This window comes from Pseudomonas sp. B34(2017) (assembly GCF_002112915.1).
GTDB lineage: Bacteria > Pseudomonadota > Gammaproteobacteria > Pseudomonadales > Pseudomonadaceae > Aquipseudomonas > Aquipseudomonas pharyngis.
Map to the genome: position 1 here is coordinate 227,626 of NZ_NEJA01000004.1, position 56,830 is coordinate 284,455.

Annotated in this window: 53 protein-coding genes and 1 pseudogene (2 of these 54 running past the window's edge); 35 read left to right on the top strand and 19 right to left on the bottom strand. The window is 61.1% G+C overall.

Going from position 1 to position 56,830, the window contains the following annotated elements:
- The 4 genes in view from CAF80_RS14385 to CAF80_RS14400 are tightly spaced (at most 46 nt apart) and all read right to left on the bottom strand, a layout consistent with a single transcriptional unit that may run on beyond the window.
- Positions 1-159 carry the 5' end (the start) of a type VI secretion protein IcmF/TssM N-terminal domain-containing protein gene (locus CAF80_RS14385; protein WP_085667571.1) on the bottom strand. Its footprint begins 3,663 nt before the window's first position, so the window shows 159 of its 3,822 coding nt (coding positions 1-159); its start codon is at positions 157-159; its stop codon lies off the left edge, out of view.
- Positions 156-920, bottom strand: coding sequence for a DotU/TssL family secretion system protein (locus CAF80_RS14390; protein WP_074688779.1), 765 nt, complete (start codon positions 918-920; stop codon positions 156-158). The genes CAF80_RS14385 and CAF80_RS14390 overlap by 4 nt, the downstream gene beginning before the upstream one ends.
- 18 nt (positions 921-938) lie before the next feature.
- The gene (tssK, locus tag CAF80_RS14395; protein ID WP_039767161.1) at positions 939-2,270 is read right to left on the bottom strand and encodes a type VI secretion system baseplate subunit TssK; all 1,332 of its coding nucleotides are present in this window, start codon (positions 2,268-2,270) and stop codon (positions 939-941) included.
- A 46-nt stretch (positions 2,271-2,316) separates the two neighbouring features.
- On the bottom strand, positions 2,317-2,763 hold the full coding sequence (locus tag CAF80_RS14400; protein WP_039767163.1) for a hypothetical protein: 447 nt from the start codon (positions 2,761-2,763) through the stop codon (positions 2,317-2,319).
- A 228-nt stretch (positions 2,764-2,991) separates the two neighbouring features.
- Between CAF80_RS14400 and tssB the strand changes: the two genes are divergently transcribed.
- The 12 genes from tssB (at position 2,992) to CAF80_RS14460 (ending at position 16,637) form a co-directional block, all read left to right on the top strand.
- Positions 2,992-3,534 (top strand): type VI secretion system contractile sheath small subunit, encoded by a 543-nt coding sequence (gene tssB / locus CAF80_RS14405; protein ID WP_007958861.1) that lies wholly within the window; start codon positions 2,992-2,994, stop codon positions 3,532-3,534.
- A 29-nt stretch (positions 3,535-3,563) separates the two neighbouring features.
- A complete protein-coding gene (gene tssC, locus CAF80_RS14410) occupies positions 3,564-5,048 on the top strand; it encodes a type VI secretion system contractile sheath large subunit (protein WP_039767165.1) in 1,485 nt (494 codons plus the stop codon).
- Positions 5,049-5,125: 77 nt separating this feature from the next.
- The gene (locus CAF80_RS14415) at positions 5,126-5,623 is read left to right on the top strand and encodes an Hcp family type VI secretion system effector (RefSeq protein ID WP_025111453.1); all 498 of its coding nucleotides are present in this window, start codon (positions 5,126-5,128) and stop codon (positions 5,621-5,623) included.
- A 15-nt stretch (positions 5,624-5,638) separates the two neighbouring features.
- Positions 5,639-6,082: a type VI secretion system baseplate subunit TssE gene (gene tssE / locus CAF80_RS14420; RefSeq protein ID WP_074688781.1), complete on the top strand. Its 444-nt coding sequence runs from the start codon at positions 5,639-5,641 to the stop codon at positions 6,080-6,082.
- Entirely contained in the window at positions 6,066-7,859 is a 1,794-nt protein-coding gene (tssF, locus tag CAF80_RS14425; RefSeq protein WP_074688783.1) for a type VI secretion system baseplate subunit TssF, read from the top strand. The genes tssE and tssF overlap by 17 nt, the downstream gene beginning before the upstream one ends.
- Positions 7,823-8,848: a type VI secretion system baseplate subunit TssG gene (tssG, locus tag CAF80_RS14430; protein WP_074688785.1), complete on the top strand. Its 1,026-nt coding sequence runs from the start codon at positions 7,823-7,825 to the stop codon at positions 8,846-8,848. The genes tssF and tssG overlap by 37 nt, the downstream gene beginning before the upstream one ends.
- Before the next feature lies 1 nt (position 8,849).
- Positions 8,850-11,390 (top strand): type VI secretion system ATPase TssH, encoded by a 2,541-nt coding sequence (gene tssH / locus CAF80_RS14435; RefSeq protein WP_074688787.1) that lies wholly within the window; start codon positions 8,850-8,852, stop codon positions 11,388-11,390.
- A 73-nt stretch (positions 11,391-11,463) separates the two neighbouring features.
- On the top strand, positions 11,464-12,435 hold the full coding sequence (locus tag CAF80_RS14440; RefSeq protein WP_074688789.1) for a hypothetical protein: 972 nt from the start codon (positions 11,464-11,466) through the stop codon (positions 12,433-12,435).
- 83 nt (positions 12,436-12,518) lie between these two features.
- A complete protein-coding gene (locus CAF80_RS14445) occupies positions 12,519-13,109 on the top strand; it encodes a hypothetical protein (RefSeq protein WP_074688791.1) in 591 nt (196 codons plus the stop codon).
- A gap of 29 nt (positions 13,110-13,138) precedes the next feature.
- Positions 13,139-14,053 carry an endonuclease/exonuclease/phosphatase family protein gene (locus tag CAF80_RS14450; RefSeq protein WP_074688793.1) on the top strand — a complete coding sequence of 305 codons (915 nt, stop codon included), beginning with the start codon at positions 13,139-13,141 and terminating at the stop codon, positions 14,051-14,053.
- A 19-nt stretch (positions 14,054-14,072) separates the two neighbouring features.
- Positions 14,073-16,082, top strand: a complete 2,010-nt coding sequence (gene tssI, locus CAF80_RS14455; RefSeq protein ID WP_074688795.1) for a type VI secretion system tip protein VgrG — start codon at positions 14,073-14,075, stop codon at positions 16,080-16,082.
- 12 nt (positions 16,083-16,094) lie between these two features.
- Entirely contained in the window at positions 16,095-16,637 is a 543-nt protein-coding gene (locus tag CAF80_RS14460) for a toxin-antitoxin system YwqK family antitoxin (RefSeq protein ID WP_074688797.1), read from the top strand.
- 1 nt (position 16,638) lies between these two features.
- Here the strand turns inward: CAF80_RS14460 and CAF80_RS14465 are convergent, their stop codons facing one another.
- Positions 16,639-17,034 (bottom strand): DUF4280 domain-containing protein, encoded by a 396-nt coding sequence (locus tag CAF80_RS14465; protein WP_039767186.1) that lies wholly within the window; start codon positions 17,032-17,034, stop codon positions 16,639-16,641.
- Positions 17,035-17,224: 190 nt separating this feature from the next.
- Here CAF80_RS14465 and CAF80_RS14470 point away from each other — a divergent pair, with 190 nt between their 5' ends.
- Positions 17,225-18,292, top strand: a complete 1,068-nt coding sequence (locus tag CAF80_RS14470) for a phosphotransferase family protein (RefSeq protein ID WP_074688799.1) — start codon at positions 17,225-17,227, stop codon at positions 18,290-18,292.
- A 38-nt stretch (positions 18,293-18,330) separates the two neighbouring features.
- Positions 18,331-19,098, top strand: a complete 768-nt coding sequence (locus CAF80_RS14475) for an SDR family oxidoreductase (RefSeq protein ID WP_039767192.1) — start codon at positions 18,331-18,333, stop codon at positions 19,096-19,098.
- Between the two features lie 45 nt (positions 19,099-19,143).
- Here the strand turns inward: CAF80_RS14475 and CAF80_RS14480 are convergent, their stop codons facing one another.
- The 3 genes from CAF80_RS14480 to CAF80_RS14490 all read right to left on the bottom strand — a co-directional run bounded on the left by CAF80_RS14480 (position 19,144) and on the right by CAF80_RS14490 (position 22,574).
- Positions 19,144-19,740: a trimeric intracellular cation channel family protein gene (locus CAF80_RS14480; RefSeq protein ID WP_254778409.1), complete on the bottom strand. Its 597-nt coding sequence runs from the start codon at positions 19,738-19,740 to the stop codon at positions 19,144-19,146.
- A gap of 910 nt (positions 19,741-20,650) precedes the next feature.
- Positions 20,651-20,893: a DUF1652 domain-containing protein gene (locus CAF80_RS14485; RefSeq protein ID WP_085667570.1), complete on the bottom strand. Its 243-nt coding sequence runs from the start codon at positions 20,891-20,893 to the stop codon at positions 20,651-20,653.
- Between the two features lie 190 nt (positions 20,894-21,083).
- The gene (locus CAF80_RS14490) at positions 21,084-22,574 is read right to left on the bottom strand and encodes a helix-turn-helix transcriptional regulator (protein WP_074688802.1); all 1,491 of its coding nucleotides are present in this window, start codon (positions 22,572-22,574) and stop codon (positions 21,084-21,086) included.
- Between the two features lie 172 nt (positions 22,575-22,746).
- Between CAF80_RS14490 and CAF80_RS14495 the strand changes: the two genes are divergently transcribed.
- Entirely contained in the window at positions 22,747-22,953 is a 207-nt protein-coding gene (locus tag CAF80_RS14495; RefSeq protein WP_039767201.1) for a hypothetical protein, read from the top strand.
- 60 nt (positions 22,954-23,013) lie between these two features.
- Here the strand turns inward: CAF80_RS14495 and CAF80_RS14500 are convergent, their stop codons facing one another.
- Both CAF80_RS14500 and CAF80_RS14505 read right to left on the bottom strand, forming a co-directional pair.
- Positions 23,014-24,297 (bottom strand): Zn-dependent hydrolase, encoded by a 1,284-nt coding sequence (locus CAF80_RS14500; protein ID WP_039767204.1) that lies wholly within the window; start codon positions 24,295-24,297, stop codon positions 23,014-23,016.
- Between the two features lie 129 nt (positions 24,298-24,426).
- Positions 24,427-25,911, bottom strand: a complete 1,485-nt coding sequence (locus tag CAF80_RS14505) for an NCS1 family nucleobase:cation symporter-1 (RefSeq protein WP_074688805.1) — start codon at positions 25,909-25,911, stop codon at positions 24,427-24,429.
- A gap of 621 nt (positions 25,912-26,532) precedes the next feature.
- On the opposite strand from CAF80_RS14505, the gene hydA reads away from it, so the two are divergent.
- The 3 genes from hydA (at position 26,533) to preA (ending at position 30,801) form a co-directional block, all read left to right on the top strand.
- Complete coding sequence (gene hydA / locus CAF80_RS14510) at positions 26,533-27,972, top strand: dihydropyrimidinase (RefSeq protein ID WP_085667569.1); 1,440 nt, start codon at positions 26,533-26,535, stop codon at positions 27,970-27,972.
- Positions 27,973-28,158: 186 nt separating this feature from the next.
- A complete protein-coding gene (locus CAF80_RS14515) occupies positions 28,159-29,526 on the top strand; it encodes an NAD(P)-dependent oxidoreductase (RefSeq protein ID WP_085667568.1) in 1,368 nt (455 codons plus the stop codon).
- The gene (gene preA, locus CAF80_RS14520) at positions 29,527-30,801 is read left to right on the top strand and encodes an NAD-dependent dihydropyrimidine dehydrogenase subunit PreA (RefSeq protein WP_074688810.1); all 1,275 of its coding nucleotides are present in this window, start codon (positions 29,527-29,529) and stop codon (positions 30,799-30,801) included.
- A 128-nt stretch (positions 30,802-30,929) separates the two neighbouring features.
- On the opposite strand, the gene CAF80_RS14525 is transcribed toward preA, so the two are convergent.
- Positions 30,930-31,550, bottom strand: coding sequence for a TetR/AcrR family transcriptional regulator (locus tag CAF80_RS14525; protein WP_007952885.1), 621 nt, complete (start codon positions 31,548-31,550; stop codon positions 30,930-30,932).
- A gap of 146 nt (positions 31,551-31,696) precedes the next feature.
- On the opposite strand from CAF80_RS14525, the gene CAF80_RS14530 reads away from it, so the two are divergent.
- From CAF80_RS14530 to copD, 3 genes and pseudogenes are all read left to right on the top strand, one after another.
- Entirely contained in the window at positions 31,697-32,131 is a 435-nt protein-coding gene (locus tag CAF80_RS14530; RefSeq protein ID WP_085648338.1) for a GNAT family N-acetyltransferase, read from the top strand.
- Positions 32,132-32,178: 47 nt separating this feature from the next.
- A pseudogene (copC, locus tag CAF80_RS14535) lies at positions 32,179-32,540 on the top strand (copper homeostasis periplasmic binding protein CopC).
- Positions 32,541-32,543: 3 nt separating this feature from the next.
- Entirely contained in the window at positions 32,544-33,401 is an 858-nt protein-coding gene (copD, locus tag CAF80_RS14540; protein ID WP_085667567.1) for a copper homeostasis membrane protein CopD, read from the top strand.
- 2 nt (positions 33,402-33,403) lie between these two features.
- Here copD and CAF80_RS14545 read toward each other — a convergent pair whose 3' ends face one another.
- The gene (locus CAF80_RS14545; RefSeq protein WP_039767224.1) at positions 33,404-34,546 is read right to left on the bottom strand and encodes an HlyD family secretion protein; all 1,143 of its coding nucleotides are present in this window, start codon (positions 34,544-34,546) and stop codon (positions 33,404-33,406) included.
- A complete protein-coding gene (locus CAF80_RS14550) occupies positions 34,543-36,198 on the bottom strand; it encodes an MFS transporter (protein WP_074688813.1) in 1,656 nt (551 codons plus the stop codon). Before CAF80_RS14550 ends, CAF80_RS14545 begins: the two co-directional genes overlap by 4 nt.
- Before the next feature lie 203 nt (positions 36,199-36,401).
- Between CAF80_RS14550 and CAF80_RS14555 the strand changes: the two genes are divergently transcribed.
- The 7 genes from CAF80_RS14555 to CAF80_RS14585 all read left to right on the top strand — a co-directional run bounded on the left by CAF80_RS14555 (position 36,402) and on the right by CAF80_RS14585 (position 43,646).
- Entirely contained in the window at positions 36,402-37,352 is a 951-nt protein-coding gene (locus CAF80_RS14555) for a polysaccharide deacetylase family protein (RefSeq protein WP_074688815.1), read from the top strand.
- Positions 37,353-37,523: 171 nt separating this feature from the next.
- Positions 37,524-38,819: an OprD family porin gene (locus CAF80_RS14560; RefSeq protein WP_064597539.1), complete on the top strand. Its 1,296-nt coding sequence runs from the start codon at positions 37,524-37,526 to the stop codon at positions 38,817-38,819.
- 149 nt (positions 38,820-38,968) lie between these two features.
- On the top strand, positions 38,969-39,793 hold the full coding sequence (locus CAF80_RS14565) for an NAD(P)-dependent oxidoreductase (protein WP_085667566.1): 825 nt from the start codon (positions 38,969-38,971) through the stop codon (positions 39,791-39,793).
- Between the two features lie 41 nt (positions 39,794-39,834).
- Positions 39,835-40,728: an SMP-30/gluconolactonase/LRE family protein gene (locus tag CAF80_RS14570; protein WP_085667565.1), complete on the top strand. Its 894-nt coding sequence runs from the start codon at positions 39,835-39,837 to the stop codon at positions 40,726-40,728.
- Between the two features lie 60 nt (positions 40,729-40,788).
- Positions 40,789-41,760 carry a TRAP transporter substrate-binding protein gene (locus tag CAF80_RS14575; protein WP_074688819.1) on the top strand — a complete coding sequence of 324 codons (972 nt, stop codon included), beginning with the start codon at positions 40,789-40,791 and terminating at the stop codon, positions 41,758-41,760.
- A gap of 78 nt (positions 41,761-41,838) precedes the next feature.
- Positions 41,839-42,366: a TRAP transporter small permease gene (locus tag CAF80_RS14580; protein ID WP_039767235.1), complete on the top strand. Its 528-nt coding sequence runs from the start codon at positions 41,839-41,841 to the stop codon at positions 42,364-42,366.
- Complete coding sequence (locus CAF80_RS14585) at positions 42,366-43,646, top strand: TRAP transporter large permease (RefSeq protein WP_039767236.1); 1,281 nt, start codon at positions 42,366-42,368, stop codon at positions 43,644-43,646. Before CAF80_RS14580 ends, CAF80_RS14585 begins: the two co-directional genes overlap by 1 nt.
- Before the next feature lie 48 nt (positions 43,647-43,694).
- Here CAF80_RS14585 and CAF80_RS14590 read toward each other — a convergent pair whose 3' ends face one another.
- The 3 genes from CAF80_RS14590 to CAF80_RS14600 are packed head-to-tail and all read right to left on the bottom strand — an operon-like array spanning position 43,695 to position 46,126.
- Complete coding sequence (locus CAF80_RS14590; protein WP_039767237.1) at positions 43,695-44,495, bottom strand: sulfite exporter TauE/SafE family protein; 801 nt, start codon at positions 44,493-44,495, stop codon at positions 43,695-43,697.
- A gap of 9 nt (positions 44,496-44,504) precedes the next feature.
- On the bottom strand, positions 44,505-45,749 hold the full coding sequence (locus tag CAF80_RS14595) for an FAD/NAD(P)-binding oxidoreductase (RefSeq protein ID WP_085667564.1): 1,245 nt from the start codon (positions 45,747-45,749) through the stop codon (positions 44,505-44,507).
- A 38-nt stretch (positions 45,750-45,787) separates the two neighbouring features.
- Positions 45,788-46,126, bottom strand: a complete 339-nt coding sequence (locus CAF80_RS14600) for a helix-turn-helix transcriptional regulator (RefSeq protein WP_007952897.1) — start codon at positions 46,124-46,126, stop codon at positions 45,788-45,790.
- 104 nt (positions 46,127-46,230) lie between these two features.
- Here CAF80_RS14600 and CAF80_RS14605 point away from each other — a divergent pair, with 104 nt between their 5' ends.
- Entirely contained in the window at positions 46,231-47,094 is an 864-nt protein-coding gene (locus tag CAF80_RS14605; protein ID WP_085667563.1) for an MBL fold metallo-hydrolase, read from the top strand.
- Positions 47,095-47,165: 71 nt separating this feature from the next.
- On the opposite strand, the gene bkdR is transcribed toward CAF80_RS14605, so the two are convergent.
- A complete protein-coding gene (gene bkdR / locus CAF80_RS14610; RefSeq protein WP_025111414.1) occupies positions 47,166-47,654 on the bottom strand; it encodes a Bkd operon transcriptional regulator BkdR in 489 nt (162 codons plus the stop codon).
- Between the two features lie 185 nt (positions 47,655-47,839).
- Between bkdR and CAF80_RS14615 the strand changes: the two genes are divergently transcribed.
- The 5 genes from CAF80_RS14615 (at position 47,840) to CAF80_RS14635 (ending at position 54,041) form a co-directional block, all read left to right on the top strand.
- On the top strand, positions 47,840-49,075 hold the full coding sequence (locus CAF80_RS14615) for a 3-methyl-2-oxobutanoate dehydrogenase (2-methylpropanoyl-transferring) subunit alpha (RefSeq protein WP_007965287.1): 1,236 nt from the start codon (positions 47,840-47,842) through the stop codon (positions 49,073-49,075).
- A gap of 1 nt (position 49,076) precedes the next feature.
- Positions 49,077-50,135: an alpha-ketoacid dehydrogenase subunit beta gene (locus CAF80_RS14620; RefSeq protein ID WP_003224000.1), complete on the top strand. Its 1,059-nt coding sequence runs from the start codon at positions 49,077-49,079 to the stop codon at positions 50,133-50,135.
- Positions 50,136-51,407, top strand: coding sequence for a dihydrolipoamide acetyltransferase family protein (locus CAF80_RS14625; protein ID WP_085667562.1), 1,272 nt, complete (start codon positions 50,136-50,138; stop codon positions 51,405-51,407).
- Positions 51,408-51,411: 4 nt separating this feature from the next.
- Entirely contained in the window at positions 51,412-52,785 is a 1,374-nt protein-coding gene (gene lpdA, locus CAF80_RS14630) for a dihydrolipoyl dehydrogenase (protein WP_085667561.1), read from the top strand.
- Between the two features lie 236 nt (positions 52,786-53,021).
- Positions 53,022-54,041 carry a branched-chain amino acid aminotransferase gene (locus CAF80_RS14635; RefSeq protein WP_085667560.1) on the top strand — a complete coding sequence of 340 codons (1,020 nt, stop codon included), beginning with the start codon at positions 53,022-53,024 and terminating at the stop codon, positions 54,039-54,041.
- A gap of 52 nt (positions 54,042-54,093) precedes the next feature.
- Here the strand turns inward: CAF80_RS14635 and CAF80_RS14640 are convergent, their stop codons facing one another.
- Together CAF80_RS14640 and CAF80_RS14645 are read right to left on the bottom strand one after the other, a co-directional pair.
- A complete protein-coding gene (locus tag CAF80_RS14640) occupies positions 54,094-54,933 on the bottom strand; it encodes a TIGR03915 family putative DNA repair protein (protein ID WP_064380563.1) in 840 nt (279 codons plus the stop codon).
- The gene (locus CAF80_RS14645) at positions 54,930-56,150 is read right to left on the bottom strand and encodes a putative DNA modification/repair radical SAM protein (protein ID WP_085667559.1); all 1,221 of its coding nucleotides are present in this window, start codon (positions 56,148-56,150) and stop codon (positions 54,930-54,932) included. The genes CAF80_RS14640 and CAF80_RS14645 overlap by 4 nt, the downstream gene beginning before the upstream one ends.
- 261 nt (positions 56,151-56,411) lie before the next feature.
- On the opposite strand from CAF80_RS14645, the gene CAF80_RS14650 reads away from it, so the two are divergent.
- Positions 56,412-56,830: the 5' portion of an SDR family NAD(P)-dependent oxidoreductase gene (locus CAF80_RS14650; RefSeq protein ID WP_085667558.1), read on the top strand. The gene runs 325 nt beyond the window's last position; 419 of the gene's 744 nt are visible here — the first part of the coding sequence; it begins with the start codon at positions 56,412-56,414; the stop codon falls past the right edge of the window.

The following is a 56,830-nucleotide window of genomic DNA, read 5'->3' on the forward strand; positions in this document are numbered from 1 at the left end:
GTCGTGGGCGCCCTGCTCCTGTTCCATGTGCCGCACCGCAGCGTAGAAACTGCGGATCGCCGCGCCGCTCTGGGTACGCAACCACCACACCGCCACCGCGATGATCACCAGCAGCAGAAGGATGACGACCACCCAGGCCACGATCGTCAGGCTACTCATGAGTCTTGCTCCGGCGCCGCCAGCGTGTCGGGCGCCTGCAACACCGGCTCCAGTTCCTGACGGATGTCACGCCACAGAAACTGCCCGAGCCCGGTCAGCAGCAGAATCATCGCCAGAATGCCCAGCGCCAGACGAAAGCCATCGGGCAACGCCGTGCGCACCGGCAACTGCAAGGGTGTCGCCAGCGAAGGCTGTACCAGACGCTGGCTGACACCCGCGTAATCGGCCTCGTCCTGCCAGGCAAACGTGAACAGCGCCCGCCGCCATTTCTCTCGCTGCACCTGGCCCTGCTCACCGCGCAGGCGTCCGTGAAAACCGAGGATCAGACACTGCAAATACACGTTGGCCAGATCGCGGGTGGTGGGCTGCTGTTCATCGAGCAGGGTCTGGATCGCCGCCGGCACTTGCTCGCCGGCCTGACGGCTGGAATACAGTCGCGACTCCAGGGGCTTTTCCTGCCAGGCACTCTGGCCCGGCCACGGGCTGAACAGCAGGGTTTCATCGACCAGCGCGACAAACGCGTACACCAACGCCTTGACCTGCTCGGTCGCCGAATCGCCGACCCGGGCAAACGCGGTGCGCCACAACCGTTGCGAAGCCTGGGTCGAGAGTTCGACCACGGTTTCGACCAGCGCCGCTTCGTCCTCGCTGTCCTTGGGCAACTGGCTCCAGTCATGCGACCACTGCTGCCAGGTGTGGCGGAACGCACTGCTCAGCGGAGCGTCCTGCAACCCGAGGCTTGCGGCACTTCCTTGCGACATACGACGTTCCTTGTGTGATCAGGCACGTTCACTGTTCTGGGCGACAAACAACACTACTTGCCACGGACTGCTGGTCAGCCGGGTGGCCGGCGCGGCGATCATCAGCGGCAGTTGCGCATCGAACCAGCTACCTTCGGCGGTCACCACGAACAACCGGGTGTCGTCGCCGACGCTGTAGGCCACCTGCTCGCTGCGGCTCATGGCCTGATGCGTCAGACCGCTCATGCGTTGACGGCTGAGTAAGGTAATGTGCGGAGCCGAGGCGATGATCGCGCCGCGCAGCCATTCGTCGGCCGCCTGCTCGCTGGCGCCGTTGGGCATGCGCAGGCCGATGACCAGACGCTGGCTCGGTTGCTCGTCCGGCAACTGAATGGAAAAACTCTGCTCGCCGCGCTCGAATGCGATGCTGCGGTAACCGGCGCGGATCAGCTCCAGGGTGTTTTCCAGCCAGTCGAGCAGCGGTTCGTAACCGCGCTGCAATTCGAGAAAATCCAGTGGAGCAAAAGCCGGCACGCCCGCCAGCGGGTCCAGCGCCGACCACGCACCGGCGAGTCCCAGCAGTTGCACATAAATGCTTTGCGGATGAGCGACACGGCTGATCAGCGCCCCTTCCACTTCCGGCAACCGCGCCCACAACGCCGTCATCTGCCGACGGATTTCCAGCGCGTCATCCTGATTGCCGGCCTGTTGCGCCTGGCGCAATCGCCCGCCGAGAAACAGGCACTTCTCCCGCGCCCGCGCGCAGAGCCCGGCCACCCGCCGACCCAATGGGGATTCCGGCAACAGGACCGGTGTCGGCGGCGTATACGGCAATGGCAGGAAACCGCCGCCCTCCTTGCGGATTTTCAGCAGCGGCAGGCAGATCGAATCGGCCTTGTTCAGTTGCGTGCACAGCCGTGGATTGGGGCGCCACACCGTGATCGATTCAGGAAATTCACCGCTGGTGAGATCCGGCAATGCCTCGCCGACCACCGATTGCAAACGTCCCTTGAGCGGCAACAACTGACCGGCGCGCCACAGCGGACTGATCGCCAGATAAACCGTCACCGTCGCATCCTCCGTGGCGTCGATCGCGGCAGCGACGTCCAGCTCCAGCGTCGGGTCGACGCCGACTTGCAGATTGACCGGCAGACCGTCCGGCATCGTCCCCTGTAACGACAGCACCCGCACCACCCCGGCGCTCATCGCCGACGGGTCGAACTCCATGTGGCTGACGCCGAAGAACCACGGATTGCACGACTGAGCCAGATGCGCTCCAAGGGCCTCGGCCCGCAGGCCCTGTAACTGAAAATGCTGGGGCAGCAATTGCATGCCTTCATGCCAGCAGACCGCGTCAGGTAGCAGACTCATACGACTCCCTTCGACTGCACCGCGAACCGGCGGCGGACGGTGTGTTTCAGTTTTCCTTGCTGACCAGGCTCATCTCGCGACTGTCGAACTTGAGCCATGCGTCGCTCTGATCGTCCAGCCGCAGGCGGTGCGCTCCGGGAGTGTTATAGCTGGCGAAGACCAAAAGTCCAGCCGCCCGCTTGCCCCCCAAAGGGAACGGCTGGCGGTCGATGAATTGCCCCGGCACCAGCTCCAGTCCCCACACGCTCATCAGCTGACGATAGTCGCGCTGGTACTGCTCGCGCTCGGCAAACCACTGGCGGGCACTGATGCCCGACAATTGCTTGAGCAGATCCGGATCGTTGACCGCGATGAAATCCACGGCGATCGGGGTGTCGTCATTGGCCTTGGGGGCGACGTCGAGGGTCAGGCTGTCGAGATCGACTTTCGGCCCGAAAAACGAACAACCGGCGAGCAGCGCAAACCCGATTGTTAGAAAAAGTCGTGCAGACAAAATGAATTTTCCTTTTCGCCAGTCAGTCCAAAAAAGTTTTTCGCTTGCATTTTTATAGACCTGTTCTAGCGTCTTGGGTAGTTCGGTTCCTACAGCCGAATGAGGAAGGTTTGTCAAAGGAACGACAGGTCATCTGCCACCCTTTCTAACCTGTGGTCCAGCAAGGGAAAGCGATGAACGGGCCTCCCCGATGCATTGCGCCCGCTCATCGCATCGGAGTCCGCCGACATGGCAGAAAGTACCCAGCACAAGCTCGACCGGGTTCGCCCGCCCCGCGTGCAAATCACCTATGACGTCGAAATCGGTAATGCCATCGAGAAAAAGGAATTGCCGCTGGTGGTCGGCATCCTGGCCGACCTCTCGGGCAAGCCGCTCGAACCCTTGGCGAAACTGACCGAACGCCGTTTCACCGAAATCGACCGCGACAACTTCAACGACGTCCTCGCCTCCATCGCCCCCCGCGCCACGCTGCAAGTCAACAACACCCTCAGCGGCGACGACAGCAAGCTCAATATCGAACTCAACTTCAAGCACATCGACGACTTCGACCCGGTCAAGGTGGTGGAGCAAGTCACGCCGCTGCGGCGCCTGTTCGAAGCCCGCCAGCGCTTGCGCGATCTACTGACCAAACTCGACGGCAATGACGATCTGGACAAGCTGCTGCGCGACGTCATCGCCAACACCGAAGGCTTGCAGGAAATCAAGTCGGCCCGCCCGGACACCGCTGTCCCGGCCGCTGATGCCGAAGCTCCGGCCGAACCGCAAGCCTGATCGTCCACCTGACCGAGGAAGAATTCGCCATGCCCGCCGCCGCCCAGAATCAAGCCAGCGAAAATGCTGCTGCCGAGACTTTATCCCTGCTCGACCGAATCATCGCCGAGGGCCGCATGGCCCATGACGACAGTCAGCAGGATTACGCCCGCGACATGCTCGCGGAATTCGCCACCCAGGTACTCGACGAAGGCATGGCCATCGACAAGGACACCGTGGCGATGATCAACGACCGCATCAGCCAGATCGACGAGCTGATCAGCGCCCAGCTCAACGAAGTGCTGCACCACCCGGACCTGCAAAAGCTCGAAGCGTCCTGGCGTGGCCTGCACATGCTGGTGCAGAACACCGAAACCAGCACCCGGCTGAAACTGCGCCTGCTCAACGTGACCCAGAAAGAGCTGCAGAACGACCTGGAAAAAGCCGTCGAGTTCGACCAGAGCGCGCTGTTCAAAAAGATCTATGAAGAGGAGTACGGCACCTTCGGTGGCCACCCGTTCAGTCTGCTGGTGGGTGACTACACCTTCGGCCGTCACCCGCAGGACATCGGCCTGCTGGAGAAACTGTCGAACGTCGCCGCCGCTGCCCACGCGCCGTTCATTGCCGCCGCCAGCCCGCGCCTGTTCGACATGAACAGCTTCACCGAACTGGCCGTTCCGCGTGACCTGTCGAAAGTGTTCGAGAGCCAGGAGCTGATCAAGTGGCGCTCGTTCCGCGAAAGCGAAGACTCACGCTACGTCTCTCTCGTGCTGCCACACTTCCTGCTGCGCCTGCCTTACGGCCCGGACACCTCGCCGGTGGAAGGCATCAACTACGTCGAAGACACCAACGGCACCGACCACAGCAAATACCTGTGGGGCAACGCCGCATGGGCGCTGTCGCAACGCATCACCGAGGCCTTTGCCAAATACGGCTGGTGCGCGGCGATCCGTGGCGCTGAAGGTGGTGGCGCAGTCGAAGGCCTGCCGGCGCATACCTTCCGCACCAGCTCCGGTGATCTGTCGCTCAAATGCCCGACCGAAGTGGCGATCACCGACCGCCGCGAGAAGGAACTCAACGACCTCGGTTTCATCGCTCTGTGCCACAAGAAGAACAGCGACATCGCGGTATTTTTCGGCGGCCAGACCACCAACAAATCCAAGGTCTACAACACCAACGAGGCCAACGCCAACGCACGGATCTCGGCGATGTTGCCATACGTGCTCGCGGCATCGCGTTTCGCCCACTACCTGAAGGTGATCATGCGCGACAAGGTCGGCAGTTTCATGACCCGCGACAACGTCCAGACCTATCTCAACAACTGGATCGCCGACTACGTACTGATCAACGACAACGCACCGCAAGAGATCAAGGCGCAATACCCGTTGCGTGAAGCGCGGGTGGACGTCACCGAAGTCGCCGGCAAGCCCGGTGCCTATCGCGCAACGGTGTTCCTGCGGCCGCACTTTCAGCTTGAAGAGCTGACCGCATCGATCCGTCTGGTCGCGACCCTGCCGCCTCCGGTAGCAGCCTGACCTGTCTGCGCCCGCAGGATTTTCCTGCGGGCGCTCCCCCGTTTGCCTGGCACGACACCTTTCAGGAGTTTCAAGCGATGGATGCAATCATTCTCGACCTCGGCGGCGACATCAAAGGCGACAGCCTGCTCGAGGGCTACAAGGACAAGATCGAAGTCATGTCCTACAGCCACAACGTGGCGATGCAGGTGACCAACGACGTCAGCAACTCGGAGCGTACCTCCGGCCGGCCGCACATCGGTGAATTTACCCTGACCAAATTCATTGACAGTTCGACCCCCTCGCTCAACGAGTATTGCTGCGCCGGCAAGCCGATCCCGGAAGCCAAGATCACCATCGGTCGCAACGCCGCCGAAGGCAGCGGGCAGATCATGCCGTTCATCATCTACACCTTGACCAACGTGGTGATCTCAAACGTCAGCGTCAGTGGCGGCACCGGTGGCAAACCGGTGGAGACGCTTTCCCTGAACTTCACCAAAATCAAATGGGAACTCACCGCGCAAAAGGACGACGGCACCAAGGAAGGCACCGCCGGCACGGTCTGGGACCTGGCGGCGAACAAGGCCAGCAAGTAACCGGACGCAACGGCCATGGCAGGCACGGGCATTCTCCCGCCGCTGTTCGAACGCATCGCGTCCAGCGAGACGGACGTCGTGCAGGTGTTCGATCGCCAGGACCTGCTCGATTCGGTGCACACCGAACTGGCGCGCCTGTTCAACACTCGCCGTGGCCCGCGCACCCTGACCTCCCCGCCCAGCGTCATCGATTACGGCATCGCCGACTGGAGCGCCCTGCAACAACAGCGCAGCGATGACCGTCGTCGGCTGGCGCGGGACATTCGCGAAGCCGTCACCCATTTCGAACCGCGTCTGCTGCTCGGCGAGGTTCAGGTCAATCCCCTGCCCGAGCATCCGCAGCGCCTGAGCATTCGCCTGCTCGGCGAGTTGCGCAGCGGCTCGCAGCACTGGCCGGTGGCCTTTGTCATCGAGCCCGGCAATGAAGGGCTGGAGGTGCGCCATGAGCGACTCGATTGACCCGCAACTACTTGACTACTACCAGCGCGAACTGACCTGGCTGCGACACGCCGGCGGACAGTTTGCCGAGCGTTATCCGAAAGTCGCGCGACGTCTGGAATTGTCTCCCGGCGAATGCCCGGACCCGCATGTCGAACGATTGCTGGAAGGTTTCGCCCTGCTCGCCGCACGTCTGCAACGGCGGCTGGATGACGACTACGCCGAGTTCAGCGACGCATTGCTCGAACAGCTTTATCCCTTGGCCATGCGCCCGCTGCCGTCCTGCGCCATCGTCCAGTTCGAGCCGGATCCGAGCAAGGGCAACCTCGACGGCGGCTATCCCCTGCCCCGGGACACGCCGCTGTTCGTCACCACCAGCAAGGGCGAAAGCATTCACTTTCGCACCAGCGCCGCTGTGCGGTTGTGGCCGGTCGAAATCAGCGAAGCCTTGTTGCTCGGCAGCGATGAAGCGCAGGCGCTGACTGGCGTTGCGCAGTCCCGCTCGGCGCTGCGCCTGAGCCTGCGTTGTCTCGGCGACAGCCAGTGGTCGGAGCTTGGCATCGACCACTTGCGCATTCACCTGGCCGCGTCACCGGTGGTCAACGCCAGCCTTTATGACTTGCTCGGCGCCCACGCGGTGCAAGTGTTGGCCGGCTTGCCCGGGAGCACTCCTGCCAGCGTGAAAGGCCTGCCGAAGATCGTCGGTTTCGCCGACGACGAGGTGCTGCTGCCGGACGAAGACGGCGTGCATCCAGGTATGCGCCTGCTGGCCGAGTACTTCGCGTTCCCGGACAAATTCCACTTCTTTGATCTGCCACTGTCCGGCGTGTCGAGTGACAGCCAGACGCTGTATCTCTACATCGTTTTTGATCGGGCCCCGGCCGGCCGCTTGCACTTGCAGGCCAGCGATATCGCGCTGGGTTGCGCACCGGTGATCAACCTGTTTCCGCGCACTTCGGAGCCGCTGCGCCCGGACGGCACCCGCAGCGAATACCGACTGATCGCCGACAGCCACCGGGAAAACAGCGTCGAAATCCACAGCATTCGTAGCATCCGCGCCAGTTCCGCCAGCGGTGTGCAACGCCTGCCGGCGTACTACGGCAGCCAGCACAGCAGCGGTGACCGGCAACGTTACTGGCATGCGCGACGGGTCAACGGACAGACGCCGAACCGGCTCGGCAGCGATCTTCTGGTCAGCATCGTCGACACCCGTTTCGAACCGCAGACCGACCTGCCCGATTACAGCCTGACCGCCGAATTGCTGTGCACCAACCGGCATCTGGCCCAGAGCCTGCCCGCCGGTACGCCGCTGGGTTTCGAACGGCCGGGCCCGGTGGCGTGGGCACGTCTGCGCAATCCGCCGAGTCCGCAAAGTCTGCCGCGGCTGGACGGTGATTCGCGCTGGCGGCTGGTGTCGCAACTGACCCTCAATCATCTGTCGCTGGTCGAAGGGCCGCAGGCGCTGGATGCGCTGAAGGAAATCCTGACCCTGCACAACCTGCGCGATGAGGCCAGCGCCCTGCGCCAGATTGAAGGTCTGCTGAGCCTCGGTTGTGAACGAGTGATCGGACATGTCGGCGCCGATGCCTGGCGCGGCTGGCGCAACGGGCTTGAAGTGCAATTGCAGCTTGATCCACAGCATTTCGTCGGCAGCAGCGCGGTGTTGTTCTCGGCGGTGCTCGCGCAGTTCTTTTCGGTGTACGCAACGGCCAATCGCTTTGTGCGCACGGTGCTCATGCAGGCAGACAAGGAGGTCAAGACATGGCAACCCCAAGCCGGCATGCCCCTGTCGCTCTGACCCTGAGCCAGCGCCTGCGCCGTGATCCGCAGGCGTTCGAATGGTTGCAGGCGTTGCTGTTGCTGGAGCGCGAACAACCCCAGGCCGACTCCCTTGGTACGGGTACATCGCCACAGGCCGAAGCGCTGAAATTGCGCGGGCCGCTGACGCCGTTGTTCGCCGCCAGCCAGATCGAAAGCCTGGAGGAAAACCCCGGTGAACCGCTGACCCTGAACTCGCCGATGTTCGGCCTCGGCGGCCCCGACGGCCCGCTGCCTTACGCCTATCAGGAATGGCTGCAACAACGGGCACGAGCCAAGGATCATGCGCCCGCCGAGTTCCTCGACCTGTTCCAGCATCGGTTGCTGAGTCTGCTGTACAAGGTGATGCGCAAACACCGGATCGCCCTCGGTTTCACCACGCCCGGCGCTTCGCCGGTGCAGGCGCAACTGCGGGCGCTGACCGGGTTATTGCCCAAATCCCTGCAAGAGCGCCAGGCGATTCCCGACTGCGCCGTTCTGGCATGCACCGCGTTGTACGCCGATGGCCGCCGGTCATTGGCGGGGTTCGCGGCGATTGTCCGTGAGCAGTTTACCGTGGCGGTGGAACTGAGCGCTTATGAAGGGGCGTGGCGTGAGATTCCACGCGCCAGCCGCAGCGTCATGAAGGCCGGCGGACGCAATCTGCAACTCGGCCGCAGCGCTGTCGCCGGTACTCGGGTCTGGGATGAACATGCCGGAGTTCGTTTGACGCTGGGGCCGTTGTCTTCAGCGCAGGCTGCGCGATTCTTGCCGGATGGTGAAGCGCATCCGGCGCTGGCCAGCCTCGCTGCGCTCTATTTCGGCCCGGATCTGGACGTGAAACTGGTGCTGCTGGTGCGCGGTGCGGGGCCACTGCAACTCGGCCGACAAACCCCGGCCCTGTTGAGCTGGAACGGTGGCCTGCAACGTCAGACCAGCCTGGCCGTGCAACGGATCGAAACCCGCCTGCGTCAGCTGGAGATCACCTGAAATGGAACTGGCCAGCCTGATCGGACGCCTCAACCCGGACAACCGCCGCGCCCTCGAACGTGCCGCGCAACGGTGCTTGCAGCGCGGGCATCACTTTGTCGAGATCGAGCATCTGTTGCTGGAGTTGCTGGATATCGAGGGCGGCGATTTTGCGTTTCTGCTGCCGCGTTTTGGCTTGGAACGGGATGCGCTGACGGCGGAAATCAACAAGGCGCTGGACTTGTTCAAGGCTGGCAGCACCCGCACACCAGCGCTGTCTTCGCACACCCTGGGATTGCTGGAAGACGCCGTGGTACAGGCCAGTGTGTTGGGGATCGACAGCATTCGTTCCGGGCTGCTTTTATTGGCGTTGATCGACCGTGACGAGCGCCGCAGCTTGCTGCTCAACAGCGCGTCGTCATTGCTGCGAATTCCGAAAGAAGCCCTGCGCGCGAATCTGCTGGAGTGGACAGAAAACTCCCGCGAGCACGTTGGCCCGCGCACTTCATCTTCGGGGAGTTCAACGCCACGGCAAGACTCGGTGCTCGATCAATACACCCAGGACTTGACTGCCGACGCCCATGCCGGGCGCATCGACCCGATCGTCGGTCGCGATGGTGAAATTCGCCAGTGCATCGACATTCTGCTGAGGCGCCGGCAGAACAACCCGATTCTGGTCGGGGCACCGGGCGTAGGCAAAACCGCCGTGGTCGAAGGTCTGGCGCTGCGCATCGCCGCCGGGGATGTGCCACCGTCGTTGCAGGACGTCAGTTTGCGGGTGCTCGATCTCGGTCTGTTGCAGGCAGGTGCCGGGGTCAAAGGCGAATTCGAACAGCGGCTCAAAGGTGTGATCGACGCGGTTCGCAGCGCCGACAAGCCGATCATCCTGTTCATCGACGAGGCCCACACGTTGATCGGCGCTGGCGGTGCCGAAGGCGGCAGCGATGCGGCCAACTTGCTCAAACCCGCGCTGGCCCGAGGTGAGTTGCGAACGCTGGCCGCCACGACCTGGATGGAATACAAAAAATATTTCGAGAAAGACCCGGCCCTCGCCCGCCGTTTTCAACTGGTGCAGGTGGAAGAACCGGACGAAATCACCGCCGTGGAAATGCTCCGTGGCGTCGCCGCCAAACTCGAACAGCACCACGGCGTGCAAGTGCTGGATGCGGCAATCCACGAAGCGGTGAAACTCTCCCATCGCTACATCTCCGGTCGCCAGTTGCCCGACAAGGCCATCAGCGTCCTCGATACCGCGTGCGCCCGGGTCGCCCTCGGCCAGCACGACGTGCCGCCACCGCTGGAGAGCCTGCGCCATCGTCAGCAAAGCCTCAAAGAAGAAGTCGAACGTCTGCGCCGGGAACAGGCCACGGGGCTCGATCACCGCGAGCGCATTACCCTGCTGGAAAGTGAATCGAAGACCAACGTCCAGGCCATCCGCGAACTGGAAACCCGTTGGGGCGAAGAGCGTGTCGCCGTGCGTGAACTGCTCGACACTCGCCGCGAGTTGCTGGCATTGAGCGAAAGCGCCGACAGCGACAAGCCCGACGAAGCCATCGACAGTCGCATCGACCACCTTGCCGCCGAACTGCTGCGCCTGGAAGCCGGACTCGATGCGATCCGTCAGGACGATCCGCTGGTGCCCGAGCAGGTCGACGGCAAAACCGTCGCCGCCGTGATCGCCGGCTGGACCGGCATCCCCGTCGGCAAAATGCTCGCCGACGAAGCCCATGCCGTGCGCACTCTCGGCACACGCATGGGCCAGCGAGTGATGGGCCAAAGCACTGCGCTCAATACCATCGCCCAACGATTGCAGGCCTATCGTGCGGGGCTCACCGATCCGCAGAAACCGGTCGGTGTGTTCCTGCTGGTCGGCCCCACGGGCGTTGGCAAAACCGAAACCGCGTATGCGCTGGCCGACGCGTTGTATGGCGGCGAACGCAATCTGATCAGCATCAACCTTTCCGAGTATCAGGAAGCCCACACCGTCAGCCAGCTCAAGGGCGCCCCGCCCGGTTACGTTGGTTATGGAAGTGGCGGCGTGCTCACCGAAGCCGTGCGGCGCAAGCCGTATTCGGTGGTGTTGCTGGATGAAATCGAGAAGGCGCACCCGGATGTGCTGGAAGCGTTTTACAACGTGTTCGACAAGGGCTTGATGGAAGACGGGACCGGGTTGGTGGTCGACTTCAAGAACACCGTGATGCTCGCCACCAGCAATGTCGGCGCTGAGTTATTGCTCGATACACCGACTGCACAACTCGGCTCGGAAGCGTTCAACGAAGCACTGCACAAAGTCCTCCTGCAAGCCTTCCGCCCGGCGTTTCTGGCGCGCATGACGGTGGTCGCGTATCGACCACTGGATGAGCAGACGCTGGAAGGGATTGTGCTGGCGAAGCTGGAAAAACTGCGGGGCCGTTACAAGGCGGCTACCGGCAAGCAGTTCGAGTTTGATTCGGGAATCGTCAAAGCCGTGCTCGCCAAATGCAGCGCGGCAGGCGCGCGGGATGTCGAGAATGTGTTGATGACGCAGGTGACAGGGAAATTGGCGGAGTGGGTGTTGGAGTAGGGAAACGCTATTAGCCAGTCACAGCATTGCAGGCACAGGTTTTTACTGATGTCAGAGAGAAGGCGACACGCGCATGGAGCTTAGCAACCAATACGATCTGGCCAAGATTTCAATCATTCTGGGCTCGCTCGCCAGCGGGCAAAACTGGGTCACCCATGCTTATGAGCAATCCAGGGCTTTTGATATCCAGGAAGTGCAGTGCGCGTTCTTTCAGGGTGAGGAGCGTCTTTTTATTGCAGCAAACCCACGTGAGCACACGGGTGTCCTCAATATGCTCAATCGTTGCGGCGTCACCAATCTCAGCAGCCTGATGCAACTCTTGTATAAAGCGCACAAGATTTTCAGTGCACCGAGTGTGACCTTGCACTCGCTGGGTATGGCGTACTTTTACTCGGCCCAGGATCGAGACGGCTACAGTGCCGTCCACGCCGTCAATGCATCATTCAACCCCGCCCCCCTGACCGCAGAACAAACGACCAAGATCAAAAAAATTGTCGATATTGAAACAAAGCTGCCAAAAGACATCGAGGCTCCGCATGCCTGGCTGTATAAAAAACTGGCGGGCAAAAGCATTGATCCCAAGAAACTGAACACCACCACCGGCAGCCTTCACCTTGTGACTTCGTTAGCCAGCATCGGTACACAAACCGTCAACGTGATCGAAAACAATGAAGAGAACGTTCACGCTGAATTGGCGCTGCTCAAGTTTTTTACGAAGGGCATGGTCGAGGGTCATTTTTCAAAGAGCAAAATCTTCCTCGGTGGCAAAAAAGCCGCCTGTGAGAATTGCCAGAAATGGATTGATAACTACAAGAGGATTCTCGTGAACGGCGCCTCACTTCATACCCCGGAAGATGCCCGTCCATCGACTACCGCGACCGACTCCACCTGCCCTTCAGAGTTCATACCAGCCCTCGTGGCGCCTGGACTGTGCAAAGTCGACACCGCTAATCCTCGTTTCAATCTGCTGTTTAGCGGCAACAGAGTGGATGCAGTCACCTGGCCGGCGCCCGTTGTCACCGTGCCCGTGGCCGTCGAGGTGTAACGGTCGACGGGAAATTAACGGTTTTTCCCCTCCAGCAGTGCAGTGACTGCTATCTCATGTTCAACGAGTGCGAAGGAGTGCGTATGTACCGGACTGTTCTATATCGAGGCACCACTGAACTATGGGAGCAGGCTGTTATTGAAGCCAGCCTGCCGCCGATCAATGCCCCGATTGCCGTAGGCAGCTATCTGCAGAAGGTAAAGATCATCAAACCCAACCTGGAAAACGAAATACGCACCCGGATCGCGCAAAAACCTTGTTCTACATTGCGCAGCGGCAAGGAAATCATCCTCGGAAATGTTCCTGTCCCGTTAAATCAATTGAACGCCCAGCAGATCAATCAAGAGATTGTTGCTCGGGTGGGTGTGGAAACGGCTTTCGGTACGCCCAATTACTACAGTCATTTTGTGCCGTGCGGGACTTACTCCGGTATTTCCGAGAATTTCGGTCACGGTGGTTACTACCGGTTCGAGATTCAGGGAAAGATTTACGGCCCCACCCTGCAAGACATCGAAGAATACGTCGCCGAACGCCATACGCTGCCTTCCTATGTCATCCCGTTGTTTCGGGGCGGCAGTAACGAAGTGCTTGCCTATACCGGAAGCCTGATTACTTCGGTGGTTTTGATGCGCGGCAGCGATGTGTATCGAACGGTTCTGAACTCACTCGATTAGTCGTAAAGAGCTTGCAGAAGGAGCGTTGCATGTACTCGATCATGATCTGGAATACGCAGCACTTCGATAATCAGCGGGCCAAGCTTTCCAGCGCGTATTCGGATAAAAAGCAGTTTCTGGACTATTTCATTCAGCAAAAGAAGCCAGACATTATTGCTCTGTTTGAAGTGGGCAAAACCGGATCGATCAATGAAAGTCTGGTCAGCGACTTGATGGGCAGCTACACCCTCGCCTCAGTGCTCGCGCAGGAAGGAGGCAAGAAGAAACACACCACTCTCGGTTCCATGGTGCTGATTCGCGATGCCATCGCCAAAGAGTTCGACGATGTCACCGAGCGTTACATTCTGTCGGACACCGAGCAACGCGCACCGCTGATCATTCGTCACAAAGCTTCAAGTTATGGTTTTGCGTTCTATCACGCCAACGCGTCCTACATGGCACCCGGCAACATTCTCGACACCATCGGTTTCATCGAAAGCAACGCCGATAACCTGGGTATCAAACAGTTGCTGTTTTTTGGCGGCGATCTGAACGTGAATGCCGTCGAAGGGCCCGAGACAATGCTCGGCATGAGCAGATTGCTGCCCAAAGGTGCCGGCTATACCCATTTGAGCGTACGTAATGTCACCTTGCAGCGGGCGACCAACGAACTGCGCCTGCGCCAGGAATTCGGGCAGGACATGCACCATACGCCGCATTCCTATCTCGACCACTACATGAACATGGAAGCCATCGAGCGTTGCGAAATACTGCCCATCCTGCTGATGCTCGACTACGCCTATGTTCATGCCCCACACGCTTGGGAGGCAAGCTGCGACGGTAGCGTTCAAATCGAAAGCGACATGGATGGAAACACCGTCAGCATCGCGCCGCGCTGCCTGGGCCAGGCCATTCGCAGCGACCATTTCCCGGTGCTGTTCACGCTCAAGGCTACACTCGAATAACTCTCGTAAAGGTCGTTCAATGCCCCGTTCCACCGACAGCAACACTACGCTCTCCCTCACCGCCACCTCGCTGTCGGCGCTTTACCCTGATTCGCTGTCCGGCGACGAAACGCTGAACGTTCTGGGCTCGCAAACCCTCAACGGCCTCAACGACGGCACCACTCTCACCCTGACCACCGCCATCGCCACCCACGTCACCACCACCCTGCAAAACGACGCCCAGCTCCGTCCCTTCGACGCTTTGGTCGCCGAGATCCGCCAGCTCCCCGCCGACGCGACCGCCGAGCGCTATCAGCTGGTGCTAAGGCCATGGCTTTGGTGGCTGACCCTGGCCAGCAACAACCGCGTATTCCAGAACCTCGCCACTTCAGACATCGTCACGACGATTTTCAAGGCCCACGGCTTTACCGACTTCAAGCTGTCGCTGACCGGCAGCTACACCCCACGCGAATACTGCGTGCAGTACGGCGAGACCGATTTCGCCTTCGTCTCGCGGCTGCTGGAGGAGGAAGGCATCTTCTGGTTTTTCACCCACGACGAGGGTAAGCACACGCTGGTGCTGGGTGATAGCAACGATGCATTCGTGCAGATCCCCAACGGCCCGAAGGTCAAGTATCTGGGTCAACAAATGGGTGAGCGTGAGTTGCACGGCATCCGCTCAGGCCAGGTGTGTCTGCAAGCGGTGGCCGGCGTGTACAAGGCAACGGATTACGAATTCACCACGCCGACCACTTCGCTATACGGGCAGGCCGAAGCCGTGGCCGGGCCGCGTTCGATTTATGAACATCCCGGCGGTTACAACGCCAAGGCTCGGGGCGATGCGTTGACCAAGCAGCGGGTCGACGGTTTGCGCAGTGAAGAGAAACGCTTCGTCGGCGAGAGCGATTGTCGCTGGCTGATTCCGGGTCACTGGTTCACCCTCGACGGCCACGAAGATGCGACCCTGAACATCGATTGGGTCGTCACTCGGGTGACCCACGACGCCAGCCACGAAAGCTATCGCAATCGCTTCGAAGCGATCCCCAAGGCCACGCCATTTCGTCCGCAACGCCTCACACCAAAACCGCGCATGCATCCACAAACCGCCGTCGTGGTCGGCAAGTCCGGCGAAGAAATCTGGACCGACGAATACGGTCGGATCAAGTTGCAGTTCCCCTGGGATCGCGACGGCAAGAACGATGAAACCAGTTCCTGCTGGGTGCGCGTGGTGCTGCCCTGGAGCGGCAAGGGTTTCGGCATGCAGTTTGTGCCGCGCATCGGTCAGGAAGTCATCGTGACCTTCATCGACGGCGACCCGGACCGGCCGCTGGTCACCGGTTGCGTGTACAACGGCGACAACGCCCTGCCCTATGCCTTGCCGGCGAACCAGACCCAGTCGGGGATCAAGACTCAATCGTCCAAGGGCGGTGGCGGGTTCAACGAGCTGCGTTTCGAGGACAAGAAAGACGCCGAAGAAGTGTTCCTGCAAGCGCAGAAAGATCTGAAGATCAACGTGCTCAACGACACCACCGCCACCGTCGGCCATGACGAAACCCTCACGGTACAGAACGCCCGCACCCGCACGGTCAAGGACGGCGATGAAACCGTGACGCTGGAGAAAGGCAAACGCAGCGTGACCATCCAGACCGGCAGCGACAGCCTCGATGTTAAGGACAGCCGCACCGTGAAGGTCGGCGCCGACCAGAACCACAGTACCGGCGGCAACTACACCGACAAGGTCACCGGCGATTACAGTCTGACGGTGGATGGCAACCTGACGATCAAGGTCAGCGGCACCCTCACCCTGCAAAGTGGCGGCAGCTTCACGATCAAGAGCGGCGCGGATCTGGCGACTTCGGCCAGCACCTCGATCACCCAGAAGGCCGGCACCGCCATGACCAATCAGGCCGGTACCTCGCTGGACAACAAGGCCGGGACGACGCTGACCAACGACGCCGGTATCAGCCTGACCAACAAGGGCGCGGCTTCACAGACCGTGGACGGCGGCGGCATGCTGACCATCAAGGGCGGACTGGTACAGGTCAACTGACAAGGAGAAGCCATGGCAATCACACTGCTGGACCTGCAGCAGGACGACAAACACCTCAAGGGGCGTCTGCAGGACGGCCAGCTCGACGGCCCGTTGAATATCAAGGATGACGGTCGCCCGCAGGCAGATCTGAATTACAGCCAGGGCGAATTGCAGGGTACGTCCCTGCTCTATCACCCCAACGGCAAGGTCTCGGCGCAGATGCCGTTCGTGCGCGACAAGCTGCAAGGCATCGCCAGTTTCTACGCACCCGAGGGCTGGTTGCAGCGCAAGGCCACCTACCGCCGCGGGCTGTTGCATGGCGAGGCGTTCAACTACTTTCCCGACGGAAAAGTAGCGGAGGCCGAGTTCTATCGCGATGGCGTGCGTGAGGGGCGCTATCAACGGTTTCATCCCAATGGCAAACCGGCGGTGGATGCGCGCTATCTGAATGGACAGTTGATGGAACCGGAACAAGGATTTGCCGAGGACGGGCGGCCGCTGGATGCCGATGGCAAGCCGATTTCCCGGATGCGCTGGTGGTTGCGCAAGTGGACGGATCCACAGCAAGCCTGAATCAGGGAATCAACATCTGCATCTGCCCCGGCATCACGATCTTGATCACCCCCGCCCAGTTGCATATCAATGTGCTGTTGGCATCGATCGCCGGCATCCCGCCCAGCAGCAACGTCGGAGGGCCGCCGGGAATCCACGGCGTGGCGGTAGCGGGAATGCATGGCATCGGCGTCAACACGCCCAATGCCGCAGCCGTGGCAGCGGCGACCATCGGGTTGGCCATGCTCATGCACATGCCGAAGGTGGTGACGTTGACCAGCGGAATATGATCCATGATGTTCGCCGCCGGCATCCCGCCGGTCAGCGTGCGGTTGACCGGCAGCACGTTGAGCACCGCCGGTGCGGCGCCGAAACTGCATTGCAGGGTGGCGCTGGCACAGACTTGCGGGCAGCCCATTTCAAAGCTCCTTTGTGAACAAGGCATCTGCGCTAAACCTTAGTCGCCAGCGGCCTGCCGCGCACATTCCCAAAGGTGATTATCGTCCAACACGCTAACCTATAAGACCGAACCGCGCTTGTGACCGCCCGAGCGCGCCATTAGATTAGCCAATGATGTCTGGCCTCCAAAATAAGCAGAAGGGATAAGCATGGCGCTTACTGACCAGTCCACCCGTATCCGCTCTGGCGAAGAACTCGATGCCAGCCTGATCGATCCGTACCTCAAGGCGCATATTCCGGGCCTGACCGGCACACCGCAGATCAGCCAGTTTCCCGGCGGCGCGTCGAACCTGACCTACCTGCTGGAATACCCGGACCAGGAATTCGTCCTGCGCCGTCCGCCGTTCGGCCACAAGGCCAAGTCCGCCCACGACATGGGCCGCGAATTCCGCATCCTCAACCAGTTGCGCGACGGTTTCCCGTATTGCCCGAAAGCCTACGTGCACTGCACCGACGATTCGGTGATCGGCGCCGAGTTCTATGTGATGGAACGGGTCAAGGGGATCATTCTGCGCTCGGACCTGCCGCCGGAGCTGGGGCTGGATTCGGCGAAAACCGAAGCCCTGTGCAAGAGCTTCATCGACCGTTTCGTCGAGCTGCACCGGGTCGATTACAACGCCTGCGGCCTCGGCGATCTGGGCAAACCGGAAGGCTACGTCGCCCGCCAGATCAAAGGCTGGAGCGAGCGTTACGAAAAAGCCCTGACCCCGGACGCACCGCACTGGGAACAGGTCAAAGCCTGGCTCAACGACAAGATGCCGACCGATCACCCGACCTCCAGCATCGTCCACAACGACTACCGCTTCGACAACGTCATCCTCGACCCGAGCAACCCGATGCAGATCATCGGCGTGCTCGACTGGGAACTGACTACCCTTGGCGATCCATTGATGGATCTGGGCAACACCCTCGCCTACTGGATCCAGGCGGACGACCCGGCGCCGGTACAACTGATGCGCCGCCAGCCAAGCCACGCCCCGGGCATGCTGACGCGCCGCGAATTCGTCGATTACTACGCCGAACGCTCGGGCATCCAGATCGACAATTTCGACTTCTACTACACCTACGGCCTGTTCCGCCTGGCCGGCATCGTGCAGCAGATCTACTACCGCTTCTTCCATGGCCAGACCCAGGACAAACGCTTCGCGCAGTTCATTCACATGAACAAACTGCTGGAGCAGATGAGCCTGCAGGTCATTGCCAAATCCAGCCTCTGATGACGGCGTTATAACAAGGCTTACTACAAGGGAATCCCATGTCCAAGACTCAGTTGTTCGACCTCGACGGCAAGATCGCTTTCGTCTCCGGCGCCAGCCGTGGCATCGGTGAAGCCATCGCCAAACTGCTGGCCCAGCAAGGCGCACATGTGATCGTTTCGAGCCGCAAACTCGAAGGCTGCCAGCACGTGGCCGACGCCATCATCGCCGCCGGCGGCAAGGCCACAGCAATCGCCTGCCACATCGGCGAAATGGAGCAGATCAGCCAGGTCTTCGCCGGAATCAAGGAACAGTTCGGCCGGCTGGACATCCTGGTCAACAACGCCGCGACCAACCCGCAGTTCTGCAACGTGCTGGACACCGACCTTGGCGCCTTCCAGAAAACTGTCGACGTGAACATCCGCGGCTACTTCTTCATGTCGGTGGAAGCCGGCAAGCTGATGCGCGAAAACGGCGGCGGCAGCATCATCAACGTGGCCTCGATCAACGGCATTTCGCCGGGGATCTTCCAAGGAATCTATTCGGTGACCAAGGCCGCCGTGATCAACATGACCAAAGTCTTCGCCAAGGAATGCGCGCAGTTCGGCATCCGCTGCAACGCCCTGCTGCCGGGCCTGACCGACACCAAATTCGCCTCGGCCCTGGTGAAAAACGACGCGATCCTGAAACAGGCCCTGACGCAGATCCCACTCAAGCGCGTAGCCGACCCAAGCGAAATGGCCGGCGCCGTGCTGTACCTGGCGAGCGATGCGTCGAGCTACACCACCGGCGTGGCGCTGAACGTGGACGGCGGCTTCCTGTCCTGATCCGCCTCTGACGCAAAAGAAAAGGCAGCCCAGGGGCTGCCTTTTTCATGCCTCCAGAACCTTCGGCAACTGCCAGCCAAAATGCACCGACAACAACCGCAACAACAGACACGCCGCCCCCGCCAGCAACGCGGCCGCCACCGGCGGCACGCCCAGCCTGCGCCCGACAATCAACACCGCCGCGCCGACAAACGCCGAACTGGCATACAAATCCGCCTGCAACACCACCGGCACCCGCGCCAGCACAATGTCACGCAGCACCCCGCCACCGACCCCGGTAATCGTGCCCATCAACATGGCCACAAACGGCGAGATCCCGAAATTCAACGCCTTCTGCGCCCCGGCCACGGCAAACAGCGCCAATCCCGCCGCATCCAGCACGATCAGCGTCGAACCGGACCAGCCCAGCACCCGCTCATGAAAAACAAACGCCACCCCGCCCATGGCAAATGCGAGCGCCGGATAGCGCCAGTCCGCCACAGCCTTGGGCGGCGTGGCACCGATCAACAGATCACGCGTCACCCCGCCACCGAGCGCGACAATGAACGCAATCACCATCACCCCAAGCAGATCTAGCTGACTGCGCATCGCCGCAATCGCGCCTTCCACGGCGAAGACTGCGGTGCCAACCAGATCGGCCACCAGCACAATCCACTCGACCCGCGCCTTTAACGGCGCCCGGCTTATTGAGTGACGCAACGGGTCTTGGTGATGTGTCGAGTCACTTGCCCGTCGGCATAGGCATCACCGGCGACCTCGGTATTTTCCATGACCTGACAAGTGCGCTCAGGTGGCGGGGGCGGCGCTGCCGGCGGAGGGGGTGGAGGACTGGCACAACCACTGAGCAGCACCAGACCGAAAGCCGACAACAACGAAGCACACACGCGTTTCCCAGGATTGTTCATAGGATGACCCGCGATGAATGGAAGAAAACTCCCGTCGCCGAGCAGGACAACGCCCGGCTATGGAAACCGAACCACTCATTCCTTATAGACCAGTGGGGGGTGAGTGCCAGTTAAATGGCTCGAACTGGCAGGATTTGCTGTCGATTTTCGGAATGAGTCGACTGATCCATCGCCACCGCCGACAAGCCATCACTCACAGGTGAAAGTCGGATTGGGACGCAGAGCGTCCCGGGCTGCATTCCCACGCGGAGCGTGGGAACGATCAAACAAGTCGGCTTAGCGCTCTTCACCACTCACCACGATGAGCGTTAGCTCGAGTACCGCTTTTGATCGCAGGGCCCGTCGGCAGGCTGAGTGGAGGGATTGATCCGGGGGTGGGAGCGCAGCGACCGTGCGGCGCAGCCGCATGCATCGAGAGGAGGTGCAGCGAAGCAAACCGTAGGCGATGCCCCCGGATCAATCCCGGAGCGAAGGAACCCCGAGCCTCAGCGAGGGGCCGTACGTCAGGGCAGAGACCTTTTGGTTACTTTTGGGGCGTTTGCCAAAAGTGACCCGCCGTAAGGGCGGAACCCCAAGAAGCCGTTACCGCAGCAACGGATATACACCCAAACCGAACAAGAACCTGGTCGGCCCAAAGGCCGCCAAGTTTAACTGGGCGAACGCAAAGAATTACTCTCAAGCTCATACCGCAACTCATCAACCAAAGCATCCACCGCCTCCGAAGTACGCAAGGCATCCAGACTCAACCCACTAATCACCAGATCAACCTGCCCTGAAGCCGGGTGATACAGCTTCACCGTAAGCGAATGATCCCCATCCACCACACACTCACAAGCCAACGGCGAAAAACTACGCTCAAGTTGCGCCCGCAACTGCGTCAGATAAATCATTGCGCCAGCTCCGAAAATCGACGCAACACGCCAGGTTCAATGACAAACAATACATTCATGGTCTGATCCAATAACAACGACGGAAGGGACACGATCACGAACGAAACCCGCATCGCACCCCACCAGCCTAAGAACAGCCTGCCTTGTCAGACACCCGAATTTGCACCCCATGAACTAGTGCATTTGCACCTTACCGCTGCCCCCGGCTGCTCCCCGAGAACAACCCCCGTTCGCGGGCCCAGACAATCGCCTCGCTGCGGCTGTGCACATCCAGCTTGGAATAAACCGTCGCCACATGATTGCGCACTGTATTCGGCGCCAGTTTCAACCGTGCAGCAATTTCCTTGTCCGCCAGTCCCTCGCAGATCAGCCCCAGAACATCGCGCTCGCGGGCGGTGAGATCGGTGAACGAAACGCTGGGCAACTGCGGCGAGTTGATCTTCTTCACATTGGCCAGCTTTTCGATCAGCGTGCGGCTGAACCACGACGCATCCTTCATCACCTCTTCAATCGCTGCCACCAGTTCAAGCTCAGTGTGCTTGCGCTCGGTGATGTCCATCAGCACCAGCAGATAGCACACCGTGTCCTGGATGTTGACGGTGTCAGCGGACACCGCGCACTCCAGCACTTCGGCGTTTTTCTTGCGGATTCGCATATCGGCGCGATCGACCCGGCCGGTCTTCTCCAGCGCCGCCAGCAACCGGGCGCGCTCAGCCTGTTCATCGATGAAGTCCAGTTGCGCGACGGTCTTGCCGAGCACGTCGTCGCTGTCGTAAGCCAAGGTATCGAGGAAGGCCTGGTTGACATCGATCAGCCGCTGCTCGTCGGCACTGCAAATCAGGATCGGCACCGGCGTCAGGCGAAAGGCCTTGGCGAACCGCTCCTCACTCTGGCGCAGGGCGACCTCGGCCTTGTGCCGTGGCTCCATGTCGACGAACGAAAACAGCATGCAGTCTTCGTCGTTGAGCACCAACGGCTGGCCGGCGACGATAACCTGTTTGCTGCCACCGTCCGGCAGACGCAGTTCGGCCTGCATCTGCGGAATGGTCGCGACATCACGCAGGCGCTGGATCGCCAGGTCCTTGCGCTCGGCCCGTTCTAGAATATCCAGCTCATAGGTCGAGGCGCCGATCACCTGATCGCGGGCGTAGCCGGTCATTTCCAGAAACCCCGGATTGACCTTGATGTAACGCAGGTCGCTGAGGCGGCAGATCACCGCCGGCGCCGGGTTGGCATTGAAGGTTTTTTCGAAGCGTTGCTCGGCGTTGGCCCAATCGGTGACGTCGCTCATGATCAGCACCAGCGACTCGACCTCGCCATCGCGATCGGTCAGCACCATGCTGCGCACACTGTGCACCCAGGTGCGTTCCTCGTCACTGCACGGGGAGACTTCGACCAGCACGTCGCTGAAGGTTTCGCCGGCGGCCACACGGCAGATCGGGTACTGCTCCGGTGCCAGCGCGTGGTTGTTGCGATACCGCAGATTGAAGCGCTCGGCATATTCCCCGGCGTTGTTGCCCAGCTCGCCGATGCGGCTGACGCCATGCATCGTCAGCGCCGCTTCGTTGGCCCAGAGAATCGTCTGGTCGATCTCCAACAGAATCACCCCGTCAGACAGCCCGGCAATGATTTGTTGCAACTGACGGCGATTGGTTTCGGTGGTCAGGACGTCCCGGCTCATTGATTCTCCACAAGTTCGCGCATGTGAAATTTACGACCGCGGACGGTTGTGATCGTGCCAACCACGATTGAGCGTTGACTATTCGCGCCTCGCGGCTTTCTCGTCTAACGTTAGTACCTCGACGGATTGTGCCCGCGCCTGCGGCCGGGCATCTGATCAAGGAGAGACAAAAATGACGAGCGACCGTATTACCGAACGGACCTATCGCACGTGGTCCACACCCATTCTGTTGGAGCTGAAAAAGCGCGAACACCAGATGGACCCGGCAGAGCGGCAGGCACTGGAAAACGTGATGATCGAAAGAAGGCTGTTGAACATCGGCAGCCCGGATGGCAAGGAACGGCGCAAGGCAGAGCTGAGCCACAAAAGAACAACTTGAGCCGGGTGTCTGTGGCGATCTGCCAGATCGCCACAGTCTCTTGACTACCCAACCCTGGCTTTACGCCGCGCGTTGCTTGCCCGCCACCGCCGCCGAAGCCGCCAGCATCGCCCGCAGCAACACCGCACACCCGGCCGCCAGATCATCCGGCGCGGCGTTTTCGATTTCGTTGTGGCTGATGCCGCCTTCGCACGGTACGAAGATCATCCCGGCCGGGCCCAGTTCAGCGAGGAAAATCGCGTCGTGGCCGGCGCCGCTGACAATGTCCATGTGCGACAGGCCCAGACCTTTGGCGGCGCCGCGCACGGCTTCGACGCAGCCTTTTTCGAAGTACAGCGGCGGGAAGTCGGCGGTCGGGGTCAGTTCATAGGTCAGGCCGTGTTCTTCGCAGGTCGCTTCGATGACTTGCTTGACCTCGGCGATCATCGAGTCGAGGCGTGCCGGTTCCAGATGCCGGAAGTCGAGGGTCATGCGTACTTCGCCGGGGATGACGTTGCGCGAGCCGGGATAGGCTTGCAGGCAACCGACGGTCCCGCACGCGTGGGGTTGGTGGCCGAGGGCAGCGCGATTGACCGCGCCGACGATCACCGAGGCGCCAACCAGTGCATCCTTGCGCAGGTGCATCGGGGTCGGGCCGGCGTGGGCTTCGACGCCGCGCAGTTTCAGGTCGAACCACTTCTGCCCCAGTGCGCCGAGTACTACGCCGATGGTTTTCTGTTCGTCCTCCAGGATCGGGCCTTGCTCGATATGTGCTTCGAAATAGGCGCCGACCTTATGCCCGCTGACCTTGCGCGTCCCGGCGTAGCCGATGGCGTTCAGTGCTTCGCCGACCGTGACGCCGTCGGCATCGACCTTGGCCAGGGTTTCTTCGAGGGTGAATTTTTCCGCAAACACGCCGGAGCCCATCATGCACGGGGCGAAGCGCGAGCCTTCTTCGTTCGTCCAGACCACCACTTCCAGCGGTGCCTCGGTTTCCACGCCGAGGTCGTTGAGGGTGCGCAGAACCTCGACCCCGGCGAGCACACCGAAGCAACCATCGAACTTGCCGCCGGTGGGCTGGGTGTCGATGTGGCTGCCGGTCATCACCGGTGGCAGGTTCGGGTTACGCCCGGGGCGACGGGCGAAGATGTTGCCGACTTCATCGACCGTGACGTTGCAACCGGCGTCCTTGCACCACTGCACGAACAGGTCGCGGGCCTGGCGGTCGAGGTCGGTCAGGGCCAGGCGACAGACCCCGCCTTTGACCGTGGCGCCGAGCTTGGCCAGTTCCATGAGCGACGCCCACAAGCGGTCGCGGTTGATGTGCTGATGGGTCGATTGCAGAACGTCTACGGCTGCGTTCATGGGGATCTCCTCAGGCAGTTGGTTCCCACGCTCTGCGTGGGAATTCATCCATGGACGCTCTGCGTCCGCTGTGGGGACGCGGAGCGTCCCGGGCTGCATTCCCACGCGGAACGTGGGAACGATCATCTGCTACACCGGTGATTTCACTACCGAAGGCGTCGCACGCATCGCGCACAACCCGTAATAGATCAACCCACCCAGCGCCGAGCCGGTGAACCAGCCGTAGCTGTAGAACCAGCTGAATGCGCTGCTGCCCAGCGACAGCAGGGTCAGCACCACCGGCACGCCGAAGGCGATGAACCCGGCCCAGTTCCACGCCGGGTACACGTCGTCGCGGTACAGACCGGCCAGGTCCAGTTGCTGTTTCTTGATCAGGAAATAGTCCACCACCATGATCCCGGCAATTGGCCCGAGCAGGCTGGAATAGCCCAGCAGCCAGTTCGAATACACGGTTTCCAGGCTGACATCGGAGACGATCAGCCCAAGCTTCTTCAGCAGTTCATGACCCATCAGCGCCAGCCCGACGAACCCCGTGAGAATCACCGCTTTGGTGCGGTTGATCACCTTGGGCGCGATGTTCTGGAAGTCGTTGGTTGGCGAGACGATGTTGGCGGCGGTGTTGGTCGACAGCGTCGCGATGATGATCAGCGCCATGGCCACCGCGACCCACACCGGGCTCTGGATATGGCCGATCAGCGTCACCGGATCGGAGACGCTGACGCCCACCAGTTTCACCGAAGCGGCGGTCATCACCACGCCCAGCGCGGCGAACAGGAACATGGTCAGCGGCAGGCCGAAAATCTGCCCGAGGATCTGATCCTTCTGGCTGCGGGCATAACGGCTGAAGTCAGGAATGTTCAGCGACAACGTGGCCCAGAAACCGACCATCGCCGTCAGCCCGGCGGCGAAGTAGCTGACCACGCTCGCGCCTTCGGGACGCTTCGGCGGGATCGCCAGCAATTCAGTCATCGACACATTGGGCATGGCCCACACCAGCAACCCGATGCCGACCGCCACCAGCAGCGGCGCCGACAGGGTTTCCAGCCATTTGATCGACTCGGCGCCGCGGATCACCACCCACAGGTTGAGCGCCCAGAAGACCATGAAACCGATCACCTCCCCCGTCCCGCCGAGGGATTTCCAGCCGTCGAACACCGACCCGAGAAACAGGTGAATCGCCAGCCCGCCGAACATGGTCTGAATGCCGAACCAGCCGCACGCCACCAGCGCCCGGATCAGGCACGGCACGTTGGAGCCGAGAATCCCGAACGACGATCGCAGCAGCACCGGAAACGGAATCCCGTACTTGGTGCCGGGAAACGCATTGAGCGTGAGGGGAATCAGGACGATGACGTTGGCAAACAGAATCGCCAGCAAGGCTTCGCCGACGGTGAGGCCGAAATACGCGGTGAGCACACCACCGAGGGTGTAGGTCGGCACGCAGATCGACATGCCGACCCACAGCGCAGTGATGTGCCATTTGTTCCAGGTTCGTTCGCGCACCTTGGTCGGTGCCATGTCGTGGTTGTAACGGGGACTGTCGAGGACGTCGCTGCCGGCTTCGAGTTCGAACAAGCCGTCGCGCTCGGTCACTTGCGATCTGTTCTGTTGCATGGCCGCTCCACTGTTCTTCTGATTATTTTTTTGCTCATCAGGCGGCTGCACACGCAGGTGCGAGCCGGACGATGGCCGGAGGAACTGACAACTTTCATGCACCGGCCATGGTGTCAGCGGCGGCATCAATAAACGTGCCGGGGGAACCGCTTGGCGCTGGGGCCGTGCTTCGATCTTTTTGTAACTGACTGATGTTTATCAGTTTTAATTATTCACCTTGTGAGGCCGCGAAAACTTGACTGAACACTCAGGCTAAATGCCAGGCAAGTTGTCCGAACTGTCAGGACTCAATCTGGTGCACTGCATTATTTTTCTTTAGAACGCATCACCCGCAGCTCAACTTCAAGCGGCTGATTTCACATAGGAAATCTTGCTCATATTTCCAACCTGTCAAGTGCGTCAAAATGGTGAAGTGCCTCACCATTTTGGTGATTTTGTATTTTTATCGTTATTTATCAACAAGTTAAAACAGTCATAAGCTTATAAAAAATAATCTTGATCAATTGCAGAACTGCGACTAGCGTCTATTCCTGACAGCGCTGACAAGATTACGCATCTGGCGCCGCAAACAATAAAACACTAGAGCCGGCACAAGTCGGTCATGCCTGCGAGGAACTCGGAATGTCTCTGTTGATCCGTGGCGCCACCGTTGTTACCCATGATGAAAGTTACCGCGCCGATGTCTATTGCGCCGACGGCGTGATCAAAGCCATTGGTGAAAACCTGGATGTTCCCGCCGGCGCCGAAGTGCTCGACGGCAGCGGTCAATACCTGATGCCCGGCGGCATCGATCCGCACACCCACATGCAACTCCCGTTCATGGGCACCGTGGCCAGCGAAGACTTCTACAGCGGCACCGCCGCTGGCCTGGCCGGCGGCACCACCTCGATCATCGATTTCGTGATTCCCAATCCGCAGCAGTCGCTGCTCGAAGCGTTTCATCAGTGGCGCGGCTGGGCGGAAAAGTCCGCGTCCGACTACGGCTTCCACGTCGCGATCACCTGGTGGAGCGAGCAGGTTCGCGAGGAAATGGCCGAGCTGGTCAGCCATCACGGGATCAACAGCTTCAAGCATTTCATGGCCTACAAGAACGCGATCATGGCCGCCGATGACACGCTGGTGGCGAGCTTCGAGCGCTGCCTGGAACTCGGCGCGGTGCCGACCGTGCACGCGGAAAACGGCGAGCTGGTCTATCACCTGCAACGCAAGTTGATGGCCCAGGGCATCACCGGGCCGGAAGCGCATCCGCTGTCGCGGCCGTCGCAGGTTGAAGGTGAAGCCGCGAGCCGGGCGATCCGCATCGCTGAAACCATCGGCACGCCGCTGTACCTGGTGCATGTTTCGACCAAAGAGGCTCTCGACGAAATCACCTATGCCCGCACCAAGGGCCAACCGGTTTACGGCGAAGTGCTGGCCGGGCATCTGCTGCTGGACGACAGTGTCTACCAGCACCCGGACTGGCAGACCGCCGCCGGTTACGTGATGAGCCCGCCGTTCCGTCCGCGCGGGCATCAGGACGCGCTTTGGCATGGCTTGCAGAGCGGCAATCTGCACACCACCGCCACCGACCATTGCTGCTTCTGCGCCGAGCAGAAAGCCGCCGGCCGCGACGATTTCAGCAAGATCCCCAACGGCACCGCCGGCATCGAAGACCGCATGGCGGTGTTGTGGGATGAAGGGGTGAACTCGGGGCGGTTGTCGATGCAGGACTTCGTCGCCCTCACCTCCACCAACACCGCGAAAATCTTCAATCTCTATCCGCGCAAGGGCGCGATCCGCGTCGGCGCCGATGCCGACCTGGTGCTGTGGGATCCGCAAGGCACCCGCACCATCTCCGCCAAGACCCACCATCAGCAGGTGGATTTCAACATCTTCGAAGGCAAGACCGTGACCGGCGTGCCGAGCCATACCGTCAGCCAGGGCCGGGTGGTCTGGGCCGACGGCGACCTGCGCGCCGAGCGTGGGGCGGGCCGGTATATCGAACGGCCGGCGTATCCAGCGGTGTTTGATTTGCTGAGCAAGCGGGCGGAGTTGCATCGCCCGGTTGCCGTGAAACGCTGATCCCTGGATTACCGATGATCGTTCCCACGCTCTGCGTGGGAATGCCTCAAGGGACGCTCTGCGTCCAGTGACGCGGAGCGTCACGGGCTGCATTCCCACGCGGAGCGTGGGAACGATCAAACACAACACAAAAAACCACTGCCCGACAGAGGCAGAAAACCTCAATTAACCGTGAGGCAAAAAACCGTGATCGAGACCCTGAACCATCTCCCGCACCCGCAAGAAAATGCGGCCGCCCTCGCCGGCCATTTCACTGATCTGGCGCCGCCGCTCAACGACCGTCAGGCGCATCTGGAAGCCTCGCGCTGCCTGTATTGCTACGACGCGCCGTGCGTGAACGCGTGCCCGAGCGAGATCGACATTCCGTCGTTCATCCGCAATATCCATCAGGACAACGTGCCCGGCGCGGCGCAGAAAATCCTCTCGGCGAACATCCTTGGCGGCAGTTGCGCCCGGGTCTGTCCGACCGAGATCCTCTGCCAGCAAGCCTGCGTGCGCAACAACGCCCACGAATGCGCGCCGGTGCTGATCGGCCTGCTGCAACGTTACGCCGTGGACAACGCGCATTTCACCGAGCACCCGTTCCAGCGCGCCGCCGCTACCGGCAAACGCATCGCAGTGGTCGGGGCTGGTCCGGCGGGTTTGTCCTGTGCCCATCGCAGCGCCATGCACGGTCACGACGTGGTGATTTTCGAAGCGCGGGAGAAGGCTGGCGGGCTCAACGAATACGGGATCGCCAAATACAAACTGGTCGACGACTACGCGCAGAAGGAGCTGAATTTCCTCCTGCAGATCGGCGGCATCGAAATCCGCCACGGACAGAAACTCGGCGACAACCTGACCTTGAGCGAACTGCATCAACAGTTCGACGCGGTGTTCCTCGGCCTCGGCCTGAACGCCAGCAAGCAACTCGGCCTGGCCCACGAAGACGCCCCTGGGCTGCTCGCCGCCACCGACTACATCCGCGAACTGCGCCAGGCCGACGACCTGTCGCAACTGCCGCTGGCCGAGCGCTGCATCGTCCTCGGCGCCGGCAATACCGCCATCGACATGGCCGTGCAAATGGCCCGCCTCGGCGCCCGCGACGTCAATCTGGTCTATCGCCGTGGCGCGGCGGACATGGGCGCCACCGGCCACGAGCAGGACATCGCCAAGGCCAATCAGGTGCGGCTGCTGACCTGGGCGCAACCGGATGAGGTGCTGCTCGATGCCCACGGCAAGGTGCGTGGCATGCGCTTCGCCCGCACCCATCTGGTGGACGGTCGCCTGCAAACCACTGGCGAAACGTTCGAGTTGGCCGCCGATGCGATCTTCAAAGCCATCGGTCAGGCCTTCGACGGCAGCGCCCTTGCCGACCCGCTGGCCCGCGAACTCAAACGTCAGGGCGAACGCATCCAGGTCGATGAAAACCTGCGCACCAGCATCCCCGGCGTCTATGCCGGCGGCGACTGCACCAGCCTCGATCAGGACCTGACCGTGCAAGCGGTGCAACACGGCAAACGCGCCGCCGAGGCGATCAACGCTCAACTGATGCTCAACGTGGAGGCTGCGTAAATGGCCGATCTCTCGATTGTCTTCGCCGGTATCAAAGCCCCCAATCCGTTCTGGCTGGCCTCCGCGCCGCCGACCGACAAGGCCTACAACGTGGTCCGCGCCTTCGAAGCCGGCTGGGGTGGCGTAGTCTGGAAAACCCTGGGTGAAGACCCGGCGGCGGTCAACGTGTCGTCGCGTTATTCGGCGCATTACGGCGCCAACCGCGAAGTGCTGGGCATCAACAACATCGAACTGATCACCGACCGCTCGCTGGAAATCAACCTGCGGGAAATCACTCAGGTGAAAAAGGATTGGCCGGACCGCGCGCTGATCGTTTCGCTGATGGTGCCGTGCGTCGAAGAGTCGTGGAAACACATCCTGCCGCTGGTGGAGGCCACCGGCGCTGACGGCATCGAGCTGAACTTCGGCTGCCCCCACGGCATGCCGGAACGCGGGATGGGCGCGGCGGTCGGTCAGGTGCCGGAGTACGTCGAGCAGGTGACGCGCTGGTGCAAGACCTATTGCTCGCTGCCAGTGATCGTCAAACTGACGCCGAACATCACCGACATCCGCGTCGCCGCCCGCGCTGCACACCGTGGCGGCGCCGATGCGGTGTCGCTGATCAACACCATCAACTCGATCACCAGCGTCGACCTCGAACACATGGTCGCCCTGCCCACCGTCGGCAGCAAAAGCACCCACGGCGGTTATTGCGGCTCGGCAGTGAAGCCCATCGCGCTGAACATGGTCGCGGAAATCGCCCGCGATCCGCAGACCCAGGGCCTGCCGATCTGCGGCATCGGCGGCATCGGCAGTTGGCGTGACGCGGCGGAGTTCATCGCACTCGGGAGCGGCGCGGTGCAGGTGTGCACGGCGGCGATGCTGCATGGTTTCCGGATTGTCGATGAAATGAAGGATGGTTTGTCGCGGTGGATGGACAGTCAGGGTTACGCCAGCATCGCGGAGTTTTCCGGGCGCGCGGTGGGTAACACCACGGACTGGAAGTACCTGGACATCAACTATCAGGTGATCGCGAAGATCGACCAGGAGGCATGCATCGGTTGCGGGCGTTGTCACATTGCCTGCGAGGACACCTCACACCAGGCGATCAGCAGCCTGAAACAGGCCGATGGCACGCATCAATATGAAGTGATCGATGACGAGTGTGTGGGGTGCAATCTGTGTCAGATCACCTGTCCGGTGGCGGATTGCATCGAGATGGTGCCGATGGAGACAGGGAAGCCGTTTCTGGACTGGAATCATGATCCGAGGAATCCGTATCACGTCAGTGCCTGAATGATCGTTCCCACGCTGAAAGATCGTTCCCACGCTCCGCGTGGGAATGCAGCCCGGGACGCTCTGCGTCCCACTGGAACGCGGAGCGTCCCTTGAGGCAATCCCACGCAGAGCGTGGGAACGATCAGTTACGGCTCCAAGCCTATCCCCCGCAAAATCACGCTAGTCACCGTCTGCACCGCCCGCTCGAACTGCATGTCCGACAGCGGCTGGTGCTCATTCAGAATATTCACCTGATGATCGAAGTCCGCATAGTGCTGCGTCGAGGCCCAGATCATGTACAGCAGACTCGACGGCTCCACCGGCAGAATCCGCTTGTCCTCGACCCACTGGCGGATCTTCGCCTCCTTCATCTTCGCCCAGTCATACAGGCTCACATCCAGCGCCTCGCCGAGGGTCGGCGCGCCGTGGATGATTTCGTTGGCCCAGACTTTCGAGCCATAGGGCCGGCTGCGCGAGTGGTTCATCTTGGCGCGGATATAGCTGCTGAGCACCACGCGCGGATCGTCGAACATCTCGAAGCACAGTGCGTCCTGCTTCCACACTTCCAGCAGGTCGAACAGCACCGCGCTGTACAGCTCGCTCTTGGTCGAAAAGTAGTAATGCAGGTTGGATCGCGGCAATTGCACTTCAGCAGCGATGTCGGCCATGGCGGTGCCGCCGAAACCTTTTTCGGCGAAGACTTTCTCCGCCGCCAGCAGGATCTTGTCGACGTTGGTGCGGCGGATTTCGATCTTGTGATTGCCCATGAGGGCTCCCTGAAGACAACGTTGTTGAAGACTAGCATCCGCTCTGGGCAAGGGGCGACAGCCGAGAACGATTCTTCACACACTTGGACTTTTTTCTGGTTTAGGATCGCCCTCCTTCTCCCCGTCAGACACTGAAGGACTCGTCCATGACCATTCGAAAGCGCATCGCTGCGGATGATCCGCAGCTCGCCGCACTGTGGGAGCGCTCGGTCCGCGCCACCCACGATTTCCTCCCGGAAGACGATATCCATCGGCTGTTCCCGCTGGTGCGTGACACCTACCTGCCCGCGCTGGATGTGCAGGTTTTCGAGAACCCCGACCACTCCCCGGCAGGCTTTATCGCCACCGACGATGACACCGTGCAGATGCTGTTCATCGACCCGGCCCAGCGTGGCCAGGGCATCGGCCGACGCTTGCTCGACCACGTCCGCCGCCCGCTGCTGAAGGTCGACGTCAACGAACAGAACCCGCAGGCCCACGGCTTCTACCGTCACTACGGATTCGAAGACATCGGCCGCTCGGCACTCGACGGCGAAGGCCGGCCCTTTCCGGTCATTCACATGCGCCTGAAAGCCCTGTGATCCACGTTCTATACTCAGCCCGCCATTTCACTGAAAGGAATCTTTCCATGTCGATGAAAAAACTGTTCACCGCTGGCGCGCTGCTGGCTTCGCTGATCGTCACTTCCCAGGCCTTTGCCCACGCCCATCTGAAAAGTCAGATTCCGGCCGCCGACAGCACCGTCGCGGCACCGGCGGATCTGCGCCTGATGTTTTCCGAAGGCGTCGAAGCCAGCTTCACCAAAGTCACCGTGACCCACGATGGCAAGCCGGTGGCGGTCAAACCCTGACCACCGAAGGCGACAAGAAAACCCTGATCGTCACCCCCGAAGCACCGCTGACCGCTGGGGAATACAAAATCGAATGGCATGCGGTGTCGGTCGATACGCACAAAAGCGAAGGCGCCTATCAGTTCAAGGTTGGCCAGTAATTCATGAGTGAAGCGCTGGTGCTGTGCCGGTTCCTGCATTTCATCGTGGTGTTGATGCTGTTCGGGGCCTGGCTGTTCCGGCCGCTGCTGCTCAAGGGTGAAGCGCCGCTTCTGGATCGGCAGCTGGCGCGACTGACTCGCTGGCTGGCGGCGATTGCCCTGATCAGCGGCGTCATCTGGGCGTTGTTGATTACCGCAAGCATGGCCGGTTCGGCGGCTGCCGCGTTTGATCCGGCCACCGTCGAGCTGGTTCTCGGTCATACGTTTTTCGGTCAGGTCTGGCGCTGGCATCTGCTGATCAATGCCCTGTTGCTGGCGCTGTTGTTTACGCCGTGGCGTTCGAACCAGCCATTGCGGCTGGGTCTGAGTGCGGTGCTGCTGATGACGCTGGCACCAGTCGGACACGGGGCGATGCTCGATGGCTTCAGCGGGCAGATACTGATCCTCAATCAGGTCATTCACCTGACTTGCGTCGGCGCCTGGCTCGGCGGGCTGCTGATGCTGGTGATGATCCTGCGCCAACCTGACAAAGACATGCGCGAAGTCTTGCAGCGTTTCAGCGGGCTCGGTTACGCACTGGTCGCCGGCCTGCTGATCACCGGGCTGATCAATGTGCGCGTGCTCACCGGCCAATGGTGGCCGACACCGCTGTTCTCGGGCTTCGCCCTGATCCTGTTGATCAAGGCGCTGCTGGTGTTTGGCATGCTCGCCCTGGCGCTGTTCAATCGCCTGCGGATCAACGATTGCGAACAACGGCTCGACACCCTCAAGCGCAGCGTCATGCTCGAATGGCTGCTGGGGATCGGCGCCGTGGCGGCGGTTTCCGTGCTTGGCACCCTGCCGCCGATGATCGCTGCCTGAGGTCAGTGTTTCTGGGTATCGCCCGCCGCCGTATCAATGCTGACCACCACCGACATCCCCGGCCGCAAACGCTCGCTCTCCTGCTGATCCGGATCGATGGTGATGCGCACCGGCACCCGCTGGGCGATTTTCACGAAGTTGCCGGTGGCGTTGTCGGCCTGCAACAACGCGAATTCGGAACCGGTGCCCGGCGAGATGTGCTGCACGTGGCCGGTGAACTTGCGGTGGTTCAAGGCATCGACGGTGAAGCTCGCCGGCTGCCCAACGCGTACATTGTCCATCTGGGTTTCCTTGAGGTTGGCGATCACCCATTTCTGGTTCGGCACCAGCGCCATCAACTGCGCCCCGGAGTTGACGTAGGCGCCGAGACGCACGCCGATCTGCCCGAGCTGACCGTCGCGCGGGGCGATGATCCGGGTGTTGGACAAGTCGATCCGCGCCAGCTGTACCGCTGCCTCGGCGCTGGCCACCGCCGCTTCCAGCGAACCGCGATTGACGATCACCGTTTGCAGATCCTGCCGGGCGATTTCCAGATTGGCCTTGGCCTGCGCCACCGCCGCAATGCTTTGCGCGTTGGCGGCCAGCGCCACGTCCATCTCACGTTTGGACACTGAACCGTCATTGACCAGCGCCTTATTGCGACGCAAGTCGGCCTCGCTTTTGCGCAACTGCGCCTCGCTGTCGGCCACCACCGCCTGCCGCAACTTGATAGTGGCTTCGGCGCTGTTGCGCTGCTGCACCACGTTGGCCAGCGAGGCCTTCTGCACCGCCAGTTGTGCCAGCGACTGGTCGAGACGTTGCTGATAGATGCGGTCATCGAGACGCACCAGCAAGTCGCCCTCCTTCACAAACTGGAAATCCTGCACCGGCACTTCAAACACATAGCCACTGAGCTGCGGGCCGATGATCGTTACCTGCCCGCGCACCAAGGCGTTTTCGGTGGTCTCAACTGCGCTGCTGAACGGCGGCAGTTGCCAGGCGTAAAGCACGATCAATACGCCGACGATGGCAATCGCGGCAAACCCCAGCGACGAGATGATCCGCACCCGCAACGAGCGCGGCTCGGTGTTCGGTGATGACGGCGGCGCCACACCTTCAGGGGTGGCGGCGATGGCATTGGTGGTCGTAGTGGTCGGTTCGGTCATGAAGAAGTGGCACCGCTTGAAGGTACGGAAGGTGTCGGGGTTACGGCTTTGGTGGTACTGATCAGCCACAGCGCACGGATGGAAATCCAGATCATGGTCAGGATCGCGATGACCGCAATCAGCATGAACACATCGTTATAGGCCAGTACGTTGGCTTCGCGCGTGGCAGCGTTGGCCAGGCTGCGAATGCCCTGCAGATTGCGCAGACTCGGGTCGACAATCACGGAGCCGACCGCCGATCCGCCGCTCTGCACCCGGGCGGCTACACGCGGATCGGACAGCACCAGTTGCTCGACGATGTGGCTGGAATGAAATTTCTCGCGCACGATCTGGAAAGTCCCCAGCAACGCCGCGCCGATCAGGCCGCCGAGGTTGTTGCAGATCCCGAACAACACAGAAAAACTCACGAGGTTGCGCGGGTTGGTCAGCACGTTGCGCGTGCCCAGCACCATGGTCGGGCCGAGGAAGAACGTACTGCCGAACGCCAGCAGGAACTGGCTGAAATACAGGTTGCCGGGGCGGGTCAGGTTGTTCGATGAGCTGTCCATGATCGAGCCGGTGGCCATCAACGCCAGCGAAACGATCAGCGGCATCAGCAGGTGTTTCGGGTCGATGGTCAGCGCACTGGTCAGCAGCCCGGCGACGCTGCCGATCAGCATCACCACGTACAAGCTATGAAGCTGCTGGCTGCTCATGTTCAGGTTTTGCATGAAGCCCACGGCGCCGGTGGATTGCTCCGAGGTCACCATGCGAATCAGGATCACCGCCAGCGCCAGACGGATCATCACCCCGCTACCGAGCCAGCGGGTCATCAGCATCGGGTTGCTGCGGTTATGTTCGATGGCCAGCCCCGCGAGAATCAGCGCAATCGACGCGGCCAGGGCGATGCCGATCCAGTCTGCTTCCAGCCACCAGTCGATCCGGCCCAGGGACAACACGGCGCAAAGCAAGGCCACGCCACTGGCAAGGATCGCAAAGGTGAGGAAATCGAGGGGTTCGAAGGTCTTGAACCGGTCACCCGGCGGCAGTTTGAGCATCAAGACGCAGCCTAACGACAGCAACGCCATGCCCAATTCGAACAGGTACAGGCCGCGCCATTCGGCGATCTGCAACAGGTCTTCGGAAAACAGTCGCGCCAGTGGCAAGGCCAGCTGTGAGGTGCCGAGGCCCAGCACCAGCGCCTTCATCCGCCATTTGGCCGGGAACGCCTGCACCATGTAATACAAGCCCAGCGAACTGAGCGCCGCGCCGACCATGCCGTGGGCCGCCCGCACCGCGACTGCTGAATTCAAGTCATTGACGAACAGATGGCCGAAGGTCACCAGCGCATACAGCACCAGAAACACCTCGGTGAACGCCCGCAGCCCGAACTGCTGGCGAAACTTCACCAGCAGCAGGTTCATCGACACGTTGGTCATCACGTACGCCGCCGGCAGCCAGGCCATTTCCGCAGTCGTCGCCCCGAGCGCACCTTGCAGATAAGGCAGGTTGGCGACCACCAGCGCATTACCCAGCCCACCGGTCACCGCCACCAGCAAGCCCACCAGCGCATAAGCCAGGCGCTTGGGGTTGGAGTGCAGCGGCGTCGAGGGAGAACCGGGCAGACTGGGCTTCTCGTGCGGCTGCCAGTTGCGCGGGGCGTATTGATCCATTGAAAGGCCTTGTCTTGTAGTCGCTTAAGTGTGCCGCAAATCCTGGCCAAACACCTATCCAGTGTGGGAGCGAGCCTGCTCCCACAAGGGATTTTGGGTGGATTCGTAAATTTTGTTTAAAGGTCATCTCGCCCGCAGCGGATTTTTCCCAAGCGTAGCGGATGCCAACCTTGCCGCACTTCTCAACCTGCAAGGTGCCCGATATGACCACTCCCCGCAGGCAACGCTCCCCGCGTCTGCTGAAAAACCTGCTGGCCGCCACGCTGTTGCTGCCAGCCCTCGCTTTTGCCCAGGAACGCCCGTGGCCGGACGGCTCGCAATTGGTGATTTCGGTGTCGATGCAATTCGAAACCGGCGGTCAGCCCGAAGGCGCTGAAAGTCCGTTTTCCGGTACACCGCTGCCAAAAGGCTACCCGGATCTACCGGCGCAGACCTGGTTCGATTACGGCTACAAGGAAGGCCTGTGGCGCATGCTTGATCTGTGGGATCGCACCGGCATCAAAGTCACCTCTCACGTGGTCGGCGAAGCGGCGCTCAAGCACCCGGACCTGGCCAAGGCGATTGCCGAGCGCGGCCATGAACTGGCAGCCCACGGCATGCGCTGGGCCGATTCGTACAACATGAATTACGCCCAGGAAAAACAGTTCATCGGCGACGGCGTTGCGGCGGTGGAAAAAATCACCGGTCAGCGCTCGGTCGGCTACAACGCCAACTGGCTGCGCCGCAGCCCCAATACGTTGAAGGTGCTGCAGGATCTGAACTTCACGTACCACATCGACGACGTCAGCCGTGACGAGCCGTTCGTGACCATGGTTCGTGGACGCAAATTCGCCGTGGTGCCGTACACCCTGCGCAACAACGACATCGTGCTGGTCGAGGGCCGGCATTTCTCTGCCGAGCAGTTCTATCAGCAACTGGTGCTGGAATTCGATCGCCTCTACGCCGAAGGCGCGAGCAAGCGGCGGATGATGTCGGTGAGTCTGCACGACCGCATCGGCGGCACCCCGGCGATGGTCGAGGCCATGGAGCGCTTCATCCGGTACGCCCAGTCGCATGCGAAGGTGAGTTTCATGCGCAAGGATCAGATCGCGCAGATCGTGCTGACCGAAAAAAATCCCCTGATCGATAACACTGAAGCGCTCTACAACCAGTAAACGTGCCGAAAGCAGCCCTCTTCACAGCGCTTTGAGGGCTGCCCGCTCACCCAAAGTCATCGTACGACGCCCTGTTGACTTTTCCGGAAAACCTCGCAAATATCCGCAACCATGTTGTACGACGACGTATAACAAATAATAAAAACAACAAATGAAACAGGGAGCGTCACAGTGAGCACACTCGTCTGCAATTCCGTCCGCACGTCCCGTTTTTCCATCCCCCGCCCGCGTTCCACCCTGAGCCTGATCGGCTGCGGCAGTCTCGCCCTCGCCTTGCCGATGAGCGCCGATGCCGAGGGTTTCCTCGAAGACAGCAAAGCCACCCTGAACCTGCGCAACGCCTACTTCAATCGCAACTTCGTCAACCCGAACTATCCGCAGGGCAAGGCCGAAGAGTGGACGCAGAACTTCATCCTCGACGCCAAATCCGGTTTCACCCAGGGCACCGTCGGCTTTGGCCTGGACGTGCTGGGTATGTATTCGCAGAAACTTGATGGCGGCAAAGGCACGGGCGGTACGCAGCTGCTGCCGATTCACGATGACGGGCGCCCGGCGGACAATTTCGGGCGTCTGGGTGTAGCGCTCAAGGCCAAGGTGTCGAAGACCGAACTGAAGGTGGGTGAATGGATGCCAGTGTTGCCCATCCTGCGCTCGGACGATGGTCGCTCCCTGCCCCAGACGTTTCGCGGCGGCCAAATCACCTCTACCGAAATCAATGGCCTGACCCTTTACGGCGGTCAGTTCCGTGGCAACAGCCCGCGCAACGATGCCAGCATGGAAGACATGTCGATGAACGGCCGCGGCGCCTTCACCTCCGACCGCTTCAACTTCGGCGGCGGCGAATACACCTTCAACGACAAACGCACGCTCGTCGGTCTGTGGTACGCCGAACTCAGCGACATCTACCAGCAGCAGTATTTCAACCTCAGCCACAGCCAGCCACTGGGCGACTGGACACTGGGCGCCAACCTCGGTTTCTTCACCGGCAAGGAAGATGGCAGCGCCCAGGCGGGCGACCTCGACAACAAAACCGCATTCGCCATGCTCTCGGCCCGGTACGGCGGCAACACGTTCTACATCGGCCTGCAAAAGCTCAGCGGCGACGATGCCTGGATGCGCGTCAACGGAACCAGCGGCGGCACCCTGGCCAACGACAGCTACAACGCCAGTTACGACAACGCGCAGGAGCGTTCCTGGCAGATCCGCCATGACTACAACTTCGTGGTTCTCGGCGTCCCCGGGCTGACACTGATGAACCGCTACATCAGCGGCGACAACGTACACACCGGCACCATCACCGACGGCAAGGAATGGGGGCGCGAGTCGGAGCTGGCCTACACCGTGCAGAGCGGTCCGCTGAAAAACCTCAACGTCAAATGGCGCAACGCGACGATTCGCCGGGACTTCAGCACCAATGAATTCGACGAGAACCGGATCTTCATCAGTTACCCGATTTCGTTGTTGTAAACCCTGGCATGGGGTGAACGGAGGGTGAATCGGCCTTCCGTCACTTACACCGAAAGTCGCGTTGACAAGTTCCGGAAACCCTACCGATACTTCAGCGCAGTCATACGACAACCTACAACAAACCTAATAACAACGTGTAAGGGATTGCCATGACGTCCACCTCCACCGCCCCAACTCCGTTCAATCGCCTGCTGCTGACCGGCGCCGCCGGTGGCCTGGGCAAAGTCCTGCGTGAACGTCTGCGCCCGTATGCCAACGTGCTGCGCCTGTCGGACATCGCCGCCCTCGCCCCGGCCATCGATGACCGGGAAGAAGTCGTGCTCTGCGACCTCGCCGACAAAGCTGCCGTGCATCAACTGGTCGAAGGCGTGGATGCGATCCTGCACTTCGGTGGCGTCTCGGTGGAGCGCCCCTTCGAAGAAATCCTCGGCGCCAACATCTGCGGCGTATTCCATATCTATGAAGCGGCACGCCGACACGGTGTGAAGCGGGTGATCTTTGCCAGCTCCAACCATGTCATCGGCTTCTACAAGCAGGACGAACGCCTCGACGCCAGCTCCGCTCGCCGCCCCGACGGCTACTACGGTCTGTCCAAGTCCTACGGCGAAGACATGGCCAGTTTCTACTTCGATCGCTATGGCATCGAAACCGTCAGCATCCGCATCGGCTCGTCGTTTCCCGAACCGCAGAACCGCCGAATGATGCACACCTGGCTGAGCTTCGACGATCTCACTCAGCTGCTTGAACGTTCGCTGTACACCCCCAACGTCGGCCACACCGTGGTTTATGGCATGTCCGCCAACAAGGATGTGTGGTGGGACAACCGCTTCGCCAGCCACCTCGGTTTCGAAGCCAAAGACACCTCCGAAGTGTTTCGCGACAAGGTCGAGGCGCAGCCCATGCCGGCAGCCGATGACTCGGCGCGGATCTACCAGGGCGGAGCCTTCGTTGCGGCCGGCCCGTTCGGCGATTGACCGGCGCGATCCACGTCTCCAATAAAACCAAGGGAATGAGTATGCAAGCCGAATTGATCGTCGACGCCCGCAACGCGGTGGGTGAAAGCCCGGTCTGGGTATCGCAGGAGAACGCCTTGTACTGGGTCGATATCCCCAACGGCGGCCTGCAGCGCTGGAGCGCCGACACTGGCCATGTCCATGCCTGGAAGACTCCCGAAATGCTTGCCTGCATCGTCCGCCACAGCAAGGGCGGTTGGGTTGCCGGGATGGAGAGCGGGTTCTTTCATTTACAACCGAATGGCGATGGCAGCCTTGACAGCGACCTGCTCGCGACCGTGGAACACAACCGCCAGGACATGCGCCTGAACGACGGTCGCTGCGACCGCCAGGGTCGGTTCTGGGCCGGCAGCATGGTGCTGAACATGGGCCTGAATCTGCCCGAGGGCCAGCTCTATCGTTACGGTGCCGGGCAAACAGGCGTGATAGAGGCACAACTTGATGGCTTCATCGTGCCCAACGGTCTGGGCTTCAGCCCGGACGGCAAAACCATGTACCTGTCGGACTCGCACCCGAACGTGCAACTGATCTGGGCTTTCGATTACGACACCGAGACAGGCACACCCTCCAACCGCAGGGTGTTCGTGGACATGAACCATTTTTACGGCCGCCCCGACGGCGCTGCCGTGGATGCCGATGGCTGCTACTGGATCTGCGCGAACGACGTCGGCCTGATCCATCGTTTCACCCCGCAAGGTCGCCTTGACCGCTCGCTGTCGGTGCCGGTGAAAAAACCCACCATGTGCGCCTTCGGCGGCAGCCGGATGGACACCTTGTTCGTGACTTCGATTCGCCCCGGCGACGACCAGGATCCGCAGTCCCTGGCCGGCGGCGTGTTCGCCCTCAACCCCGGCGTCAAAGGCCTGCCGGAGCCAATGTTCGACGATCTGCTGTAACCCGCCCTTGCTGCATTGCTGTGCCTTGAACACAAAAATAACAAGACTGGAGAACCCCTCATGGACTTCAAACGCACGTTGCTCGCCGTCGCCCTCCCCCTCGCGCTCACCTTCGGCAGCGCGGCCCAGGCGCTGGAAATCAAATTCGCCGACATCCACCCCGCCGGGTATCCGACCGTGGTCGCCGAAGAACAGTTGGGCAAGACCCTGGTTGCCGAAAGTGACGGCAAGCTGACCTTCAAGATGTTCCCCGGCGGTGTACTCGGCTCGGAAAAGGAAGTGGTCGAACAGGCCCAGGTCGGCGCCATCCAGATGGCCCGCGTCAGCCTCGGGATCGTCGGCCCTGTGGTGCCGGACGTGAACGTGTTCAACATGCCGTTCGTGTTCCGTGACCAGGCGCACATGCGCAAAATCATCGACGGTGAAATCGGTGACGAGATCCTCGACAAGATCACCAACTCCGAATTCAACCTCGTGGCGCTGGCGTGGATGGACGGTGGCACGCGCAACATCTACACCAAGAAACCGGTGCGCAGCCTTGAAGACCTCAAGGGCATGAAAATCCGCGTGCAGGGCAACCCGATGTTCATCGAGACCATCAACGCCATGGGCGGCAACGGTATCGCCATGGACACCGGCGAAATCTTCAGTGCCCTGCAGACCGGCGTCATCGACGGCGCGGAAAACAATCCGCCGACCCTGCTTGAACACAACCACTACCAGAACGCCAAGTTCTACAGCCTGACCGGGCACCTGATCCTGCCCGAGCCCATCGTGATGTCGAAAATCACCTGGGAAAAACTCAGCCCCGATCAGCAGACCCTGGTGAAAAAAGCCGCCAAGGCTGCGCAGGCCCAGGAGCGCACCTTGTGGGATGCCAAGTCGGCCAGCAGTGAAGAGAAACTCAAGGCCGCCGGCGTCGAGTTCATCACCGTCGACAAGAAACCCTTCTACGAGGCCACCGCTTCGATTCGCGAAAAATACGGCGCGCCCTACGTCGACCTGATCAAACGCATCGAAGCCGTTCAGTAACCTCCCTGCCCTCAATACAAGGCCCGGCAGCGCTGGCGTCGCTCGACGCTCACGCCTGCCCGGTTACGGTGGAACCCGATGAAGAATTTGCTGCTGCGCATCAATGACCGGATCTACATGGCCTGCATCTGGGTCGCCGGCCTGTCGGTGCTGACCATTTCCCTGATCATTCCCTGGGGCGTGTTCGCCCGTTACGTCCTCGGCACCGGCTCGAGCTGGCCGGAGCCCACCGCCATCCTGCTGATGATGGTCTTCACCTTCATCGGCGCCGCCGCCAGCTATCGCGCCGGCGCGCACATGGCGGTGGCGATGGTCACCGACCGTCTGCAACCGAACATGCGTCGAACCATGAGCATCGTTTCCCAAGTGCTCATGGGCACCATCTGCCTGTTCATGACCATCTGGGGCACCAAGCTCTGCCTGTCGACGTGGAACCAGTTCATGAGCGCCCTGCCGACATTGCGCGTCGGCATCACCTACATGCCGATCCCGATTGGCGGCGCGCTGACGCTGATTTTCGTGCTGGAAAAACTCTTGCTCGGCGATCAAAGCAATCGCCGCGTGGTGCGGTTCGACCTGGTTGAAGAAAACGAAGGGGCTGCCTGATGGACGCATTGATTCTGCTGGGCAGTTTTATCGCACTGATCCTGATCGGCATGCCGGTGGCCTATGCGCTCGGGCTGTCGGCGCTGATCGGCGCGTGGTGGATCGACATCCCGTTCCAGGCCCTGATGATTCAGGTGGCGGGCGGGGTGAACAAATTCTCGCTGCTGGCGATTCCGTTCTTTGTGCTGGCCGGCGCGATCATGGCCGAGGGCGGCATGTCGCGACGGCTGGTGGCGTTCGCCGGGGTACTGGTGGGCTTCGTGCGTGGCGGGCTGTCGCTGGTCAACATCATGGCCTCGACGTTTTTCGGTGCGATTTCCGGCTCGTCGGTGGCCGATACCGCGTCGGTGGGTTCGGTGCTGATCCCGGAAATGGAGCGCAAGGGTTATCCCCGGGACTTCTCCACGGCAGTGACCGTCAGTGGTTCGGTGCAGGCCTTGCTGACTCCGCCGAGTCACAACTCGGTGCTCTACTCGCTGGCGGCTGGCGGCACCGTGTCCATCGCTTCGCTGTTCATGGCGGGTGTCGTGCCGGGCCTGCTGATGAGCGCATGCCTGATGGTGCTGTGCCTGATTTTCGCGCGCAAACGCGACTATCCCAAAGGCGAAGTGATCCCGATGCGCGAAGCCTTGAAGATCTGCGGCGAAGCGCTGTGGGGGCTGATGGCGATGGTGATCATTCTCGGCGGGATTCTCTCGGGGATCTTCACAGCCACCGAGTCGGCGGCCATCGCCGTGCTGTGGTCGTTTTTCGTCACCATGTTCATCTACCGCGACTACAAATGGAGTGAGCTGCCGAAACTGATGCATCGCACGGTGCGCACCATTTCCATCGTGATGATCCTGATCGGCTTCGCCGCCAGCTTCGGCTACATCATGACCCTGATGCAGATCCCGGCGAAAATCACCACGCTGTTCCTGACCCTGTCCGACAACCGCTACGTGATCCTGATGTGCATCAACGTCATGCTGCTGTTGCTCGGCACCGTGATGGACATGGCGCCGCTGATCCTGATCCTTACGCCGATTCTGATGCCGGTGATCCTCGGTATCGGCGTCGACCCGGTGCAGTTCGGCATGATCATGCTGGTCAACCTCGGTATCGGCCTGATAACGCCGCCGGTGGGCGCCGTGCTGTTCGTGGGTTCGGCGGTGGGCAAGGTCAGTATCGAAAGCACGGTGAAGGCGCTGCTGCCGTTCTATGCGGTGCTGTTCCTGGTGCTGATGCTGGTGACCTATGTTCCGGCACTGTCGCTGTGGTTACCGCACCTGGTGTTGTAACGCTGACGCTGTGGCGAGGGCGTTCGCTCCCTCGCCACAGGTGTTGTCTCACGCCCGCAGCAACATGTAAGCCGCAACCGCCAGACACACACTGGCGAATCCCACCTGCAACGTCCTCGCCGGTACTCGCGCGCAAAGTTGGCGGCCGATGATCATGCCGATGATGCTCGCTACGATGAACGACGCACCCAGATGATCGATCCGCACTCCTGCATGGAACGCGCCGATCACGCCGATGGCGGAAATCAGGCTGATGACCATCAGTGAAGTGGCGACGATCCCGCGCATCTGCACGTCGGTCAGTTGCTTGAACGCCGGCACGATCAAAAACCCGCCACCCACCCCCAGCAAACCGGACACCACACCGGTGACCGCGCCCAGTGCCGCGAGGGTCGCGGTGCATTTGGCGGTCCAGTCGAAACGGCCGGTCTGTTCATTGAGCATGCAGTTCTTCTGGCCCCAACTGGCGTGGCCATGGTCGCTCGGGCCCTCCTGCTGGCGTTCGCGGCGCAGCATGCGCCACGCCACCATGACCATCAGCAGGCTGAACAGGATCATCAAAACCTTTTCCGGCAACTGATGGGCGAAGTAGATGCCCACCGGCGAAAACACCGCGCCGAGCGCCGCAATCAGCAGCGCCGCGCGATAACGCACCAGACCATGGCGCAAACCATCAATCGCGCCGACTGCCGCCGCGCTGCCCACCGCAAACAACGCCACCGGCGCCGCTTGCGTCATCGTCCAGCCCAGCCCCAGCACCAGCGCCGGCACGGCGAGAATCCCGCCGCCGGCCCCGGTCAGACCGAGGACCAATCCCATCACCACGCCAAACAGACTTGCCAGCAACATAGAGTGTTCTCAGTCGACCCTGGACAGACGCGTCAGCCATTCGCGGCCCTTGAGCATGCCGTTCCAGTAGAACCACGGCAGCAGCGTCGCCTTCAGCCACCACGCGGAGCGGCGCGGCACGGTCGGGTCGAGGGGAAAGGTCGGCAGCAATTTTCCGCCGTAGCCGAACTCGGCGAGGATCACCTTGCCCTTCTCTACCGTCAGCGGGCAGGAACCATAGCCGTCGTACTTCAGCGGCAGTGCCAGATCCTTGCGCAGGGCGAGAAGGTTTTCCGCCACCACCACGACTTGCTTGCGCACTGCCGCGGCGGTTTTCGCATGGGTGGTGCCGCAGATATCGCCCAGGGCAAACACGTCGGGATAACGCGGATGTTGCAGCGTGTGCGGATTGACCTCGCACCAGCCGCCGGCGTCGGCCAACCGACTCTGCGCGATGAAATCCGGCGAAACCTGCGGCGGGACGACGTGCAACAAATCAAAAGTCTTGGCCTGACGGGTGACATTGCCGTCCGCATCCTTGATGTCGAACCAGGCGGTTTTCGCCGGGCCGTCGACCTTCACCAGATTGGAATTGAACGCCAGCCGCGCGTTGTATTTTTCGATGTACTTCATCAGCGGCGGCACGAAGGTCGGGACGCCGAACAATGCGGCGCCGGCCAGATTGAACTCGACCTCGACCTTGCTCAGCACGTTGCGCTTGAGCCAGTGATCGCAGGACAGGTACAGCGCCTTTTGCGGCGCGCCGGCGCACTTGATCGGGATCGGCGGCTGGGTGAACAGGGCTTTGCCGCCGCGTAGTTTCTGCACCTGATCCCAGGTGTATTGCGCGTGCTGATAGCTGTAGTTGGACGTGACACCGTGTTGACCGAGGCTTTCCTGCAAGCCTTCGATCTTCTCCCACGCCAGGCGCAGGCCGGGGCAGACGATCAGGTTCTGATAGGTGACAGTGCGTTGATCGTTGAGGGTGAGGCGGCGCTGGTCCGGGTCGATACCGGTCACTGCAGCCTGAATCCAGGTGGCCTGACGCGGCATCACTTTGTTCATCGGTCGGGCAGTGTCTTTGGCATCAAAGGCACCACCGCCGACCAGCGTCCACGCCGGCTGGTAGTAATGCAGGGTGCTCGGCTCGATCACTGTGATTTTCAGGCCGGGATCGCGCTTGAGCAGGCTCGCGACAAAACCGATACCGGCAGTGCCGCCGCCGATGACCACGATGTCCGCACTGATGGATGGGCCCCAGTGTTGATCGTTCATTGTTTGTTCCTTATGGCTGCACGCAAGGATAGCCGGGTCTATTGCGCCCAGCTTTTGAGCACGGCTCCGCAGTAGAGTCCGGAAAGGGTTTTCATCACCTGGATCACTTCGTGACTGGCGAGACCGTAAAAAATGTACTTGCCTTCACGACGGGTCGCGACCAGCCCTTCATCACGCAGGATACCCAGCTGCTGGGACAGGGTCGGCTGCCGCACGCCGGTCATTTTCTCCAGCTCGCCGACGTTGCGCTCGCCCTGGGTCAGCTGGCACAGGATCAGCAGCCGATCTTCATTGGCCAATGCCTTGAGCAGCGAACAGGCCTTGGAAGCCGAGGCGCGCAGTTGGGCGACTTCACATTCGGTCAGACTGGATTGCATTTGCAGGATGCCTTCAACGTCACTTAAGCTGCGGACATTATGTGTTTACATAAAGTGTTGCAACCCACGACTGACTTTTCGTCCTCTGCCACAGGTTCATGTCCATGCCCGCGTTGATTGAAGCCTTTCTCGACCCTGCCTCCTCGACCTACAGCTACGTGGTCTACGAAGCCGACGGTGGGCAATGCGCGATCGTCGATCCGGTGCTCGATTACGACGGTGCCGCCGGTCGCACCTGCACGGCACAGGCGGACAGGATCATCGCCTTCGTGCGTGCCCATAACCTGCAAGTGCAGTGGCTGCTGGAAACCCACGCCCACGCCGATCACCTGTCCGCCGCGCCGTACCTGCGTCGGGAACTGGGCGGGAAAATCGCGATTGGCGAATCGATCAGCAAAGTGCAAAACGTGTTCAAGGCGCTGTTCAACCTGGAACCGGAATTTCGCGTCGATGGTTCGCAATTCGATTACCTGTTCGCGCCGAACGAGTCATTCAGGATCGGCAATCTCAAGGCCACCGCCCTGCACGTCCCCGGCCACACCCCGGCGGACATGGCCTATTTGATCGATGGCGAGCAGATTCTGGTCGGCGACACGCTGTTCATGCCCGACGTCGGCACCGCCCGTTGCGACTTTCCCGGTGGCAACGCGCATCAACTGTTCAATTCGATTCACAAGCTGCTGGCCTTCCCCGCCAGCGTGAAGCTCTACGTCTGCCACGACTACCCGCCGCTGGGTCGCGACTCGCAGTGCCAGACCACCGTGGGTGAACAGCGCAAAAGCAATATCCATGTGCATGACGGCATCGATGAAGCCACGTTCGTTGAAATGCGCACGCGGCGGGACGCGGGGTTGGGAATGCCGACGCTGTTGCTGCCGGCGATTCAGGTGAATGTGCGGGCGGGGGATTTTCCGGCGGCGGAAGATAACGGCGTGGTGTACCTGAAAATTCCGCTCAACAAACTGTAATCAACTGATCGGAAGCGAGACGCGGAGCGTACATGGCGGCATTCCCACCCAGAGCGTAGGAACGATCATCTTCAAGCACCCAACGTCAAACCGTTCGCCGGCAACGGCAACGCCGTCTTGTAGCGCACCTGCTTGAGCGCAAAGCTCGACCGAATGTTGGCCACGCCCGGCACCTTGGTCAGAAAGTCCATCATGAAGCGCTCGAGCGACTGGATGGTTGGTACCAGCACCCGGATCAGATAGTCCGGGTCGCCGGCCATCAAGTAGCACTCCATGACCTCCGGGCGATCGGAAATCGCCTCTTCGAAATGCTGCAGGGCCTCTTCCACCTGCTTCTCCAGGCTGACGTGAATGAACACGTTGACGTGCAGCCCCAGCAGGTCGGCATCCAGCAGGGTTACCTGCTCGCGGATCAGCCCCAGTTCCTCCATCGCCTTGACCCGGTTGAAGCACGGCGTCGGCGACAGATTGACCGAACGGGCCAGGTCGGCGTTGGTGATGCGCGCGTTCTCTTGAAGGCTGTTGAGAATGCCGATATCGGTACGGTCCAGTTTGCGCATGAGACAAAACCACCTGTTTTTTTTGTTTATGCAGAATTTCTATCTGCAAATGATCTTCAGCGCAACGAAACAGAGAGAAATATTCTTCTTGGCCGGGCCTATGATTGTTGTAGGACAAGATTTCTTTTATCGAAGAATGACTGCCAGCTCACTACAAGAAATTCACAAGATCGAGCGTAGAAGCCATGACCCAAGCGTATGAACCGCTGCGTCTGCACGTCCCTGAACCCTCGGGCCGCCCAGGCTGCAAAACCGATTTCTCCTACCTGCATCTGACCGATGCCGGCACGGTGCGCAAACCTTCCATCGACGTAGAACCGGCCGACACCGCCGACCTGGCCCGTGGCCTGATCCGCGTGCTTGATGACCAGGGCAACGCCCTCGGCCCATGGGCCGAAAACGTGCCGGTCGAGATCCTGCGCAAAGGCATGCGTGCCATGCTCAAGACCCGCATCTACGACAACCGCATGGTGGTCGCCCAGCGCCAGAAAAAAATGTCGTTCTACATGCAGAGCCTCGGCGAAGAAGCCATCGGCAGCGCCCAGGCCCTGGCCTTGAACATCGACGACATGTGCTTCCCGACCTACCGCCAGCAAAGCATTCTGATGGCCCGCGACGTGCCATTGGTCGACCTGATCTGCCAACTGCTGTCCAACGAGCGCGACCCGCTCAAGGGCCGTCAGCTGCCAATCATGTACTCGGTCAAGGACGCCGGTTTCTTCACCATTTCCGGCAACCTCGCCACCCAATTCATTCAGGGCGTGGGCTGGGGCATGGCCTCGGCGATCAAGGGCGACACCAAAATCGCCTCGGCCTGGATCGGTGACGGCGCCACCGCCGAATCGGACTTCCACACCGCCCTCACCTTCGCCCACGTTTACCGTGCGCCAGTGATCCTCAACGTGGTCAACAACCAGTGGGCGATTTCGACCTTCCAGGCCATCGCCGGTGGTGAAGCCACCACCTTCGCCGGACGCGGCGTCGGTTGCGGCATCGCCTCGCTGCGGGTGGATGGCAACGATTTCTACGCGGTCTACGCCGCCTCCGCCTGGGCTGCCGAACGCGCCCGCCGCGGCCTCGGCCCGACCATGATCGAATGGGTCACCTACCGCGCCGGCCCGCACTCGACCTCCGACGATCCGTCCAAGTACCGTCCTGCCGACGACTGGAGCCACTTCCCGCTGGGCGACCCGATTGCCCGCCTGAAACAGCACCTGATCAAGGTCGGCCACTGGTCGGAAGAGGAGCACGCCGCCGTCAGCGCCGAGCTCGAAGCCGAAGTGATCGCCGCACAGAAACAGGCCGAACAGTACGGCACCCTCGCCGGTGGCCAGATTCCAAGCGCCGCGACCATGTTCGAAGACGTCTACAAAGAGATGCCGGAGCACTTGAAGCGCCAGCGTCAGCAGTTGGGGATCTGACATGAACGATCACAACAACAATATTCAGTTGGAAACCGCCATGACCACGACCACCATGACCATGATCCAGGCCCTGCGCTCGGCCATGGATGTGATGCTTGAGCGTGACGACAACGTGGTGGTGTTCGGCCAGGACGTCGGTTACTTCGGCGGCGTGTTCCGTTGCACCGAAGGCTTGCAGACCAAGTACGGTACCTCGCGGGTGTTCGACGCGCCGATCTCCGAGAGCGGCATCGTCGGCGTCGCCGTGGGCATGGGCGCTTATGGCTTGCGTCCGGTGGCCGAGATTCAGTTCGCCGACTACGTGTACCCGGCGTCCGACCAGATCATTTCCGAAGCCGCCCGTCTGCGTTATCGCTCGGCCGGCGAGTTCACCGCCCCGATGACCCTGCGCATGCCTTGCGGCGGCGGCATCTACGGCGGCCAGACCCACAGCCAGAGCATCGAGGCGATGTTCACTCAGGTCTGCGGTCTGCGCACCGTCATGCCGTCCAACCCGTATGACGCCAAAGGCCTGCTGATCGCCTCCATCGAAAACGATGACCCGGTGATCTTCCTCGAGCCAAAACGCCTTTATAACGGCCCGTTCGACGGCCACCACGACCGCCCGGTAACCCCGTGGTCGAAACACCCGCAAGCCCAGGTGCCGGACGGTTACTACACCGTGCCGCTGGACGTGGCCGCCATCACCCGTCCGGGCAAGGACGTGACCGTCCTGACCTACGGCACCACCGTTTACGTATCGCAAGTTGCGGCTGAAGAAAGCGGTGTTGACGCTGAAGTCATCGACCTGCGCAGCCTGTGGCCGCTGGACCTGGAAACCATCGTCAAATCCGTGAAGAAAACCGGCCGTTGCGTGGTCGTTCACGAAGCCACCCGCACCTGTGGTTTCGGCGCCGAACTGGTGTCGCTGGTGCAAGAGCATTGCTTCCACCACCTGGAAGCGCCGATCGAACGCGTCACCGGTTGGGACACCCCCTACCCGCACGCGCAGGAGTGGGCGTATTTCCCTGGGCCGTCCCGAGTGGGCGCGGCGCTGAAACGGGTCATGGAGGTCTGAATGGGCACGCACGTTATCAAGATGCCGGACATCGGCGAAGGCATCGCAGAAGTAGAACTGTCACAGTGGCACGTCAAGGTTGGCGATCTGGTCGTTGAGGATCAGGTGCTGGCGGATGTGATGACCGACAAGGCGATGGTCGATATTCCCTCGCCAGTCCACGGCAAGGTGATTGCGCTGGGCGGCCAGCCGGGTGAAGTGATGGCGGTCGGCAGTATTCTGATCAGCATCGAGGTTGAAGGCGCAGGCAATCTGAAGGAGTCGGACAAACCGGCGCCAGTTGCGGCGAAAGAAACGCCAGTCGCACCCAAAGTTGAAGCTGTCGTTGAAAGCAAACCCGCCGCGCCGCGTACGGCTCCGGTTTGCCAGGGCCCGGTGGTCGCTCGCGAAGCCGATGAGCGTCCGCTGGCCTCGCCGGCCGTGCGCAAGCATGCGCTGGACCTGGGCATTCAATTGCGTCTGGTACGTGGTACCGGCCCGGCCGGTCGCGTGTTGCACGAAGACCTCGAGGCGTACCTGACGCAAGGTCAATCGAACGCTTCGGCGCCGGTCGCTGCCGCGTACGCCCAGCGTCACGATGAAGAACAGATTCAAGTGATCGGCATGCGCCGCAAGATTGCCCAGCGCATGCAGGACGCGACTCAGCGTGCTGCGCACTTCAGTTATGTCGAGGAAATCGACGTCACCGCGATTGAAGAACTGCGTGCCCACCTGAACGAAAAACACGGTGCCAGTCGTGGCAAGCTGACCTTGCTGCCGTTCCTGGTGCGCGCACTGGTCGTCGCCCTGCGCGACTTCCCGCAGATGAATGCCCGTTACGACGACGAAGCCCAGGTCATCACCCGCCTCGGCGCGGTGCATGTCGGCGTCGCGACCCAAAGCGATGTCGGCCTAATGGTGCCGGTCGTGCGTCACGCAGAAGCTCGCAGCCTGTGGGACAGCGCGGCGGAAATCTCCCGCCTGGCCACCGCTGCGCGCAATGGCAAGGCCAGCCGCGATGAACTGTCCGGCTCGACCATCACCCTGACCAGCCTCGGCGCCCTTGGCGGCATCGTCAGCACGCCGGTGCTGAACCTGCCGGAAGTAGCGATCGTCGGCGTCAACAAAATCGTCGAACGCCCAATGGTCGTCAAAGGCCAGGTGGTGATCCGCAAGATGATGAACCTCTCCAGCTCCTTCGATCACCGCGTGGTCGACGGCATGGACGCGGCGCTCTTCATCCAGGCCATTCGTGGCTTGCTCGAACAACCCGCGACCCTGTTTGTGGAGTGATGGCATGCAATCTCTGAACACCACGCTGCTGATCATTGGTGGCGGCCCCGGCGGTTACGTGACGGCCATTCGTGCCGGGCAACTGGGCATTTCGACCATTCTGGTCGAGGGCGAATCGCTGGGCGGCACCTGCCTGAACATCGGCTGTATTCCGTCGAAAGCGTTGATTCATGTGGCCGAGCAGTTTCACCAGACGCAACATCACAATCAGCATTCGGCACTGGGCATTAGCGTTTCGGCGCCGACCCTCGACATCACCAAGAGCGTCGAGTGGAAGGACGGCATCGTCGATCGCCTGACCACCGGCGTCGCCGCGTTGCTGAAGAAGCACAAGGTTCAGGTCATCAATGGCTGGGCCAAGGTCATCGACGGCAAGACCGTGGAAGTCGGCGATACCCGCATCCAGTGCGAGCATCTGGTGCTGGCCACCGGCTCGAAAAGCGTCAATTTGCCGATCCTGCCGATTGGCGGGCCGATCATATCGTCCACCGAGGCGCTGGCGCCAAAGTCGGTTCCGAAACGCTTGATCGTGGTCGGCGGAGGTTACATCGGCCTGGAGCTGGGCATTGCCTATCGCAAGCTCGGTGCCGAGGTCAGCGTGGTAGAGGCGCAGGATCGCATTCTGCCGGCCTACGACGCCGAACTGACCCAACCGGTGCACGACGCGCTGAAGCAACTCGGCGTAAAGCTGTATTTGAAACACAGCGTGCTGGGTTTCGACGGGACTTTGCAGGTGCGCGATCCAAACGGCGACATGCTGAATCTGGAAACCGATCAGGTGCTGGTGGCTGTCGGTCGCAAACCCAATACCCAGGGCTGGAACCTTGAAGCCCTGAACCTGGACATGAACGGCTCGGCGATCAAGATCGACAGCCGTTGCCAGACCAGTATGCGCAACGTCTACGCCATTGGCGACCTGAGCGGCGAGCCGATGCTGGCCCACCGCGCCATGGCTCAGGGCGAGATGGTTGCCGAGCTGATCAGCGGCAAGACCCGCGAGTTCAACCCGACCGCCATCGCTGCCGTGTGCTTTACCGACCCGGAACTGGTGGTGGTCGGCAAGACCCCGGACGAGGCCAAAGCGGCAGGACTGGACTGCATCGTGTCGAACTTCCCGTTTGCGGCCAATGGCCGGGCGATGACCCTGGAATCGAAAACCGGCTTCGTGCGGGTGGTCGCTCGTCGGGACAATCATGTGATTGTCGGCTGGCAGGCGGTCGGTGTCGGGGTCTCGGAGCTGTCGACCGCGTTCGCCCAAAGTCTGGAAATGGGTGCGCGACTGGAAGACATCGGCGGCACCATCCATGCGCACCCGACCCTGGGTGAAGCGGTGCAGGAAGCGGCGTTGCGTGCGCTTGGGCACGCGTTGCACCTGTAACGCTCGGTCGCAGATCGTTCCCACGCTCCGCGTGGGAATGCCTCCACGGACGCTCCGCGTTCGGCTGTTGGGACGCAGAGCGTCCCGGACTGCATTCCCACGCAGAGCGTGGGAACGATCAAAGGCAGAGATTTCGGGCTGCGAAACCGCTCAAGAATGAAGTATTGTTGTGCCCATCCAAAAAAACGTCAGAAGCCTTGAACCGCTTCGGCGGTTGTTCAGTGATAGAGGGTGTCATGGGTAACGAAAGCATCAACTGGGACAAGCTGGGTTTTGACTACATCAAGACCGACAAACGCTATCTGTCGTACTTTCGCAACGGCGAGTGGGACAAAGGCACCCTGACCGAAGACAACGTGCTGCACATCAGCGAAGGCTCCACTGCCCTTCACTATGGCCAGCAATGCTTCGAAGGCCTGAAGGCCTATCGTTGCAAGGACGGCTCGATCAACCTGTTCCGTCCCGACCAGAACGCCGCGCGCATGCAACGCAGCTGCGCCCGCCTGCTGATGCCGCATGTGTCCACCGAGCAGTTCATCGAAGCGTGCAAGGAAGTGGTTCGCGCCAACGAGCGTTTCATCCCGCCTTACGGCACCGGCGGCGCGCTGTACCTGCGTCCGTTCGTGATCGGCGTGGGTGACAACATCGGCGTGCGTACCGCACCCGAATTCATCTTCTCGATCTTCTGCATTCCGGTTGGCGCCTACTTCAAGGGCGGCTTGACCCCGCACAACTTCCAGATCTCCACCTTCGACCGCGCCGCGCCACAAGGCACCGGTGCCGCCAAGGTCGGTGGCAACTACGCCGCCAGCCTGATGCCGGGTTCCCAGGCCAAGAAAGCGCACTTCGCTGACGCCATCTACCTGGATCCGCTGACCCACAAGAAGATCGAAGAAGTCGGTTCGGCCAACTTCTTCGGGATCACCCACGACAACAAGTTCGTGACCCCGAACTCGCCGTCAGTACTGCCAGGCATCACCCGTCTGTCGCTGATCGAACTGGCCAAGTCCCGTCTGGGCCTGGAAGTGGTCGAAGGCGACGTGTTCATCGACAAGCTGTCGGACTTCAAAGAGGCCGGTGCTTGCGGTACTGCTGCGGTGATCACCCCGATCGGCGGCATCAGCTACAACGACCACCTGCACGTCTTCCACAGCGAAACCGAAGTCGGCCCGGTCACCCAGAAGCTCTACAAAGAGCTGACCGGCGTGCAGACCGGCGACGTCGAAGCGCCAGCCGGCTGGATCGTCAAGGTTTGATCTGACGGCCAGATGCACAAAAGCCCCCATCGAGTGATCGATGGGGGCTTTTTTATTCGTTTGGCTCGGTGGCCTTCATGGCAATCCGCTTGCCCGCGCGACCGGCAATCCCGCTCGCCTGTCCGTTCTGCTGCTTGCCCATTCGCGCCTGGGTAATCAATCCGGGAATCAGCTCTCCTTCCGGCAGGTTCTTCCAGAACCGCGTCGGCAAATGCCCCTGCATGACTTTCTCGTTCAAACGCGCCGGATTGAAGATATGGCTGTAGTACGTCAGCCATAAGTCCCCGTGGGGATCATCGACGTTCTGCGCCAGTTGCTGCCACTCCAGCGGACACTGACGTTCATGGATCAATTGTTCACCATCGTAATAAACCCCGTCGCGGGGCGTGGCGATCAGCCAGCGATGCCGGCCCATGCGCCCGATGAAGTGTTCGCTGGCGCTGTGCAGAATGTCGTGGGCCGGTTCGTGCCATGCGACGTATTGCGGGCCCGGCAGCTCTGGCGGGCGCTCGATGAAACGCACGAACGCATGCAGATGATGGGCTTCGCGTTGCACCTGCTTGATCCGCCGCTGTAACTCGCTGCCCAGCTTGTCGCCGGCCATCATTGCCGTGCGGTCGCCGTGGCTGACTCGCCACAGCACTTCATACAGCAAACTCCAGCGTTGATCGCCACGGTATCGCGACGCTTGTTCCAGGGTGTCGAGAAGTGCACGCGGAATTCGCGCCTGAAACGGCCCCTGCCCTTCGGGCACCGACACGTCACTGGCAAACAGATCACTTACCCCTTCCGACGCCCAGCTAACCAGACTCGGGTCGATTTCATGGCTGAGCAGCCAGCGCGCCTGCTGGCGCCAGGTGTCGAACAGGTCGTCGCAATCGAGGTTGATCATCCCCACAGCCCCATCTGTTGCGGCATTGGTCGGTCGCGCAATTGCTGATAAAGCATCTGGCTGGTGACTTCTGCCTGCTGCGGGTGGTAATCGCTGGTGATGATGAACGGTTTGGCTTTGGCCAGCACACAGCGCATGCGCGCCACGTCTTCGTAGCGAATGCGCCGCTGCCGACGCAGTTCCACCAGACGTTCGGTGGTGCGCAAGCCGATGCCGGGAATGCGTGAAATCAACGCCGGTTCGGCACGATTGAGATCCAGCGGAAACACCTCACGATTCTGCAGCGCCCAGGCCAGTTTCGGGTCGATGTCCAACGCCAGATTGCCCGGCCCCGTGAGCAACTCACCGGCGGTATAGCCATAAACGCGCAACAGGAAATCCGCCTGATACAAGCGGTGCTCGCGCATCAGCGGTGGTGCGGCCAGCGGCACGCTTTTCGGGCTGTCGGGAATCGGGCTGAAGGCCGAGTAATAGACCCGGCGCAGACGGAAGTTGCCGTAAAGCGCCTGCGCGCTGTGCAGGATGGTGCTGTCGTCGGTGTCATCGGCACCGACAATCATCTGCGTGCTCTGCCCGGCCGGGGCGAACTTCGGTGCGCGGGGTTCGTTGAGCACAGTCTGCACACCGGTGTAGATGGTGTTCATTGCCTGCTTGATCGAACCGATGTGCTTCTCCGGCGCCAGGGTTTGCAGGCTGGCATCGGTGGGCAATTCGATGTTGACGCTCAAGCGGTCAGCGTAACGCCCGGCCTCTTCGATCAACGCAGGATCCGCATCAGGGATGGTCTTGAGATGAATGTAGCCACGGAACTCATGCTCTTCGCGCAGCAGCTTCGCGACACGCACCAGTTGCTCCATGGTGTAGTCCGCCGAACGGATGATCCCCGAGCTGAGGAACAAGCCGCTGACGCAATTGCGCCGGTAGAAATCAAGAGTCAGCGTCACCACTTCCTCGGGCGTGAAACGCGCACGGGGGACGTCGCTGGAGCGGCGGTTGACGCAGTATTGGCAGTCGTAGAGACAGAAATTGGTCAGCAGAATCTTGAGCAGCGACACGCAACGCCCGTCCGGCGTGTAGCTGTGGCAGATGCCCATGCCATCGGTCGAACCCAGCCCGCTCTTGCCCTCGGAACTGCGCTTGGGCGCACCGCTGCTGGCGCAGGAGGCGTCGTACTTGGCGGCGTCGGCGAGGATGCTGAGCTTGTCGATGATTTGCATGGCACGGACTCGATACTGTTCGCATATACAGTATAGGGGGCGATGGGCTCATACAAGGCGCAATGGCGCTCTTCGTCGGAATGTCGCGCCGCAGCAGTCAGGTCAATTTGACTCAGCAGCAGTCAGATTGACTCGATTCCACAAGCGTCATAATGACTATCAACCCTGTGCAGCCCTTGATATTAAAGGCAGTCCGGCATGGCCCGAAAATTGACTGACTCCCCGTAGCCATTTGGCTGAAGACCAAAACGGGAGTCGAACATGGATCATGTTTTTCAGGGCAAGCTTGCCGTCATCACCGGTGCCAGTTCGGGCATAGGCCTGGCCGCTACCGAACGCCTGCTCGATCAAGGCGCGCGCGTATTGGCCATGTCGCGAAAATTCGGCGCACTGGCCGAACTGCTTGAGCGGTATCCCCACCAACTGGTCTGGCATCCCGGCGATGTCACTCAAGCCTCTGACCTTGCCTCCTTGGCCGAGCAGGCTGCGAGTCTGGGCCCGGTGAGCTTCGTGGTGCCCAATGCCGGTATCGCAGAACTCGCCGACGGGCTCGACAGCTCGGCGTTTGATCGCCAATGGGCGGTGAACGGCGCAGGTGCCCTGAACACGTTGGCCGTCCTGCGCCCGCACCTCGCAGACAGCGCTTCGGTGGTGTTCATCGGTACTTTTCTGGCCCAAAT

Coding starts and splice junctions, on each gene's coding strand:
- tssF (WP_074688783.1), top strand. CDS start 6,066: ATGAGCGACTCGATTGACCCGCAACTACTTGACTACTACCAGCGCGAA.
- CAF80_RS14575 (WP_074688819.1), top strand. CDS start 40,789: ATGGACTTCAAACGCACGTTGCTCGCCGTCGCCCTCCCCCTCGCGCTC.
- CAF80_RS14490 (WP_074688802.1), bottom strand. CDS start 22,574: ATGAGCCGGGACGTCCTGACCACCGAAACCAATCGCCGTCAGTTGCAA.
- CAF80_RS14485 (WP_085667570.1), bottom strand. CDS start 20,893: ATGATTTATCTGACGCAGTTGCGGGCGCAACTTGAGCGTAGTTTTTCG.
- CAF80_RS14545 (WP_039767224.1), bottom strand. CDS start 34,546: ATGACCGAACCGACCACTACGACCACCAATGCCATCGCCGCCACCCCT.
- CAF80_RS14615 (WP_007965287.1), top strand. CDS start 47,840: ATGACCCAAGCGTATGAACCGCTGCGTCTGCACGTCCCTGAACCCTCG.
- tssK (WP_039767161.1), bottom strand. CDS start 2,270: ATGAGTCTGCTACCTGACGCGGTCTGCTGGCATGAAGGCATGCAATTG.
- tssE (WP_074688781.1), top strand. CDS start 5,639: ATGGCAGGCACGGGCATTCTCCCGCCGCTGTTCGAACGCATCGCGTCC.
- preA (WP_074688810.1), top strand. CDS start 29,527: ATGGCCGATCTCTCGATTGTCTTCGCCGGTATCAAAGCCCCCAATCCG.
- CAF80_RS14600 (WP_007952897.1), bottom strand. CDS start 46,126: ATGCAATCCAGTCTGACCGAATGTGAAGTCGCCCAACTGCGCGCCTCG.
- CAF80_RS14465 (WP_039767186.1), bottom strand. CDS start 17,034: ATGGGCTGCCCGCAAGTCTGTGCCAGCGCCACCCTGCAATGCAGTTTC.
- CAF80_RS14505 (WP_074688805.1), bottom strand. CDS start 25,911: ATGCAACAGAACAGATCGCAAGTGACCGAGCGCGACGGCTTGTTCGAA.
- CAF80_RS14445 (WP_074688791.1), top strand. CDS start 12,519: ATGTACCGGACTGTTCTATATCGAGGCACCACTGAACTATGGGAGCAG.
- CAF80_RS14640 (WP_064380563.1), bottom strand. CDS start 54,933: ATGATCAACCTCGATTGCGACGACCTGTTCGACACCTGGCGCCAGCAG.
- tssH (WP_074688787.1), top strand. CDS start 8,850: ATGGAACTGGCCAGCCTGATCGGACGCCTCAACCCGGACAACCGCCGC.
- CAF80_RS14635 (WP_085667560.1), top strand. CDS start 53,022: ATGGGTAACGAAAGCATCAACTGGGACAAGCTGGGTTTTGACTACATC.
- lpdA (WP_085667561.1), top strand. CDS start 51,412: ATGCAATCTCTGAACACCACGCTGCTGATCATTGGTGGCGGCCCCGGC.
- CAF80_RS14590 (WP_039767237.1), bottom strand. CDS start 44,495: ATGTTGCTGGCAAGTCTGTTTGGCGTGGTGATGGGATTGGTCCTCGGT.
- CAF80_RS14550 (WP_074688813.1), bottom strand. CDS start 36,198: ATGGATCAATACGCCCCGCGCAACTGGCAGCCGCACGAGAAGCCCAGT.
- CAF80_RS14565 (WP_085667566.1), top strand. CDS start 38,969: ATGACGTCCACCTCCACCGCCCCAACTCCGTTCAATCGCCTGCTGCTG.
- CAF80_RS14580 (WP_039767235.1), top strand. CDS start 41,839: ATGAAGAATTTGCTGCTGCGCATCAATGACCGGATCTACATGGCCTGC.
- CAF80_RS14475 (WP_039767192.1), top strand. CDS start 18,331: ATGTCCAAGACTCAGTTGTTCGACCTCGACGGCAAGATCGCTTTCGTC.
- CAF80_RS14440 (WP_074688789.1), top strand. CDS start 11,464: ATGGAGCTTAGCAACCAATACGATCTGGCCAAGATTTCAATCATTCTG.
- CAF80_RS14415 (WP_025111453.1), top strand. CDS start 5,126: ATGGATGCAATCATTCTCGACCTCGGCGGCGACATCAAAGGCGACAGC.
- copD (WP_085667567.1), top strand. CDS start 32,544: ATGAGTGAAGCGCTGGTGCTGTGCCGGTTCCTGCATTTCATCGTGGTG.
- CAF80_RS14500 (WP_039767204.1), bottom strand. CDS start 24,297: ATGAACGCAGCCGTAGACGTTCTGCAATCGACCCATCAGCACATCAAC.
- CAF80_RS14495 (WP_039767201.1), top strand. CDS start 22,747: ATGACGAGCGACCGTATTACCGAACGGACCTATCGCACGTGGTCCACA.
- CAF80_RS14625 (WP_085667562.1), top strand. CDS start 50,136: ATGGGCACGCACGTTATCAAGATGCCGGACATCGGCGAAGGCATCGCA.
- bkdR (WP_025111414.1), bottom strand. CDS start 47,654: ATGCGCAAACTGGACCGTACCGATATCGGCATTCTCAACAGCCTTCAA.
- CAF80_RS14555 (WP_074688815.1), top strand. CDS start 36,402: ATGACCACTCCCCGCAGGCAACGCTCCCCGCGTCTGCTGAAAAACCTG.
- CAF80_RS14470 (WP_074688799.1), top strand. CDS start 17,225: ATGGCGCTTACTGACCAGTCCACCCGTATCCGCTCTGGCGAAGAACTC.
- hydA (WP_085667569.1), top strand. CDS start 26,533: ATGTCTCTGTTGATCCGTGGCGCCACCGTTGTTACCCATGATGAAAGT.
- CAF80_RS14570 (WP_085667565.1), top strand. CDS start 39,835: ATGCAAGCCGAATTGATCGTCGACGCCCGCAACGCGGTGGGTGAAAGC.
- tssG (WP_074688785.1), top strand. CDS start 7,823: ATGGCAACCCCAAGCCGGCATGCCCCTGTCGCTCTGACCCTGAGCCAG.
- CAF80_RS14450 (WP_074688793.1), top strand. CDS start 13,139: ATGTACTCGATCATGATCTGGAATACGCAGCACTTCGATAATCAGCGG.
- tssI (WP_074688795.1), top strand. CDS start 14,073: ATGCCCCGTTCCACCGACAGCAACACTACGCTCTCCCTCACCGCCACC.
- CAF80_RS14645 (WP_085667559.1), bottom strand. CDS start 56,150: ATGCAAATCATCGACAAGCTCAGCATCCTCGCCGACGCCGCCAAGTAC.
- CAF80_RS14525 (WP_007952885.1), bottom strand. CDS start 31,550: ATGGGCAATCACAAGATCGAAATCCGCCGCACCAACGTCGACAAGATC.
- tssC (WP_039767165.1), top strand. CDS start 3,564: ATGCCCGCCGCCGCCCAGAATCAAGCCAGCGAAAATGCTGCTGCCGAG.
- CAF80_RS14530 (WP_085648338.1), top strand. CDS start 31,697: ATGACCATTCGAAAGCGCATCGCTGCGGATGATCCGCAGCTCGCCGCA.
- CAF80_RS14585 (WP_039767236.1), top strand. CDS start 42,366: ATGGACGCATTGATTCTGCTGGGCAGTTTTATCGCACTGATCCTGATC.
- CAF80_RS14605 (WP_085667563.1), top strand. CDS start 46,231: ATGCCCGCGTTGATTGAAGCCTTTCTCGACCCTGCCTCCTCGACCTAC.
- CAF80_RS14460 (WP_074688797.1), top strand. CDS start 16,095: ATGGCAATCACACTGCTGGACCTGCAGCAGGACGACAAACACCTCAAG.
- CAF80_RS14390 (WP_074688779.1), bottom strand. CDS start 920: ATGTCGCAAGGAAGTGCCGCAAGCCTCGGGTTGCAGGACGCTCCGCTG.
- CAF80_RS14595 (WP_085667564.1), bottom strand. CDS start 45,749: ATGAACGATCAACACTGGGGCCCATCCATCAGTGCGGACATCGTGGTC.
- tssB (WP_007958861.1), top strand. CDS start 2,992: ATGGCAGAAAGTACCCAGCACAAGCTCGACCGGGTTCGCCCGCCCCGC.
- CAF80_RS14620 (WP_003224000.1), top strand. CDS start 49,077: ATGAACGATCACAACAACAATATTCAGTTGGAAACCGCCATGACCACG.